Here is a 57,671-nt window from a genome sequence, read left to right as displayed (position 1 = left end):
ATTTCGACGCGCTGGATGGCGGCGGCCGGGATGCTGTTCAGGTCCACGCCGGCCGCGTCGCCGGGCGACGCGAAGTTGGCCATGCGCCGGCCGTTCAGCAGCACCAGCGTGGACGACACGCCCAGGCCGCGCAGGTTGGCGCCGTTGAAGCCCATCTGGTCACGAAAGCCACCGTAGGCGACGCTGCCGCCGTCGGTCAGGTTGTTGGCGCTGGCGCTGAGACGGGCGATCAGCTCGGCCGCTGTCGTCACACCCGCCTTGTCGATCTCCCCGCGCGTGATGACCTGGACGGGCAGCGCCGTCTCGCCCTCGATGCGCTTGATCGCCGTGCCGGTGACCTCGACGCGCTCCAGCGTCGACTGGGCCTGGGCGGCATGCGCCAGTGCGAGCATGGCCGCAGCGGCGGCGATGCGGGAAGGACGGAGGGCTTTCATCAACGGATCTCCCGGAGTGGTTCGGCGCAGTCTAGGCACGGCGGCACTGGCTGCCTGTCCCACGACGGCGGGATCGTCTCGCGCACGCCACGCTGCATGTCGTTAGAACTAGGGGCGAATCCGTCTTCGGCGCTCTGTCATCATGCGCGCAGTCTGACCAAGGAGGGGTGTACGCATGAGGGCATGGATCTGGGCCGGTGTGGCGGCGATGGCATGGGCCATGGGCGCGCAGGCGGCTCCCCCGACGGCGGTTGCCGCGAGCACGCCGCAGGCCAAGGCGGCCAAGCCCGCCACGACACCGCGCCCGGCGGCACCGGCTGCGGCGCCTGCCAAGCCGGCGCAGGGCGAGTCGCCATTGCTGCCGCCGGTGGACCCCGAACCCGCCATCCGCGGCTATGCCGTGCCCATCGGCGGCGCGCTGAAGGCGGACAACGACGAGGTCTGGCAGCGCATCGTGCAGCTGGCCGGCGGCAAGGGTGCACGCTTCGTTGTTTTCGGCACCGCCAGCGAGGACCCCGAAGCCAGCGCCAAACAGGTCGTTGACCTGCTGCAGCGCCGCGGCGCCGTCGCCGAAGCCCTGCCCGTGGCTCCCAAGTTCCTGTGGGTGGACCTGAACAAGGTCGTGCGCGACCCGTCGCTGATCGCCAAGGTGAAGGCCGCCAAGGGCATCTTCTTCACCGGTGGCACGCAGGAACGCATCGTCGACGTGCTGCAGCCCGGCGGCCAGAGCACGCCCATGCTGGAGGCGATCTGGGATGTCTACCGCAAGGGCGGTGTCGTCGCCGGCACGTCGGCCGGCGCGGCCATCATGAGCACCGTGATGTTCCGTGACGCACCCAGCGTCATCAATGTCCTGAAGGGGCGCTTCGCCGACGGCAAGCAGGTCGACCGGGGCCTGGGTTTCGTCGGCCCGCACCTGTTCGTGGACCAGCACTTCCTGAAGCGCGGCCGCTTCGGCCGCATGATCCCGCTGATGATGGCCAAGGGCTACAAGCTGGGCCTGGGCGTGGACGAGAACACCGCGGCCATCATCCGCGGCGACGAGATCGAGGTCATCGGCGACCGCGGGGCCATGATCGTCGACCTGACCGAGGCGCGCAGCGACAGCACGCTCGGCGCCTTCAACGTGCAGGGCGCGCGCCTGTCCTACCTGGAGCATGGTGACCGCTATCACATGCGTGCGCGCTCGACGACGCCTTCGGCGCCGAAGCTGCGCGGCGAGGTGCACGACGCCGAGTCGCCCAACTTCAAGCCCTACTACACCGACGACGTCTTCCACCTCGACATGCTCGGCGACTCGACCGTCTCGGGCGCGATGAGCCGCCTCATCGACAGCGTGCAAAAGGAGGTCAAGGGCCTGGCGTTCGACGTGCTGCCGCGCACCAACGACCCGCTGGCCGAGCTGGGCTTCCTATTCCGCCTGTACAAGGGCTCGGACTCGATGGGCTGGAGCACCGAGGAATTCGGTGGCGAGCAGTTCACCGTCACCAACCTCTTGCTGGACATCACGCCGGTGCGCCTGCCGATGCCGCTGTACGGCGGCTGGTCGCCGCCGCGACCGGCTGCCGCCACCGCCCCGTCGCCCACCCCGCCGCCCGCTTCCTCGCCGCGGTGAACGCCGCGCTGGCTTCGTTTGTCGCGAGCGTTGCTTTTCCGCGAGGCCGCCCGGTTGTCGAACCCGGGCCAGCCCTGCCAAGATGACAAGCCTGTGACTCCTGACGCCCGGCGGCCGTGCCGGGCCTGCGCACCATCTTGCAAACGCCTTCCCACGCCGGCACTGTCATCGTCATCGGCGGTGCGCTGAAACCCGGCAGCGACGCTGTCTGGCAGCGCATCGTCGACGAAGCCGGTGGCGCGCAGGCGCCCATCGCCGTCTTCCCGACGGCGGCCTACGATCCCGAGCGCGCCGGCGCCCAGATCGTCGCCGCGTTGAACCGCTGCGGCGCGCGCGCCGAGATCGTGCCGATCGCGCCGCACCTTGCCGGCGTCGACCTGCAGGCGACGCTGCACGACCCCGCCGTGATCGCCCGCGTCGCCGCATGCAAGGCGGTGTTCTTCTCCGGCGGCGCCCAGGAGTACCTCGTCGACACGCTGCAGCCCGACGGCCGGCCGACGGCGATGCTGGACGCGATCCGTGCCGTCTTCGCGGCCGGTGGCGTCATTGCCGGCACAAGCGCGGGTGCGGCCGTCATGAGCCGGGTGATGTTCCGCGACGCGATGGACAACCTGGCCGTGCTGAAGGGCCTGTGGCGCGCCGGCCAAGAGTACGACCGCGGCTTCGGTTTCGTCGACGCCGCGCTGCTGGTGGACCAGCATTTCCTCAAGCGCGGCCGCATCGGCCGGATGCTGCCGGCCATGCAGGCGCTCGGCTATCGGCTGGGCCTGGGCGTGGACGAGAACGCCGCCGTCGTCATCCAGGGTGCGCAGCTGGAGGTCATCGGCGGCAGCGGTGCCGTGCTGGTCGACCTCGGCGAAGCGACGCACGATGCGGCGCTCCCGGCCTTCAACCTGCGCGGCGCGCGGCTGTCGTACCTGGAGCCTGGCGACCGCCATGACCTCGCCAGCGGCGAGACCACGCCAGCGCCGCACAAGCTGCGCGAGCCGCGGCTGGATCCGGCCGCACCGGGCTTCCAGCCCGGCCAGCAGTCCGATCGCTATTTCCTCGACATCCTCGGCGACGGCTGCATCCTCTGCGCCATGACGCAGCTGCTGGATGGCCCCGCCCCCGAGGTGCGCGGCCTCGCCTTCCGGGCCAACCCCCGCCCCGGCGAGCTCGCGCCGGACATCGGTTTCGAGTTCCGCCTGCACCGCGGCCCTGGGCTCTGCGGTTGGCGCAGCGGGGGCGTGGCCGGTGAGGGCTACACGGTGCTGGGCGCGCGCCTGGACGTGGTTCCCGTCCGCGTGGCCAGCCCGCTGTTCACGCCGCTGGCCGCCGAGCCGCCGCGCTGATGCCTCGCGCCTGGCGTACTCCTATGATCGGCAGGGTCCCGCGGGCACCGTGCCTGAATCCCATGAAGGAGACCACATGAAGAAGATCATCCTTGCCGCGACGGCGCTGCTGCTCGCCGGCGCCGCTCAGGCCACCGACGTGGGCGTGTCCGTCCAGGTCGGCCAGCCCGGTTTCTATGGCCGCATCGACATCGGCAACGTCGCGCCGCCGCCCGTCGTGGTGGCGCAGCCGGTCTGGGTGCAGCGTCGGCCCGTGCATGTCGAGCCCGTCTACATGCGCATCCCGCCCGGCCACCAGAAGAACTGGGCCAAGCATTGCGCGAAGTACAACGCCTGCGGCGTGCCGGTCTACTTCGTGCGCGAGGACTGGTACCAGGAGCGCTACAGCGGGCAGGGCGGCGATGGCCATGGCCACGACAAGGGACATGGCAAGGATAAGGACAAGGGCAAGGGGCACGGCAAAGGCAAGGGCCACGACTGACGTGGGGCTTGAGGCCGCGACACAATCGCGGCCATGGCTGAACTCGACACCCGACCCGAAGGTTTCCAGCGCGTCAGCGCCGCGCTCGCGGCGCGCGCCCACCCCCACCGCCCGCTGTGGCTGGACGTGGCGGCCCGCACCGCCCAGGAGGCCGCCGACGCGCTCGGCGTGACGCTGGGCCAGATCGCCAAGTCCGTCGTCTTCCGGCGCAAGGCTGATGACGCGGCCGTGCTCGTCATCACCTCGGGCGACAGGCGCGTCGACGAGGCCAAGCTCAAGCCCCATACCGGCGCCCTGGGCCGCGCCGATGCCGACTTCGTCAAGGCGCGCACGGGCTTCTCCATCGGCGGCGTGTCGCCCGCCGGCTTCGCGCCGGCCGACGGTGCGCCGCCGCCGCAGCTCTTCATCGACCGCGAGCTGTTCCGCTTCGACATCATCTGGGCCGCCGCCGGGCACCCCAACGGCGTGTTCAAGCTGACCCCTGGCGAACTGGAGACGCTCACGGGCGCGCCGGTGATCGACGTCGTGCAGGGCTGACGGCGATGGTGGCGTCTCCGTGCACTAACGTCTGCCAGATGGACAACGCCAGCGGCTGGTGCCGTGGCTGCGCGCGCACGCTGGGCGAGATCGCCGGCTGGGGCGGCGCGCCCGAAGCGGTGCAGCGCCACATCCTCGACCAGTTGCCGCCGCGCCGCATCGAACTGCAGCGCCGCGGCCTCTGGCTCGGCCCCGCATTCGTCACGACCCTTGACCCATGAAGCAGCTGACCTTTTATTTCGACCCCATCTCGCCCTATGCGGCCCTGGCCTTCGAGGCGCTGCCCGAGGCGCTCGCCGGGCACAGCGTGGAGGTGGTCTACCGCCCCATCCTGTTCGCGGCGCTGCTGCAGGCGCTGGGGCAGAAGGGCCCGGCCGAGATCGAAAGCAAGCGGCGCTGGACCTTCCGCCAGGTGGCCTGGCTGGCGCACACGCAAGGCATCGTGCTCGACCCGCCGGCCCAGCATCCCTTCAACCCGCTGCCGCTGCTGCGCCTGGCCTGGGCCTGCGCGGCGCCGCAGGGGCAGCCGGGCGACACGCCGGGACGCTGGGTCGCCGAGCAACTGTTCCATCACGTCTGGCGCGGCGCCGGGGCAGACGCGAACGATGCGGCGCGCCTGGCTGCGCTGACCGAGCGTCTGGCCCCTGCGCAGGACCCGGCCAGCGAGGCCGTCAAGCAGCGGCTGCGCAGCGAAACCGAGGCGGCGCTGGCGCTGGGTGTCTTCGGCGTGCCGACCATCGAGCTCGATGGCCGCCTGTTCTGGGGCCAGGACGCGCTGCCGATGCTGCGTGCGTCGCTGGAGGGTGACCCGTGGTTCCGCAGCGGCGTCTGGGAAGAGGCCGGGCGCCCCCGGCCCGGTGTCTCGCGCAAGCACTGATCCGCGTCAATCCCACCCTCACAAACAGACTCGGGATTTACCCGGCAAGGGCTTCAGTTCCCGCATTGAGAAATGCGAACTGCGGGTTCGTACGGAGTTTGTCAGCCTCGATTCAGACTCGCGTCAGAACACGGTCAGAGGGGCTGTGAATAGTCCGGCCCAAGGACAGCTCCGACGTGGGGTGGTCCGACTAACGGAGACTTTTCATGGCAACTGCGACTTCCACGGCCGCGACGCCGATGACCAAAGAGGAGAAGAAGGTCATCTTCGCCTCCTCGCTGGGCACGGTGTTCGAGTGGTACGACTTCTATCTCTACGGCTCGCTGGCGGCCATCATCGCCAAGCAGTTCTTCGCCGGCCTGGAACCGGGCGCCGCGTTCATCGCGTCGCTGATGGCCTTCGCCGCAGGCTTCATCGTGCGCCCCTTCGGCGCGCTGGTGTTCGGCCGCCTGGGCGACATGATCGGCCGCAAGTACACCTTCCTGGTCACCATCCTGATCATGGGCTTGTCGACCTTCATCGTCGGCATCCTGCCCACCTACGCCACCATCGGCGCTGCAGCCCCGGTCATCCTGATCGGCCTGCGCCTGCTGCAGGGCCTGGCCCTGGGCGGTGAGTACGGCGGCGCGGCCACCTACGTGGCCGAGCACGCGCCGCACGGCAAGCGCGGCGCCTACACCTCGTGGATCCAGACGACCGCGACGCTGGGCCTGTTCCTGTCGCTGATGGTCATCCTCGGCGTGCGCACCTCGCTGGGCGAGAAGGAATTCGGCGAGTGGGGCTGGCGCATTCCGTTCATCGTCTCCATCCTGCTGCTGGGCATCTCGGTGTGGATTCGTTTGAGCATGAACGAATCGCCCGCCTTCCAGAAGATGAAGGCCGAGGGCAAGACCTCCAAGGCGCCGCTGTCCGAGTCCTTCGGCCAGTGGAAGAACCTGAAGATCGTGCTGCTGGCCCTCTTCGGCCTGGTTGCCGGTCAGGGCGTGGTCTGGTACACGGGCCAGTTCTACGCGCTGTTCTTCCTGACCTCGGTCCTCAAGGTCGAAGCCGCCAGCGCCAACATCTGGATCGCGATCGCACTGCTGCTGGGCACGCCGTTCTTCGTCATCTTCGGCACGCTGTCCGACAAGATCGGTCGCAAGCCCATCATCATGGCCGGCCTGCTCCTGGCTGCCGTCACGTACTTCCCGCTGTTCAAGGCGCTGACCGGCGCGGCCAACCCGGACCTGGCCCGCGCGCAGGAAACCTCCAAGGTCACGCTGAGCACCAACATGGCCAACTGCTCCTTCCAGGGCAGCCCGACGGCGCGTGAGGTCGACTTCACCAGCGCCTGCGACATCGCCAAGCGTGCGTTGGCCCAGTCGTCGGCGAGCTCTGAAACGGTCGAGGCACCGGCCGGTTCGCCGACCATCGTGCGCGTCGGCGACAAGGAAATCGCCGTCCCGACCGCCAGCAAGCTGACCGAGCACAAGTTCGACGAAGCGTCCACGAAGGCCATCGCGGCCTTCAAGAAGGAACTGGGCGAGGCGATGAAGGCCGCCGGCTACCCGGCCAAGGCCGACATGGCCAAGGCCAACGTGCCGATGGTCATTGCCATCCTGTTCGTGCTGGTGCTGTACGTGACCATGGTCTACGGCCCGATCGCAGCCATGCTGGTCGAGCTGTTCCCGACCCGCATCCGCTACACCTCGATGAGCCTGCCGTACCACATCGGCAACGGCTGGTTCGGCGGCATGCTGCCCTCCATCACGTTCGCGATGGTGGCCCAGAACGGCAACATCTATCACGGCCTGTGGTACCCGATCGTCATCGCCATGATGACCTTCGTCATCGGCGTGCTGTTCGTGCGCGAGACCAAGGACGTGGACATCTACGCCAAGGACTGAAGCTTTCAACCCGGGTCGCGCGGTAAGCACGCCGCGTGGCCAGGTCGTTGAATCAAGGCCGGCGCAAGCCGGCCTTTTTTCTTGCCCGGGAAGCCTCTGCTTGTCGATTGCAACCGCCCCTGCGACGATGCCGTGGATGCCCAAGTCCAAAGCTTCCCCCGGGTCCGCCGACGGCAGCGCCAGCGAACAGCGGCGGCTGCAGATGGTCGACATCGCGCGCCTGGCCGGCGTGTCCGTCTCCACCGTGTCGCGGGCGCTGAACGGCAGCGAACTCGTCAATGCCGAGACCCGCCAGCGCGTGGCCGAGCTGGCCCGCTCCCTGAACTACTCGATCAACTTCGGCGCGCGCAACCTGCGCCTGCAGGAGAACAAGACGGTCGCCGTCGTCGTGCCGTTCGATGCCAAGTCGCGCCAGCACATCTCCGACCCGTTCTTCCTGTCCATCGTCGGCTCCATCGCCGACGCGCTGACCGACCGCGGCTACGACATGCTGCTCTCGCGCGTCGATGCCGAGCACCTGGACCTGGCCTCGCACTGGTTCGACTCGGGCAAGGCCATCGGCGTCGTGCTGATCGGCCAGTGGCGCCACCACGACCAGCTCAACGAAATGGCCGCGCGCAAGCTGCCGCTGGTGGTGTGGGGCGGCGAGATGCCGCAGCAGCTCTACTGCAGCGTGGGCGGCGACAACGTGCTCGGCGGCACGCTCGCCACGCGCCATCTGCTGCAGATGGGGCGGCGGCGCATTGCCTTCGTCGGCGATGCCCACCTGCCCGAGGTCTGGCTGCGCCGCCAGGGCTATGCCCAGGCGCTGCGCGAGGCCGGCATGCCGGTGGACCCGGCGCTGGAGCTGGCCGCGCCTTTCGAGCCCGGCGTCGCGACCGGCATCGTGCGTGAGTTCTGCGCCGCGCAGCGGGGCTTCGACGGCGTCGTCTGCTGCAGCGACGTGCTGGCCCTGCTGACCATCCAGGCGCTGCGCGGCATCGGGCGCAGCGTGCCGGGCGACGTGGCCGTCATCGGCTACGACGACATGCCGCTGGCCGCCTACTGCGAGCCGCCGCTGACGACGGTGCACCAGCCCGTCGCGGAAGCGGGCGCCGAGCTGGTCGAGGCGCTGCTGGGCCAACTGCGCGGCGAGCGCGCCGGGCCGCGCACGATGCCGGTCCATCTCACGCTGCGCGACAGCGCCCCCGCGACCGCATCCTGAAGGGCGGCTTTCCCGCCGACGGGTCTCCGCTGCGGCGCGAGGGCGTCACTGCCGATCGTTTCCACAAGTTCTCAATTGAACCTGTTTCCTTATGCTCGTCTACGCGTTTCTACTGAATTGCAATCGATTGCAATCGCGACGGCGGCAGCGCAGAATGACGGCATGGAACGGCGGACACCTCGCCGTGTCCGCCCAGCCTCCCAGAAGGCTTCCGAGACCAACAACCAGGAGACACCATGTCCAGCTCCCTCGCCGCGCGCGCCCTGCGCCGTCCTTCGTCCCATCCGCTGGCAGCCGCCATCGCCCTCGCGTTGATGGGTGTGGGCGCGCAGGCTCAGCAAGCCGCCGAGGCGGGCGACGGCCTCAAGCTCGATGCCGTCGTCGTCACCGGCAGCTCCTCGGCCAAGTCCAAGATGCGCTCCAGCGTCGCCATCTCGACCATCGAGAGCGAAGGCGTGGCGGCCGTCACCGCGGCCAGCTCCACCGACCTGCTGCGCGGCGTGCCGGGCATCCGCGCTGAGGCCAGCGGCGGTGAGTCCAACGCCAACGTCGCCGTGCGCGGCATCCCCGTCTCGGCCGGTGGCGCGCGCTACATCCAGTTCCAGGAAGACGGCCTGCCGGTGCTGCAGTTCGGCGACATCGCCTTCGCCACGCCCGACACCTGGATGCGCGCCGACGCCGGCTTCGAGCGCCTGGAGGTGGTGCGCGGCGGCTCGGCCGCGCTGCTGGCCACCGGTGCGCCCGGCGGCATCATCAATTTCATCAGCAAGACCGGCGTGGAGGAGGGCGGCTCCCTCCAGCTGACCAAGGGGCTGGACTTCGACCAGACCCGCGTCGACATCGGCTATGGCGGCCGCCTGGCGCCCAAGACGCGCTTCTTCATCGGCGGCTTCTACCGTGTCGGCGACGGTGGCCGCAAGGGCGCGGACGGCACCGAGAACGGGGGCCAGATCCGCGGCAACGTCACGTTCGAACTGGCGGGCAAGAGCTATGTGCGCTTCAGCTTCAAGCATCTGGACGACCACAGCCCGACCTTCATGCCCACGCCGGTGCGCTATGTGAACGGCGGCATCCAGGAGATTCCCGGCCTGGACCCGCGCCGCACGGCCTTCTACAACGCCGCCTGGCCGCTGGACAACACGCTGACCCACACCAACGGCCGCGCCACCAGCAACGTCCGCGACGGCCTGGCGGCCAAGAGCGATGCCTTCGGCGCGGAGGTGGACCTGGACGCCGGCGGCGGCTTCCGGCTGCAGAACAAGTTCTCGTGGAGCAAGAACTCCGGCCGCTTCATCGGCATCTTCCCGGGCGATGACGTGGCCGCCGCGCCGGCCGGCACGACGATCGCGACCGGTCCCGATGCCGGCACCGCCTACACCGGCAACAAGTTCACTGCCGTGGTCTTCAACACCAAGGTCGACAACGCCGGCCTGATGGCCAATGACCTGAAGTTCTCGCGTGACTTCACGCTCGGCACCGGCGCCAAGCTCAGCGCCGTCGCGGGCCTCTACACCTCGGTGCAGAAGCTGGACCTGACGTGGAACTTCAACCAGTACTCGCTGTCGGCCCAGCAAGACGGTGCGCGCGTGCTGAACGTGCCCGGCGTCGTCAATGGCTCGCCCGGCTTCGGCGGCTGCTGCAGCAACACGCAGGACAGCAAGTACACGACCAACGCGCCGTATCTGGTGCTGAACCTCGAGTCCGGCGCGCTGTCGGCGGACATCGGCGTGCGCCGCGACAACCAGAAGGCCAGCGGCGCCTACTACCAGTCCAACGCAGGGCTCGCCTACGACCTCACCAAGCCCAACGTCATCGATTACGACTTCGGCCGCACGTCCTACTCGCTCGGCGGCAACTACGCGCTCAGCAAGGACTTGTCGCTGTTCGCCCGCTACTCCGACGGCGCCGCCTACAACGCCGACCGCATCACCTTCTTCAACAACCCCGACCTCGTCAACGGCAAGAGCCCGACCATCCCGACCAACAAGGTCAAGCAGGCGGAGATGGGCGTGAAGATCCGCGGCAACGGCATGAGCCTGTTCGCGACGCTCTTCCATGCCAAGACCGACGAGGTCAACGTCGACGTCACGACCCAGCCCATCGTGGCCAAGGCCAACAGCTACCGCAGCAAGGGCCTGGAGCTGGAAGGCTCGGCGCGTATCGGCGTCTTCAACGTGCTCGGCGGCCTGACCTATACCGATGCCAAGCAGGCCGACGGCCGCGCGCCCAAGCGCCAGGCCAAGCTGGTCTACCAGCTCACGCCCACGGCCAACATCGGCGATGCGCTGACGGTGGGCGTCGGCATCGTCGGCACCACCAAGAGCCAGGACGACGGCCCGACCGGCCCGCTGACGATCACGCTGCCCGCCTACACCGTCGTCAACGCGTTCGCGAGCTATGCGATCACCGACCGCGCGACGCTCTCGCTGGCCGCCAATAACCTCTTCAACGAGCTGGCCTACACCGAGAGCAACGACGGCCGCGGCGCTGCGCGCGCCTACACCGGCCGCACCGTCAAAGCTTCGCTGCGCTACAGCTTCTGATGGCACCCATCCTGGTCCTGGGCGAAGCCCTCGTGGATGAGTTCCACGACGGCCACGTCGCCGGCGGCGCGCCCTTCAACGTCGCGCGTTCGCTCGCGGTGCTGGCCGTGCCGGTGCGTTTCGTCAGCCGCATCGGCGCGAAAGACGCGGCCGGCCGCCTGCTGCTGGACAGTGCGGCTCGCTTCGGGCTGGCGGTCGACGGCATCCAGCGCGACGCGGCCCATGCGACCGGCCGCGTCAGCGTGCGTGAAGAGGCCGGCAGCCACCGCTTCGAGATCCATGCCGACGCGGCCTGGGACCACATCGAGGCGTCGGCCGGCCATGACACAGGCATCGTCTACTTCGGCAGCCTCGCGCAGCGCCATGCGGCGTCGCGCGCGGCCATCCGTGCCACCGTCAAGCGGGCGCCGGGGCCGCGGTTCCTCGATCTCAACCTGCGCCCCGGCACCGACACGCCCGAGCTGGCCGCCGAATCGCTGATGCTGGCCGATTGGGTCAAGCTCAACGAGGACGAGCTGGGCAGCCTGCTGGCCTGGTTCGAGCCGACGCTGCCGGCGCTGATGGCGCGTTTTGCGCTGCAGGGCGTGGTGCTGACGCGCGGCGCGGCGGGATGCGCGCTGCACGGCGAACACGGACGGCTGCTGGCCGAGGCGCCGGGCGTTGCACAGCCGGGCTTCGTCGACAGCGTCGGCGCCGGTGATGCCTTCACGGCCATGCTGCTGGGCGGCATGGCGCTGGGCCGTGACCCGGGTGCGACGCTGCGGCTGGCCAACCGCTATGCCGCGATGATCTGCGGCGTGCGCGGGCCACTGCCTGCGGACCCCGCAACGCTGGCGCCGTGGCGCGAGGCGCTGCACGCGCTGCCCGCGGAGGACCGAGCATGAACAAGCCCCACCTGTCCTTCACGCAGGTCGTGAACATGAATGTCGGCTTCCTCGGCATCCAGTTCAGCTTCGGCCTGCAGCAGGCCAACATGAGCCCGATCTACCAGATGCTGGGCGCCGACGGCAAGGACCTGCCCTACCTGTGGCTGGCTGGGCCCATCACCGGCCTGCTGGTGCAACCCCTCATCGGCGCGATGAGCGACCGCACGACGCACCGCTGGGGCCGGCGCACGCCGTACTTCCTTATCGGCGCACTGTTGTGTTCGCTGGGCCTGCTGGCCATGCCGTTCAGCCCGGCGCTGTGGTTCGCCGCCGGCCTGCTGTGGATCCTGGACGCCGCCAACAACGTGACGATGGAGCCTTACCGCGCCTACGTCAGCGACCGGCTGCGGCCGGAGCAGCACGCCAGCGGCTTCCTCACGCAGGCCTCGTTCACGGGCCTGGCGCAGACGCTGGCCTACCTGACGCCCAGCCTGCTCGTCTTCTTCGGCATGAACAAGGACGCGCTGGGCGCCAACGGCATCCCGGTCGTCACGACGCTGGCCTTCGTCATCGGTGCGCTGCTGTCGTTCACGACGGTGTGGTGGTCCATCCGCAAGGTGCCCGAGCTGCCGCTGCCGGCCGAGGAAGTCGCGCGTCTGCGTGCGCTGCCGCATGGGTTCGTTCCGGCTCTCGTCGAGATCTGGGCGGCGCTGCGAGAGATGCCGCCCACGATGCGGCGGCTGTGGTGGATGGCGCTGTGCCAGTGGTACGGAATGATGTGCTACTGGATCTACATCGTGCCCACGCTGGCGGCGACCATGTTCGGCACCGACGACCCGAAGAGCAGCGGCTTCCGCGACGCGGCGCTGCTGAACGGCCAGGTCGGCGGCTTCTACAACGCCGTGGCCTTCGTCGCCGCCTTCGCGATGGTGCCGTTCACGAAGCGGCTCGGCGCCAAGTGGGTCCATGCCTTTGCGCTCGCCTGCGCGGCGGCCGGCATGTGGGCGTTGCCCGGCATCACCGACAAGGCCTGGCTGTTCCTGCCCATGGTCGGCATCGGCCTGGCCTGGGGTTCCATCATGGGCAACCCCTATGTGCTGCTGGCCGGCAGCATTCCGCCCGAGCGCGCCGGCGTCTACATGGGCATCTTCAACATGTTCATCGTCATCCCGATGCTGATTCAGGCGGTCACGCTGCCGCTGTTCTACGACAGCCTGCTGGGCGGCCGGCCCGAGAACGTCATCCGCCTGGCCGGCGTGCTGCTCGCCGTCGCTGCCGTCTGTGTGCTGCGGGTACGACCCGCTCAATCATGAAGAACCAAGTCCAACTCATCACCTATGTCGACCGCCTCGGTGGCCGGCGCGACGGCGCTGACCTCGCGCGGCTCAAGGCCCTGCTCTGCGACCCCGCCTCTCCGCTGGGCGGCGTGTTCGGCGGCGTGCACCTGCTGCCCTTCTTCCACGCCATCGACGGCGCCGATGCCGGCTTCGACCCCATCGATCACACGCAAGTCGACCCGCGCCTGGGCGACTGGCGCGACATCAAGGCGCTGACCGATGGCCTGGACGTGATGGCCGACGTCATCGTCAACCACATGTCCAGCGAATCGCCGCAGTTCCTCGACTACGCCGAGAGGGGCGAGGCGTCGGCCTATGCCGGCTTGTTCCTGACGCTGGACGCCGTGTTCCCGAACGGCGCCACCGAGCGGGACCTGCTGACCGTCTACCGCCCGCGCCCCGGCCTGCCGCTGACCTGCGCCACGCTGAAGTCCGGCGAGCGGCGCATCCTGTGGACCACCTTCACCGCCGCGCAGATCGACATCGCCGTGCGCCACCCGCAGGGCCGCGCCTATCTTGCCGGCATCCTGCGCACCTTCGCCGCCCACGGCATCCGCATGGTGCGGCTGGACGCCGTCGGCTACGCCATCAAGAAGGCCGGCGCCAGCTGCTTCATGATGCCCGAGACCTTCGACTTCATCGCCGAGTTCGCCCAGGAGGCGAGGGCGCTGGGCATCGAGGTGCTGGTCGAGATCCACGCCTATTACCAGCGCCAGATCGAGATCGCGCGCCAGGTCGACTGGGTCTACGACTTCGCGCTGCCACCGCTGGTGCTGCACGCCTTCAACTTCCACACCGCCGCGGCGCTCAAGCGCTGGATCGCCGTGCGCCCGACGAACGCGCTGACCGTGCTCGACACGCATGACGGCATCGGCATCATCGACATCGGCGCCGACGCCAGCGACCGCGCGGCCCACCCCGGCCTCGTGCCGCCCGAGGAGCTGGACGCGCTCGTCGAACGCATCCACGTGGCCAGCGGCGGCGAGAGCCGCAAGGCCACCGGCGCCGCGGCCAGCAACCTCGACCTCTACCAGGTCAACTGCACGTTCTTCGACGCCATGGGCCGCGACGAGACGGCCTACCTGCTGGCGCGCGCCATCCAGTTCTTCCTGCCCGGCGTGCCGCAGGTCTACTACGTCGGCCTGCTGGCGGGCGGCAACGACATGGACTTGCTGGCGCAGACGCAGGTCGGCCGCGACATCAACCGCCACTTCTACGGCGAGGACGAGATCGCCCGCGACTGCGAGCGCCCGGTCGTGCGCCGTCTCATCGAGCTGATCCGGCTGCGCAACCGCCACCCGGCCTTCGGCGGCGACTTCCATGTCGAGCCCAGCGGCACGGACGAGCTGCATTTGCGCTGGCAGCAGGCCAGCGAATGGGCGGCCCTGCACATCAACTTCCGCGACCTTGCCCATGCCTTGAGCTACAGCGGCGAGGGCGGCAGCCGGGAGATCTTCGCCTTCAGTTGAGCGTCAGCCTTGCCCCCCAGAATGCGCCGCAGTTCAAACCTGTGGAGACAGAGCATGTGGAAGTTGATCGTCGGCTTTATCGCCTTTGCCGCGCTGGCGCTGTACGTGCTGACCAAGAGCGGCGGCAACATCGACCTGAGTGGCGAGAAGCACGACGTGGCTGCCGGCGCCCATGAGCCGGCCGCGTCCGCCGCCGTCACGGCCGCTGCCTCTGCGATTGCAGAAGCCGCTTCCGCCCCGGCCTCCGGCGCGTCTCAGTAAGTCGTCGCCGCGTCGCCGCCGACGCGTTGCGGTGCCACCCGTGGCAGGCGCATCAGCATCTGGGTGCCCTGGCCCGGCGTCGAACGCACCTCGATCTGCCCGCCCAGCACGTTCGTCACGATGCTGTGCACGATGTGCATGCCCAGGCCCGAGCCGCCGGTGCCGAGCTTGGTCGTGAAGAAGGGGTCGAAGATGCGGCGCCGCACCGACTCCTCCATGCCGCGGCCGTCGTCGCTGACGCTCAGTTCGGCCTCGGTCTCGTTCAACGGCGCGCAGCGCACCGTCACGCGGCCCCGCTCGGCGCCCTCGAAGCCGTGTAGCAGCGCGTTCATCAGCAGGTTGGTCAGCACCTGGCCCAGCGCGCCGGGGTAGCTGTTCATCGCCAGGCCGTGGCACAGGTCCGTCTCGATGACGAAGGGCGTGTGCTTGAAGCTGGGCTCCACCATCACCAGCACGTCCTCCACGACCTTGCCGAGGTCGAAGTCGCGTCGCAGGTCGGCGGTCTGGTCGATGGCCACCTGCTTGAAGTCGCGCACCAGGTCGGCGGCCTTCTGCACGTTGCGCTGCAGGATGTCCTGGCCGCGGCGCGTGTCGCGGGCCAGTTCCTCCAGCGTGCTGCGGCGCATCGGCACGCTGCCGGCCAGCATGGCCTCCAGCTGCTTGTAGCGGTCCTCCAGCGCCGACACCACGGTCAGTGCATTGCCCAGCGGGGTGTTCAGCTCGTGCGCCACGCCGGCCACCAGCCGGCCCAGCGACGCCAGCTTTTCCGACTCCACCAGCTCGCGTTGCGCCGTCTGCAGCGTCTGCAGCGCCTCGGACAGTTCGGCATTGCTGGCCGTCAGCTCGGCGGTGCGCTGGGCCACGGTCTCTTCGAGGTTGAGGTTGTGCTGGCGCAGCGCCTCGAACGCCGACAGCAGCGCCTGGCGCATGCGCTCCATCGCGACGCCCACGCGTGCGATCTCGTCGGCGCCGCCGACACGCAGCGGCTGCTCCAGCCGTCCGGCCGCCAGCGCCTCGGCCGCGCTGGTCAGCTCGGTCATCGGGCGCAGCACGTAGCGCTGCAGCACCCAGACCATCAGCACCAGCGACAGCGTCAGCGTGAGGCCGCTGCGCCACACGGTGCGCCACACCTCGTCCCGCCGGGCCTGCAGCAGCGGGGCTGCGCTCATGCTGACCGTCAGCTTGGCGATCTCACGGCCGTCGCGCTGGATGGCGCGCGTCTGGCTCAGCGTCAGCGCGGCCTCGCCGGCTTCCTGTTCGCGTTCGTAGGACAGGAAGGGCGCCGACGACGCCGGCTCGACCACCTTGACCGCGACGAAGCGCGGGTCGTCGACCTGGGCGCGCACCATCGGGTCGGCCAGGTCGGGCGACACCTGCCAGACCGGCTCCGCCAGCGACAGCGACATGATCTCGCTCGTGCGGGTCAGGTCGCGTCGAAGGTCTTCCATCGCCGTCTCGCGCGTCCGCTGGCCGTCGTAGAGCAGCACCGCGGTCGTCGGCAGCAGCAGGCCCAGCAGCAGTGCCAGCACGATGGCGAAGGTCAGCGAATTGCGCTGCCAGCCGAACAGGCGTGGCAGCGTCGCGGTGCGGGCGACGGGAGGGGGTGGGGCGGGGCTTTCCGGCATGGGCGTTGCGCGCGGCGCAGCGCGGCGGGCGGCAGCAGTGTAGGTCCGGCAAAGCGGTCTAAATGCGCGTTCGGACGGGGTGACGCCCGGGTTTTTCCTGGGTCGGCGGGGCTGCTGCCGGCGGGGAGCCTGGCCCCACAATCCGCGGCCTGACAAGCGCCCCCCGCGCGCATGGCCTGGAGAAAAACAGTGAAGCGTTGGCTTGGCCTGGCGGCATGGTTCGCCGCATGCATCGGTATGGACGGCGCGCTCGCGCAGGGCGCATTGCGCATCGGCATGGTGGCCGGCTTCTCGGGCCCCGTCGCCAGCGTCGTGCAGGAGAGCGCCGACGGCGCGCGGCTGTACTTCGACTCGGTGAATGCCCAGGGTGGCATCAAGGGCCAGCACATCGAGCTCGTCACGCAGGACGACAAGTACGACAACGCAACGGCCGTGGCGCAGGCCAAGTCCCTCGCCAGCCAGGGCGTGCTGGCACTGATGCTCAGCCGCGGCACCGGCCCCACCGAGGCCATGCTGCCGGTGCTGAAGGACAACAAGCTGCCGCTCATCGCGCCGGCCACCGGCGCCATCGACCTGCACGAGCCGGTGCAACCCTGGGTCTACCACCTGCGTGCCACCTACCAGCGCGAGGCCGAGCGTGCGGTCAAGCACCTGGCCGGCATCGGCGTCAGGCGCATCACCATCGTGCAGGTCAACGACCCGTTCGGCAACGACGCCGGCAAGGGCGCCATCAAGGGCCTGGACGACGTCAAGCTGCGTGCGCTGTCGCATCTGCGCTTCGACCGCAACAAGCCCGACCTGGCGCCCACCATGCAGGCCATCAGCAAGGCGGGCATCGAGGCCGTCGTGCTGATCGGCCCGGGCTACGCCGTCGTCGAAGGCGTCCACGCGCTGCGCGCGGCGGGCTCCACGGCCCATGTCGCGACGCTGTCCAACAACGCCTCGGCCGATTTCGTGAAGGCGCTGGGCGAGCATGCCCGCGGCGTCATCGTCACGCAGCTGTTTCCCTACGAGCGCTCGACTGCCAACCTGATGGTGCGCGAGGCGCTGAGCCTGGCCAAGGCCGCCGGTCGCAACGAGCTGACGCCGGCCCACATCGAAGGCTTCGCCGCGGCCAAGCTGGTCGTCGAGGCGCTCAAGCGCGCCGGCAAGGACATCACGCGCGACAGCTTCGCCAAGGCGCTGGACGGCGCGCGCATCGACCTCGGCGGCCTGCAGGTGCACTACGCCGAGAAGGACCACTCGGGCCTGGAGTACACCGACGTGTCCATCGTCGGTGAGGACGGCAAGTTCAGGCGCTGATCGCGCGATGATGCGGCGTGCTGCGCACTGGCGCAGTCAAGTCGAGGAGTCGTTATGGATCTGGGATTGAAGGGCCGCTGGGCGCTGGTCTGCGCGGCGAGCAAGGGTCTGGGGCGCGGCTGCGCCGACGCGCTGGTGGGCGAGGGCGTCAACGTGGTCATCACGGCGCGCGGCGAGGCCGACCTGCTTGCCACGGCCGATGCGCTGCGGGCGCTGAACCCGGCGGTCGAGGTGCGCAGCGTGGCCGGCGACATCGCCACACCCGAGGGCCGTGCTGCCGCGCTGGCCGCCTGCCCGCAGGTCGACATCCTCGTCAACAACGCCGGCGGCCCCCCGCCCGGCGACTTCCGTGACTGGGAGCGCGAGCAGTGGATCGCGGCATTGGACGCCAACATGCTCGCGCCCATCGCGCTGATCAAGGCCACGGTCGATGCGATGGCCGCGCGCCGCTTTGGCCGCATCGTCAACATCACCTCCGGTGCGGTGAAGGCGCCTATCGATGTGCTGGGCCTGTCCAACGGCGCGCGCTCCGGGTTGACCGGCTTCGTCGCCGGCCTGGCCCGGCAGCCGCGGCTGGCTGGCGCCAACGTGACCATCAACAACCTGCTGCCCGGCGCCTTCGACACCGACCGCCTGAAGAAGACGATGGTCGCGGGTGCGGCCAAGTCCGGCGCCAGCGTGGAAGAGATCGCCGCCAAGCGCCGCGCGGCCATCCCCGCGCAACGCTTCGGCACGGCGGCGGAGTTCGGCGCACTCTGCGCGATGCTGTGCAGCGCCCAGGCCGGCTACCTGACCGGCCAGAGCATCCTGCTCGACGGCGGCAGCTACCCGGGGACGTTCTGATGGCCTGGCTGAAGCGCATCGCTGCGGGTCTGTTGCTGCTGGTGCTGCTGATCGCGCTGGCGCTCTGGCTGGCGTTGCGCGGCAGCTTGGCGCAGCTGGACGGGGAGCGTGCCGTGGCGTCGCTGAGCGCCCCGGCCGACTTGCAGCGCGACGCGCGCGGCTACCTGACCGTCGCGGCCGAGAACCGCCTCGACGCCGCGCAGGCGCTGGGCTTCGTGCATGCGCAGGAGCGCTTCTTCCAGATGGACCTGATGCGCCGCAACGCAGCGGGCGAGCTGTCGGCGCTGGTCGGCGCCAAGGCCTTGCCGCTGGACAAGCAGCGCCGCGTGCATCGCTTCCGCCATCGCGCCGAGGCCGGCGTCGGCATGCTGCCGGCCGACCAGCGCGCGCTGCTGGACGCCTATGTGAGCGGCGTCAACGCCGGCCTGGCGGCACTGTCCAGCCGCCCGCCCGAGTACCTGTTGCTGCGCCAGCAGCCCAAGCCCTGGGTCGCGGCCGACACGGTCCTGGTCGCCTACGGCATGTACCTGGACCTGCAGGGCGCGCAGGGGCGTGATGACATCGCCATGGGCCTGCTGCACGAGAGCGTGCCGGCCGACTGGTACGCCTTCCTCACCCAGCACAGCGCCGACTGGCAGGCCGCGCTGGATGACAGCCGCATGAGCACCGTGCCCGTGCCGCCCAGCCCGCTGCCAGGGGCCTTGCGCGCGACCCAGACGGCCTGCAGCGACTGCAGCCTCCAGGACGCCCGCGACATCGGCAGCAACAACTTCGCCGTGGCGGCTGCGCATGGCAGCGAGGGCCGTGCCATCGTGGCCGATGACATGCACCTCGGCCTGCGCTCGCCGGGCACCTGGTTCAAGGCGCGCCTGAAGTGGAAGGACGCCGCCGGCCCGCACGACATCGCCGGCGTGACGCTGCCCGGCGCGCCACTGCTGGTCGTTGGCAGCAACGGCCATGTGGCATGGGGCTTCACCAACACCACGTCGGACTGGGCCGATGTCGTCACGTTGAAGCTCAACGCGGCCGGCACCCACTACCTGGCGGGCGGCGCCGAGAGGCCGCTGAAGCGCAGCGTCGAGCGCATCGAGGTGGCGGGCGAGGCGGCCGTCGACCACGAGGTGCTCGAAAGCGAATGGGGCCCGGTCATGGCGCAGAAGGCGCCAGCGGGGCATGCCCATGTGCTGCGCTGGGTGGCGCACGACCCCGAAGGCATGAACCTGCGCCTGATGCACATGGAGACGGCCACGCGCATCGACGCGGCCGTGGAGACCGCTGCCGGTGCCGGCATGCCGGCGCAGAACCTGGTCGTGGGCGACAGTACGGGCCGCATCGCCTGGACCGTCTGCGGCGCCATCCCCAGGCGCGTCGGCGGCGAGGACATCGACCGCCCGCAGGACTGGAGCGACGGGCGACCACGCTGGCAGGGCTATCTGGCGCCGGCCGAGCAGCCCCGGCTGGTCGACCCCGCCGATGGGCGGCTCTGGACGGCCAACGCGCGCATGGTCGGCGGCGAGGCGATGAAGGTCGTGGGCAACGGCGGCTGGGACCTGGGCGCCCGCGGCATGCAGATCCGCGACGGCCTGCGTGCGCATGAGCGCTTCGACGAAGCCGGCCTGCATGCCATCCAGCTCGACCACCGCGCGCTCATGCTGCGACGCTGGCGCCAACTGCTGCTGGAAAAGGTGCTGACGCCCGAGTTCGTCGCCGCGAACGGCCTGGCGGACTACAGGGCCGAGGTCGACAGGAGTGCCGGGGCCGCCCGGCCCGATGCGGTGGGCTATCTGCTGGTGCGCACCTTCCGCGAACAGGTGCTCAAGCAAATCTTCGCGCCGCTCGCCGGCCTGCTCGAGGCCCAGGGCCTGAAGCTGCGCGACCTGAAGATGGCGCCCGAGACGCCCGGCTGGGCGCTCATCCAGGCGGCTCGCACGGACACCCTGCCCGCGACCCACAAGAGCTGGCCCGAACTGCTGCAGCGCGCCGTGCTGGACAGCCGCAAGGAACTGCTCGACAAGCACGGCAGCCTCGCCGCCGCGACCTGGGGCGCCGACAACGGCACCAGCATGCGCCACCCCTTGAGCGCCGCCGTGCCTCTGCTGGCCGGCTGGCTGGACCAGGCCTCGCAAGGCATGGCCGGCGACAGCCACATGCCGCGCGTGCACAACCACGGCCACGGCCAGAGCCAGCGCATGGTCGTCGCCCCCGGCCACGAGGAGCGCGGCATCCTCGTCATCCCTGGCGGCCAGAGCGGCCACCCGATGTCGCCCTTCTACCGCAGCGACCACGCCGCCTGGCTGGCCGGCGAGGCGCTGCCCTTCCTGCCTGCCGAGACCCGGCACCGCCTGGTGCTGCGACCCTGATACAGGCGACCCTGCTTGTGTGGTCTGGGGATGCGGCGACCACCGAGCGCTGGGCAAAATCGCCGGTCCGCTTGATCCGAGGAACGACATGAAGAAGACCTTGTACGCGCTGGCGCTGGCCGGCCTCACGACGGCCGCCCAGGCGCAGGACGCCGGCTCGAACGTGGAAAAATGCGCCAAGAAGCTCGGTGCCATGGCCGTCGTCGAGCCCCAGTACGGCTGGGGTCACCTGTCGCAATACGGCCTGGGTTCGCCCGGCGCGCTGCTGCGCATGATGGTGCAGCAGTCCGGCTGCTTCGATGTCGTGGAGCGCGGTCAGGCCTTGCAGAACCTGCAGCAGGAGCGCTCGCTGGCCGCTGGCGGCGAGATGCGCCAGGATTCCAACGTCGGCAAGGGCCAGATGCAGGCGGCGGACTTCGTCATGACGCCCAACGTGCAGGTCAGCGGCGGCAACACCGGCGGCATCGGTGGCAGCCTGCACGGCCTGCTGGGCGGCAAGCTCGGCGCGCTCAGCTCCATCGCCGGCGGGCTGAAGTTCAAGGAGGCCGCCACCAGCCTGCTGGTGTCCGACGTGCGCTCCAGCATCCAGGTCGCCGCGGCCGAGGGCAAGGCCACCAAGACCGACTTCTCCGTCAGCGGCTGGGGCTACGGCGGCGGCGTGCTCGGCAACATGAACGGCTACACCAGCACGCCCGAAGGCAAGCTGATCGCCGCCAGCCTGCTCGACAACTACAACAAGATCGTGCTGACCATCCGCGACCAGGGCAGCCTGGTGCGCACCAGCAGCGCCTCCGGCCAGGCCAACGCGGCCGCATCCACCCAGGCCGGCGCGCCGGTGGTGGCGGGCCAGATGCTGGCGCCCAAGATCTCCAACGTGAAGGCCTATGCCGCGCCGTCGCGCGACAGCAAGGTCGTCGCCACCTTGAACCGCAACGACGAGCTGGTGGCCACCGGCGAGACGCAGGACGGGTTCGTCAAGGTGGACGCCGCCAACTTCAGCGGCTGGGTGCAACGCACGCTCGTCACCTCGCTGGGCAACTGAATGAAGGTCGCCCTGATCACGGGCGCCGGTTCCGGCATCGGCCGTGCCGTCGCCCGCGCATTGGCGGCCGACGGCTGGGCGCTCGCGCTGATGGGCCGCCGCGAGCCGGCCTTGCGCGAGACCCTGCCGGACGCCCTCGCGCTGCCCGCCGACGTCACCGACGAAGCCCAGGTCGACGTCGCCTTCGCGCGATTGCGCGAGCGTTTCGGCCGGCTGGACCTGCTGTTCAACAACGCCGGCATCGGTGCGCCGCCGGTGCCCATCGACGAGCTGACGGTGGCGCAGTGGCGGGCGGTGGTCGACACCAACCTGACCGGCAGCTTCCTCTGCGCCCGCGCCGCGTTCGCACTGATGAAATCGCAGTCGCCGCGCGGCGGCCGCATCATCAACAACGGCTCCATCTCCGCCCACGCACCGCGGCCGTTCTCGGCGCCGTACACCTCCACCAAACACGCGATCACCGGCCTGACCAAGGCGCTCAGCCTCGACGGCCGCGCCTTCGACATTGCGGCTGGCCAGATCGACATCGGCAACGCCGCGACCGAAATGACCGAGAAGATGACCCGCGGCGTGCCGCAGGCCAACGGCCAGATGGCCGTCGAGCCGCGCATGGACGTCGAGGACGTCGCCCGCGCCGTCGTCTACATGGCCGGCCTGCCGCTGTCGGCCAATGTGCAGACAATGACGGTGATGGCGACGAACATGCCTTTCGTCGGCCGCGGCTGAGCCGGTTCAGAATGCGGGCATGCGCCTGTTCCGTACGCTCGTCCGCCTGCTGATCCTGATCTCGGGGGCCGTCATCGGCCTCGTGTTCTTCCTGTTGGCCGTGGTGGCCTTTGCCGTCATCCTGATCGGCAGCCTGTTGACTGGCCGCAAGCCCGATCTGCAGTTCCGCATGAACCAGAACCCGTGGGCGCGGCACCGTCCTGCGGCGCACGGCGCCGACGATGTGGTCGACATCGAGGTGCGCGAGGTTGCGGAAGTTACGGACCCGGCGCGGCTGCCGCTGCAGCCCCCGACCCAGCGCTAGGCTTCTTCAGTTCGACGACGCCGTACCAGGTGCGCGCCGATGCGCGGCTGTTGTCGCTGTCGGTCATGACGGCCATCGAGACCAGCGGGCCTGGCGCCTCGCCGAAGGCGAGGCGGAAGTCGGCGGCCAGGTCGCGGCGGTGGTCGCGCCAGCGGTGCAGTTCGCCGGGGCCCGAGTCAACGACGATCTTGCGGATGCGATCGCTGCGCGGGTTGACGACGACGGTGCCCACCGGCAGCTTGCTGTCCCAGACGTACATCAGCGTCGCATAGGGCGGCACCTCGCCGGTCAGCGCCTGGGCCAGCTCGAACTTCATGCGCGTGCGCAGCGACAGTTTGTCGATGTCGCCGCCGAAACCGAAGATGACGCGGGCCACCGCGTCCTCGCGGTCGATGTCGGCGACGCTGGCGTTGGGGATCAGCCCCTGCGCCCACCACGAGAAGCTCACTTCACCGACATCGGCCAGGGCCGGCTCCACGCGCTTGCGCCAGATGCTGGCCGAGCGCTCCGACGCGGCCTCCAGCGCCGGGCGGCCGTCCTTCTCGGTCCAGCTGTAGCGGGTCGGCGTCTTGCCGGGCAGCGCCATGGGCTGCCAGCCGTCGGCAGCGTGTGGGGGCGGGGCGGTGGTGGCGCAGCCGGCCAGCAGCGCGAGGGCGCAGAGATTCAGCAGTTGGCGGTGCATCACCAGGTCTTGCGTTGCAGTTCTTCGAGGATCTCCCCGTATATGCGGTATCGGCTGGCGCTGATCAAGCCTGAATCGACCGCGGCGCGCACGCCGCAGCCCGGTTCGTGAATATGTGAACAGTTGGCGAAGCGGCAGTCGGCGTGCTGGCGCAGGTCGGGCATGAAGCGCCACAGCTCGGCGGCGGCGATCTGGCGCAGGCCGAACTCCTGGAAGCCGGGCGAGTCGATCAGCGCGGTGGTGCGCGTGTCGTCCGTCCAGTACCACTGCGTCGTCGTGGTCGTGTGGCGGCCGGAGTTGAGCGCCTGTGAAATCTCGCCGACCTGGGCCTGGGCGTTCTTGACCAGCAGGTTGATCAGCGTGCTCTTGCCCGTGCCGCTTGGGCCCAGCACGAAGGTGCGCTGACCGGCCAGCCAGGGGTCCAGCGTCGCGCGCGAGCCCTCGCGGTCGGCTTTCAACGCGACCTCGAACATCTGCAGGCCCATCGTGCGGTAGGGCGCCAGGCGCTCGCGTGCTGAATCGGTGCCGGGCAGGTCGGTCTTGTTCAACGCGATGGCCATGCGGATGCCGGCGGCCTCCGCCGCAATCAGCGCCCGGGCCAGTTGCGACTCGCTGAACACCGGCTCGACGGCCACCAGCACCAGCATCTGGTCCAGGTTGGCCGCAAAGCTCTTGGTCTTCCATTCGTCCTGCCGGAACAGCAGGTTGCGGCGCGGCTCGACGGCTTCGATGACGCCTTCATCACCGGACTCGGCGAAGCGCACCTGGTCGCCCACCACGGCCTCGCTCTTCTTGCCGCGCGGGTGGCAGACGAAGCGGTGCCCGTCGGCGTCCTCGACGATGTAGTGGCGGCCATGGCCGCGCACGACCAAACCGAGGTCCAGCGCCTGGAATTTGCTCATTCGCCCGACGCTTCGGGCAGGGCGCTCACTTGTGCGGCACAGATGGCATCGTTGAGCGTCAGCCCGCCGCGCGAATGCGTGGAATAGCTGACGGTGCAGGCGTCATAGCCGACCAGCATCTCGGGGTGGTGGTCCTGGGCGTGCGCGATCTCGGCGACCGCGTCGACGAAGGCCATGGTCTGGTAGAAGTTCGCAAAGCCGAAGCGGCGCGCGATCAGCTTGTTCTCCGGGTCCGGCTGCCAGCCAGGCAGGGCAGCGAGCACGCGCTTGCGTGTGTCGGCGTCCAGCAGCGGGGCCTTGGGGTCGCATTGGGCAAGCAGAAGGTCGTTCATGTGGCGAGCGCGGCAAGCCTCTCAGCGGCCGGTGGGTGCGAGTAGTAGAAGCGCGCGTAGACCGGGTCGGGCGTCAGCGTGCCGGCGTTGTCCTCGTGCAGCTTCAGCAGCGCCGACGACAGCGCGGCGGCGCTGGCCTGCGCGCGGGCATAGGCATCGGCCTGGAACTCGTCGCGGCGCGAGAAGTGGCTGGCCAGCGGCGTCACGAAGAAGCCGAACACCGGGCCGGCGAGCAGGAACAGGATCAGCGCCAGCGCGTCATTCGGTGCACCGAGGTTGGGCTGCACACCCAGCCCCAGGTAGAAGGCCGGTTGTTGCGCCAGCCAGCCCAGCAGCGCGAAGCCGGCCAGGCTCAGCGCGAAGGTCAGCACGATGCGCTTGGTGATGTGCTTGTGCTTGAAGTGCCCCAGCTCGTGGGCCAGCACGGCCTCGACCTCGCCGCCGTTGAGCTTGGTCAGCAGCGTGTCGAAGAAGACGACGCGCTTGGCCGGGCCGAAGCCGCTGAAGTAGGCATTGCCGTGCGCCGAGCGGCGGCTGCCGTCCATGACGAACAGGCCCTTGGCCGCAAAGCCGCAGCGCGCCATCAGCTGCTCCACGCGCTCTTTCAGCGCGGCGTCGGTGAGAGGCTCGAACTTGTTGAAAAGCGGCGCGATGACGGTGGGATACAGCACCATGACGAGCAGCTGGAAAGCCATCCATACGCCCCAGGCCCACAGCCACCAGCGCGGGCCAGCGGCGCCCATCAGCCACAGGATGAGGGCCACGATGGGCAGCCCCAGGACGACGCCCACCGCCAGGCCCTTGGCCATGTCGGCGAAATACAGCCCCAGCGTCGTGCGGTTGAAGCCGAACGCCTGCTCGATGCGGAAGGTCGACCACAGCTCCCAGGGCAGATCGAGCAGCGAGCCGACCAGCACGAAGGCGGCAATGAGGCCGAGCTGGTAGCCCATGGCCTGCCAGCCTTCGGGCAGTGCGCCGCTCCATGCCAGCATCCAGCCGTTGAGCACGTTCAGCCCGCCCAGCAGCGTCCAGCCCAGCAGCACGGCGGCGTTGAAGGCCAGCGCCAGCAGGCCGAAGCGGCTGCGGGCGATGGTGTAGTCGGCGGCTTTTTGGTGCGCCGCGAGCGTCACGCTGCCGGCAAAGGCGGCGGGAACCTGGCCGCGGTGTGCGGCGACATGGCGGACCTGGCGCGACGACAGCCAGAACTTGACGAGCAACGAGGCCGCGAGCGCGACGGCGAAAGCCAGGGACAACAGCGTGGGGGACATAGGCCCCAAGTTTAGGCTGCGACAATTTGCGGTCATCTGCTGACAACCAAGCCCACCATGTCCGACACCCTCGCCATCAGCGACAGCAACCTGATCTGGATCGACCTCGAAATGACGGGGCTCTACCCGGACACCGACCGCATCATCGAGATCGCCGTCGTCGTCACCGACCCGATGCTGGCCAAGCGCGTCGAAGGCCCGGTCTTCGCCATCCACCAGAGCGACGCGACACTTGACGCGATGGATGCCTGGAACAAGGGCACGCACGGCCGCAGCGGCCTGATCGACCGCGTGAAGGCCTCGACCATCTCCGAGGCCGACGCCGTCGCCCAGACCATCGCCTTCCTGAAGCAATACGTGCCCAAGGGCAAGAGCCCCATGTGCGGCAACAGCATCTGCCAGGACCGCCGCTTCCTCGCCAACTACATGCCGGAACTGGAAAGCTTCTTCCACTACCGCAACCTCGACGTGTCCACGCTGAAGGAACTCGCCAAGCGCTGGAAGCCGGCGGCGCTGGAGGGCTTCAAGAAGGCCCAGGCGCACACGGCGCTGGCGGACATCCACGAGTCCATCGACGAGCTGGTGCATTACCGCACTCACTTGCTGGCCGTCTGATTGATCCACGCCGCCTTCGATTTCCCGCGCCATCCGCTTGCCCGCGAAGACGGGGAGCGATTGCGCGGTGTCTGGCATGAGGCGCCGGCGCGCTGGCTGAGGGCCGCGCGGCACGAGGAGGTTAGGGCGGCCATTGCCGAGGCCGAGGCCGCCGCCCGTGCCGGCGCCTGGGTGCTGGGCGGCCTGCGCTACGAGGCTGCCGCAGCCTTCGACGCGGCGCTGGCAACGCATGAGGCAACCGCAACCGCGCCGCTGGCCGAGTTCGCGGTGTACGACAAGGCGCCCGAGCCCTGGCCGGACCAGGCGCCGGCCCACACCGGCTTGCTGGATTGGCACGATCCGGCGCCGGATGCAAACGCCGCCATCGAGCGCATCCGCGGCTACATCCGCGACGGCGACTGCTACCAGGTCAACCTGACGGCGCGGCTGCGCGCCGCAGCGGGCGCGTTGGACCCGGCGCAACTCTTCCTCGCTCTGCACGCCAGCCAGCCCGGCGGCTTCAGCCTGTTCCTGCTTGATGCGCAGACCCGGGCCGGCGCGGCCAGCGTGTCGCCCGAACTTTTCTTCGACTGGCGGCCGGTGCCCGGCGCGCACACCAGCTGGCTGCTGGCCGCCCAGCCCATGAAGGGCACGGCGCCGCGTGGCCGCGACCGCGTCGACGACGAGGCTGCCCAGGCCCACCTGCGCACCAGCGAGAAGGAGCGCGCCGAGAACCTGATGATCGTGGACCTGCTGCGCAATGACCTCAGCCGCGTGGCGCAGCTGGGCACCGTGCGCGTGCCGCGGCTGTTCGAGCTGCATGCGCTGCCGACGGTCTGGCAGATGACCTCCACCGTGACGGCCGTCAGTCGCGCCGGCCTGACGCTGGCGGACGCCTTCGCGGCGCTTTTCCCCTGCGGCTCGGTGACCGGCGCGCCCAAGGTCCGGGCGATGCAGATCATCCGCGAGCTGGAGCCCACGGCGCGGGGCTGGTACTGCGGCGCGCTGGGGCTGATCCAGCCCGGCGGCGTGGCGACGTTCAACGTGCCCATCCGCACGGTCGAGTTCGGCGACGGCCAGTTGACTTGCGGCATCGGCAGTGCCATCACGCTGGACAGCGAGCCGGCCGCCGAGATCGCCGAGTGGCGCGCCAAGTCGCGCTTCCTGGCCCGCGCCGAGGCGCCGGTGCAGGCGCTGGAGACGCTGCGGTTGCAGGACGGTGTCGCGCTGCGCGGCGATGCGCACCTCGCGCGCATGCAACGCACGGCGCGGCACTTCGGCCTGCGCTTGTCGCTGACCGAGGCCCGCACCTATCTGCAGGCCGTGGCCGCGGCCTGCCCGGACGGCGTCTGGCGCCTGCGCCTGACCTGCGACGCCGCGGGCCGCCTCTCGCACACGCTTGCCGCCTTCACGCCGACCGCCGAGCCGGTGCGCCTCGCCCTGGCCGACCGGCCCATCGTCACGCGTGGCCCGCGCGCCGAGTTCCTTGCCCACAAGACCACCCGGCGTGAGCTGTATGCCGGCTTCGCCAAGCCGGCCGACGCCTTCGACGTGATCCTCTGGAACGAGGCCGGCGAGCTGACCGAATGCAGCTTCGGCAACCTCGCCGTGCAGCTGAGCGGCCAATGGCTGACGCCGCCGCTGGCCAGCGGCCTGCTGCCCGGTGTGCTGCGCGCCGAGCTGCTGGCACAGGGGCGTGTCAAGGAAGCGCGGCTGACGCGCGACGACCTCGCCCGCGCCGAGGGCCTGGCCTTCTTCAACAGCCTGCGCGGCTGGCTGCCGGCCGAGATCTAGGCGCCCCCGTCCCCAGTGTTGGGGAGGCGCAGCAGCAAGTCGAGCGGGTTCAATGGCCTTCCATTCCGAAGGAGGAGAACCCCATGGCCGGCTACCTGATCCAGACCGATGGCCGCCCGCTGGCGGACGTGCAACGCCAGCTGCGCAAGTACCTGCCAGGGTTGGACGTGCGGCTGTTCCCGGTCGGGCCGGACCGCGCGCTGCTGCGCGGCCACCTGCTGGAGGCGCTGCAGCGCGAATACCAGTCGCCGCCCGAGGTCTGGCTGACGGTGCTGGGCATCCAGTCGCCGCAGCTGCTGCGCGACGACGAGATCCCGGCGCTGCTGCACACCCGCGATGCCCAGGCGCTGCCGGCGCTGCAGCCGCCCACGCCGGCGCCGGTCGGTGCGCTGGACTGGCATCTGGACATGGTGCGCGCGCCGGCCGCCTGGGCGCGGCTCGGCGGGCCGGACCAGATCGCCTGGGGGCCCACGCTGGTCGCGCAGCTGGACACCGGCTACACCCAGCACCCGGCCTTCGGCTTCGTGGCGGGCGGGACGAGCTGGGTGGACGTCGCCCGCGCCATGACCGACGTGCCGGGCGCGCCCAACGGCGGCAACCAATTCCTGCCGGTGGAGCCCGGCGGCGGGTTGGACCCGATGGCGGGTTTCAACGCCGGCCATGGCACGCGCATCGGCGCCACCATCAGCGGGCACGACAAGGCGGCCGGCGGCCGCGCCTACTACGGCGTCGCGCCGCGCGTGCCGCACCTGCCCATCCGCATCACCGACTCGGTCTGGATCAACCATGCGCAGCGCCAGTTCGCGCGCGGGCTGGACTACGCCGTCGGCCATGGCGCCGGCGTCGTCAACGTCAGCCTGGGCATCTTCCTGGGCACCGTCGTGCCCGAGCTGAAGCGGGCGCTGAACCGCGCCTACGACGCGGGCGTCATCGTCGTTTGCGCGGCCGGCAACTACGTCGACCCGGTCGTCGCGCCGGCGCGGCTGTCGCGCACGGTGGCCGTGGCCGGCGTGACGGCCACGGCGCAGCCCTGGGCCGGCAGCAGCTTCGGCGTCGAGGTGGATTTCAGCGCGCCGGCCGCCGACCTGCGCCGCGCCGACCCGCAGTCGACCAGCAAGTTCCGCTATGCCGGCGGCGGCGACGGCACGTCCTACGCCACCGCCATCACGACCGGCGCGGCGGCGCTGTGGCTGACGCACCGGCGCGCCGACATCGCCGCCGCCTATGCGCAGCCGGCCCAGGCCTGGTGCGTGGCCGAGGCGTTCCGCGTGCTGGCCCGGCAGACGGCGCGGGTGCCCGACGGCGCCTGGCAGCCCGGCGCGTTCGGCAGCGGCATCCTCGACATCGACGCGCTGCTGGCCGCGCCATTGCCGCCCGTTGCCGCGTTGACGGCGGCCGCGCCGGCCTAGCTATTGAGCCCGCTGGCGCAAGGCCCGCATCAGCGCTATGGCGTCCGCGTTCGGCCGCGCGGGCAGCTTGGTGTAGACCGAGCTGTCGGGCGTGCGCGCCATCAGGCGCTGCGTGACGAGGTCGCGGCGCAGCGTGCAGTAGTCGCCGAAGCCGTGCCAGGCCGTCAGGATCTGGTTGACCTCGCGCTCGCGGTACGGCCGCTTGGCGTCGAAGCGCATCCACAGCCCCCACAGCGCCAGCAGTTGAAGCGAGCGCTTGGCCGGCAGGCGCTGCAGGCGGCCCTGCGTGTCGAAGAGGTTGAGCGTGCGGCGCACGATGTCGCTGTGTGGCGCGGCAACCGGCATCGGGGCCGTGGGTGGCGAGGGCGGGCGCGCCTGCAGCGTCTGCAGGTTGCGATGCCCGGCCGCGCGGGCCAGCATGTTCAGCAGCGTCTGGTGGCCGGGCGGCTGCGGCGACTCATGCTTGAGCAACTGCGCGCGCAGCGACTTGGCGACGGTGGACAGGTCGTCCACGACGAGGGGCAGGGATTCACGGGGCACGGTGGCACTCCATGCGCACGCCAACGGTGATGAGGCTGGGCTTGCCGGCTTGCAGCCAGGGCGCACGCGCAGAGGTCACGTGAACGAAGGCGGTTGCTGTATCGCTACAGGGCAGGTTCAGCTCACGGCGTGCACCGTGCGGCAAGGCCTGGGTGTTCTGCCGACCCGGGCCGCGAGTGTGCCAGAGCGCACGGCCCACCTTCAAGAGGTGGTTTGGTGAAAACCCTGAGCCATGCTACAGTCGCGGCTTCGCCTGGAGGCACTCCAGGTGTTCCACGTCTCCTCTGACCTCGTTCGATCAGTCGCACTCAAGCGCGCATCGAACTCCGAACACGGATCGGTCGGCGGCGATGAAGCCGTCGCTATGACTGACTGTTCCCCCGCGCCGCACCCGGGCTGCTGTAACAAGCCCGAGCCGCACGACGCGAGCTGATCTATCTCCCAGCGACTTGACGATGACCCGAAGGGCTCTGATGCCCCTCGGCGCTGCGCCTTTGCGTGCGCGGCGTGAATGACAACGAAAGAACGAGATGAGTTTCGATACCCTGGGCCTGAGCGAAGTTGTGCTGAAGGCCGTGAAAGATTCCGGCTACGAGAATGCCACCGACGTGCAGACGCTCGCCATCCCCGCAGCCATCGCCAACAAGGACCTGATGGTCTCGGCGCGCACCGGCTCGGGCAAGACCGCCGCCTTCATCCTGCCGGCCCTCGAGAAGATCCTGGCCGCGCGTGGCGACGACAGCAAGCGTCGTGAGAAGGGCAAGATCTACGGCCCCAAGATCCTGGTGCTGGCGCCCACCCGCGAGCTGGCCATGCAGGTCAGCAAGGCCGCGCAGACGTACGGCCGCTTCATCCCCGGCCTGAAGGTCGCGACGGTGCTGGGCGGCATGCCCTACCCGCTGCAGATCCGCCAGCTGACCGGCCCGCTGGACATCCTGATCGCCACACCCGGCCGCCTGATCGACCACATCCAGTCCGGCAAGTGCGTGCTGGCCAATGTTGAGATGCTGGTGCTGGACGAAGCCGATCGCATGCTGGACATGGGCTTCATCGACGACATCTCGATGATCGCCAGCCACACGCCGGCCGAGCGCCAGACGGTGATGTTCAGCGCCACGTTCGCCGGCCACGTCGGCCGCCTGGCGCAGGACCTGTTGAAGGAGCCGCAGCGCATCGAGGTGGCCAACCACACCGACACGCACGAGAACATCGAGCAGCGCCTGCACTGGGCCGACAACCCCCACCACAAGGACCAGCTGCTGGAGTCCATCCTGGCGCTGCCCGAGATGGAGCAGGCCGTGGTCTTCACCAGCACCCAGCGCGATGCCGACTGGCTGGCCGAGCGCCTGGCCGAGATCGGCCACTCGGTCGCCCCGCTGCACGGCGCCATGCCGCAAGGCAAGCGCAACCGCGTGCTGATGGGCCTGCGTCGCGGCGACGTGCGTGTGCTGGTCGCCACCGACGTGGCCGCCCGCGGCATCGACGTGCCGACCATCAGCCACGTCATCAACTACGGCCTGCCGATGAAGGCCGAGGACTATGTGCACCGCATCGGCCGCACCGGCCGCGCCGGCCGCCAGGGCCTCGCCATCACGCTGGGCCTGCGTGACGACGTGTCGATGATCCGCCGCATCCAGCAGTTCACGACGCAGACGATTCCCGTGCAGCAGATCGCCGGCCTGGAGCCCAAGACGCAGGAGCCGCGCATCTTCCCGCCGCGCCCGGCGGGCAGCTTCGACGACCGCGGCCCGCGTGGCCACTTCGGCGGCGGCCGCCCCGGTTTCGGCAACAAGCCTTTCCGTCGTGAAGACGGCGGCCGGCCGTTCCAGGGCGGTGGCAAGCCTTTCGGCCAGGACCGTGGTTTCGCGCCGCGCCAGGACGGCTTCCAGCCGCGCCAGGACGAGCGTGGTTTCGCGCCGCGTGATGACCGCGGCTTCCAGCCGCGCGACGAGCGCAGCTTCGCGTCCCGCCAGGACGACCGTGGCTTCCAGCCGCGTGGCGACCGCCCCTTCAACGCGGGTGGCAAGCCGGCGTTCGGCGGCAAGCCGGGTTTTGGCGGCGGTGACCGTCCGGCCTTCGGCGGCGAGCGCCGCGGCCCGGCCGGCCCGCGCAAGGGCGGCTTCGGTCGCTGATCAGCGCGCACTGCGCCTTTGACGAAGCGGGCCTCGGCCCGCTTTTTTCATGCCCGCACGGCGCCCTTCACCAGCGCGTGCATCGCGGCCAGCAGCACGTCGGTGGCCTCTTCCGGGGCCAGCAGGCCGGTGCTGACGAAGGCGCCGTTGACGAGCAGCGCCAGCTGCGCGGCCAGGGCGTCCGGCGCGTGCGCGCCCAGCCGCACGGCGATGGCCGCGAGACGGGCGCGCAACGCCTGCATGTGCTGGCGTGCGACCTCGCGGGCCGGATGGTCCTGCTCGGCGAACTCGGCGGCCACGTTGATCTGCGGGCAGCCGCGGTAGTTGGCGCGGCCCAGGCGTTCGCCGATCCAGCGCATGTGCGCTTCGAGCTCGGCCAACGCATCACCCGCGTGCTCGGCGGCGACCCGGTCCCAGGTGGCCCAGAAGTCGACGTCCTCGCGCGCCAGGAAAGCGACGATCAAGTCGTCCTTGGTGCGGAAGTGGCGGTACAGGCTGCTCTTGGCCACCGCCGCCCGCTCGACGACGAGGTCGACGCCGACAGCCCTGGCGCCTTGCTTGTAGAACAGTTCCGAAGCGACGCTGAGGATGCGCTCGCGTACGTCGGTGGCTTCAGGGGGTGTCGGGGCGGAAAGTGTCGTCATGGTGATCTGGGCCGAATCGGAAGTTGACACGATACAGACCATTCTGTATCGTTCAAAGAACAGACAGGTCTGTCTCATTTCGAAAGGATGATCATGAGCAAGCATTCCGGCACGGCAAACAGGGGTCAGGCGATCGCCGTCTACGGCGCGGGCGGGCATACCGGGCGCTTCGTCGTCAACGAGGCGCTGCGCCGCGGCTTGGCGGTGGTGGCCATCGGGCGGGACGCGTCCCGGCTGCCGGCCGGCGTGCCGGCGCGCGTGGCGGCGATCGACGATGCCGCCGCGCTGGACGCGGCGCTGGCAGGGTGCGGCGTCGTCATCAACTGCGCCGGCCCCTTCCTGGACACGGCGGCGCCGGTCATCGAGGCGGCGCTGCGGGCGGGTTGCGGCTATGTCGACGTGACGGCCGAACAGGCCAGCGCGCAGGCCGTCTTCGAGCGCTTCGACGCCCAGGCGCGCGAAGCGGGCGTGGCCGTGGTCCCGGCGGCCGGCTTCTACGGCGGGCTGGCCGACCTGCTGGCGAGCGCGCTGGCGGCCGACGGCCCGGTGGACGACCTGAGCGTCGCCATCGCGCTGGACCACTGGTGGCCGACCGAGGGCACGCGCAAGACCGGCGAGCGCAACCAGGTGCCGCGCGTGGTGCTGCAGGACGGCCAGCTCGTGCGCATGGCCACGCCCGCGGCCGAACGCGACTGGGCGTTCGGCACCGGGCACGGGCTGCAGACCATGGTCGAGCTGCCGTTCAGCGAAATCATCACCATCGCCCGCCACCTGGGCGTGCGCAACCTGCGCTCCTGGCTGACGCTGGCGTCGCTGCAGCAGATCCGCGACGCCAACACGCCGCCGCCCGAAGCCAGCGACGCGCAGGGGCGGTCGGCACAGCGCTTCGAGATGGTCGTGCAGGCCGGCGAGGGCGCGGGCGCCCGGCGCGCCGTCGCCCGTGGGCAGGACATCTATGCGGTGTCGGCACCGCTGGTGGTGGAGGCGGCCGAGCGCATGCTGCAGCCCTCCTTCAGCCGCAGCGGCGCGCTGGCGCTGGGCGAGGCCTTCGACGCGAAGGACTTCCTGAAGGCGCTCGCGGCGCGGGACCTCCAGCTGCAGCTGGGCTGAAACCTCAGCGGGCTTCGCGCAGGAAGGGCTGCAGCCAGCGCATCTGCGGCTTGTCCTTGCCGTCGGCGCCCGGCTCCAGCGACAGGAAGTAGTCGCCCCAGGTCGGGCCGCCGGCCCACCACAGCCAGCCGGCCCAGACGTCGGCGTTGGCCTGCAGGTGTATGAGCGCGCCGTTCACGGCCTGCTCGCAGACAGCATTGGCGCCGCCCCCCAGCTCACCCAGGATGGCGCGCTTCTTGTTGGCCTTCAGCCAGGCGGTGAAGCGCTGCAGGCGCTCGACGCCGATGCTGGGGCTGACGCATGCCGCGTTCGTGCCCGAGCCGTCCTTGTCGAAGTACTGGTGCACCTCGAACACCATGTGGTCCAGCGGGTCGCGCACGCGGCCCATGACCTCGGCGTTGGGCGTGCCGTACCACTTGCTCTCGAACCAGCTCCAGGCGCCGGTGTAGCCGTTGCCGGGCAGCGTGATGAGGTTCTTCGCGCCGGTGGCGCGGATGGCGTCCACGGCGGCCTGTGCGGCGTCGGCCCAGGTTTCGGTGGGCATGTTGCGCGGCTCGTTGACGAGGCCGAATTGGACCTTGGGGTTGTCCTTGAACTGCAGCGCCAGGCGGCGCCAGAAATCCGCGAAGGCGGCGATGGGCACCTCGGGCTTGCCGACGTGCACCTCCTTGTAGGCGGCGTAGTTGTGCGGGTCCAGCAGCACGTGCAGGCCGCGCGCGGTCGTGCCGTCGACGAACTCGCGCAGGCGGCCCAGCTCGGTCGCGTCCAGCTCGCCCATCAGCGTGGGTTGCAGGCGCTCCCAGCGGAAGCCGATGCGCATCAGGTTCATGCCCTTGGCCTGGTAGTAGGCCGTGCTGGCCACGCTCGGGTAGACATAGTCCTTGCCGTAGACGCCGGGGAAGGGCAGCTTCTCGCCCCATTCGGCGCTGGACAGGCTGATGCCGCGCCATTCGAGCGGCGCGGCGTGGGCGGTGGCGGCGGCCAGCAGCAGCGTGGCGAGGATGGTTTTTCTCATGTCGTCTCCTGGGCGGGTGGCTGCACGCCGAGCGCGGCGAGCACGTCCTGGCAGGCACCCATGGTGTGGTAATCCGTCTTGCCGGCGGGGCTCTTCTCGTCGGTGAGCTTGCGGTTGTCGGGCGCGAGGATGCGGTACCAGGCGCCGTGCTCGTGGTCGACGAAATGCTGCCAGGCGTAGGCCCACAGCCGGTCGTACCACTGCCAGTAGGCGTCGTCGCCGGTACGCACGGCGAGCCAGGCAGCGGCGGCCAGGCTTTCGGCCTGAACCCAGAAATACTTGTCGGCGTCGCACACCTCGCCGCCGGGCGCGAAGCCGTAGACCAGGCCCCCGTGGGTATCGTCCCAGCCGTGGCGCATGGCCGTGTCGAAGAAGTGGCGGGCCGTCGTGACCAGCCAACCCGGCGCCGCGTCGCCCAGGCGCCGCTCCAGCATCAGCAGCAGCTTGGCCCATTCGGTCAGGTGGCCGGTCTGGAAACCCCAGGGCCGGAAGATGTTGGTCTTATCGTCGCGGTTGTAGTCCCAGTCGGGCGTCCAGTCGGTGTTGTAGTGCTCCCAGACCAGGCCGCCGGCCTGCAGCGCCTGGCGCTGGGTGATGGAAGTGGCGAGGGTCAACGCACGGTCGAGGTAGCGTGGCTCGCCGGTGGCGGCGTGGGCGGCCAGCATGGCCTCGCAGGCGTGCATGTTGGCGTTCTGGCCGCGGTAGGGACCGACCTGCCAGTCCGGTGTCGCCTCGTCGGCGTACAGGCCATGGGCGGGTTCCCAGAAGCGCTGCTCCATCAGCGCGAAGGTGGCGGCGATGCCTTCCTTCGCGCCAGCCACGCCGGCTTGCGCCGCATGCGAGTTCGCCAGCAGCACGAAGGCCAGGCCGTAGCAGTGGTTGGTGCCGTCCAGCACGGTGGCACGGCCGTCCTGCCAGTCCAGCACCCAGGCGTAGCCGCCTTGCGGCTGGGCGTGGGCCTGGTTGACGAAAGCCAGCGCATGCGCCACGTCGCCCACCGGGCCGCCGAACCAGCGCCAGGCCAGCGCATGGTTGAAGACGAAGCGCGTGCTGCTGACGAGATGCCGGGTGCGGCGGTCGTAGACGGTGCCGTCGTCCTTGAAGAACTGGAAGCAGCCGCCGGTCTCGTCCTTGACGCGTGGTGCGTAGAACGCCAGCGTGTGGCGCATGTGGGCCCACAGCGCCTCGGGGCGGCGCATGTCGGGAGTGTTCATTTCAATACCTCCGCTTGCAGGAATGCAGTCAGCTCGTCGGCCATCTGCGCATGCACGTCGATGCGCGGGTGGGCCCAGGCAAAGGCCTGGAAGCGGTAGCTCCAGACCTTGGCGTCGCCTTCGCCGCGCAGCGTCTGCACGGTGCGCTGCACGGCATGCGGGATGGCCGGCTGCTCCTGCGGCGCCGACATGCCGCCCATCAGCAGCACCAGCCTGGCCTGCGGGTAGCGGGCGCGCAGCTGGCGCACGAAGCCGAGGTAGCGCGGGCCGAAGTCCGCCGCGATGGCCTGGCCCTTGGACGCCGGAAAGCCGTGGTCGTTCTGGCCGAGGTTGAGCAGCACCACGTCGGGCGCGCGCGGGTCGGGTGGCGCCACCGCTGCATCCAGACGCGGTGCGAAGCGGTTCCAGACCTGGGGCATCAGCAGTTGGTCCCAGGTCGCCGTGATGCCGATGCCGCTGACGGCGATGCCGACATAGTCCGCGCCCAGCCGGGCGGCCGTCAGTGCGCCGTAGGCCCGGGTGCCGTCGTGGGTGGAAAGGTCGGCGTACTGGTCTTCGCCGATGTCGCCGTTGCAGGCACCGGCGGTGATCGAGTCGCCGTAGAACTCGAACTTCAGCGCGCGCGCAGGTGGCGGGTCGAGCAACTGGCCGCCTTCGGCCAGGCGCAGGCCGAGGAAGAGGGCCTCGGCCTGCGAGGCCTCGGTGCGCTTGACCAGGCGCAGCTCGTGCGTGCCGGTCTTCAGAGGCAAACGCCACTCGGCAGGCCCGTCGCCGCGCAGCGCCAGGGCGTGGCGCCGGCCATCGACCTCGACGGTGAAATGGTTGATGCCGCCGCGCGCGGGCGCCAGGCGCAGCGCAAGCCGGTCACCGGTGAAGCGGGCGCGCATTTCGCTGCCGCTCCAGGCCATCAGCCTGGCCCCGGGCGCCGTGCCGATGCGGCCGGTCCAGCGCAGCCTGGGGTCGTCCGCCGGGATGAGCCCTGTCGCGGCCGACAGTGGCGCGCGTACGAAGTCGCTCGGGTGGAGTTCGGGCGGGAAGATGCCGGCCGACATGACGGCCAGCAGGCTCGCGGGGCGGCCGCTGCCGGCCCATTCGTCGCGCTTGACGCGCACATGCAGCAGGTGGGCGCCGGGCTCCAGGTCGCGGCCGACGACGGTGTAATGCCAGCCGAGGTAGCCCGTGCGCTCCGGCACCTGGCCGCGCAGCGTGACGACGGGGCCGTCGTCCACCCAGGCTTCGAGGTTGCGGTAGTGCTCGCTCTCGGCATGGAAGACGGCGACCTCGCGGCCCCAGACGAGGAAATGCGCCTCGGCGCCATCGGCCGTGCTGACCCAGCCGGGCAGCTGGCCGGTCCATTCCGGGTGCGCCTCGCCGCCGCGCTCGAAGCCGCGTTGCTGGTAGGGCTTGAGCGTGTCGCCGGCGAGCATCCTCGTGAACTCATGCGCGCGGCCGAACAGCGGCTCGGGCAGCGGCGTCGCCACGGCCGGGCCGCGCGCGGCGGCGCGCAGCGCATCGCCCAGCGCCTGCGCGATGCGCTGGTGTCCGGTGCCGTTCGGGTGCACCGGCTCGGCGTCGTAGATCGCGGCCCAGCGGTCCTGGCCGGCGTCGACGCGGGCCTGCATCCAGCGGCCGAAGTCCAGCGCCGTCAGGCCGTAGCGGGCCGCCAGCTGCAGCTGCACGTCGACCGCGTCGCGCGCCTGGTTGCCTTGCTGCGTGAGGCCCAGCACGACGACGGCGGGCGGCTTCCTGGCGCCGAGCAGCCGGCGCAGCATGGCCTCGTAGCTGCTGCCGCGCACGGCCGGGTCCAGCCACTGGTCGTTGACGCCGAACTCGACGACGACGAGGTCGGGCGCCTTGTCCAGCACCTGCGCCTGCAGGCGCTGCACGCCGGCGGCCGAGTCGGTGCCGCTGACGCCGGCGTTGACCAGCTTGACCTTGGGGCCAAGCGACCTGGCCAGCAGCGCGGCCCAGCCCTGCTCGCGCGGCGGCTGGGCGGCATAGCCGGTCGTGATGGAGCCGCCGATGGTCGCCAGCGTGATGGCCTCGCCGGCTTCCAGCCTTTGCATGACGGCCTGCAGCCGCGCGTCCGTCGTGGCGGTCGATGCGGCGCTGGCCAGCGTCAGGGGCAGGGCCAAGGCGAATCCTTTCATCCAGTGCTTCATGTTGCGGGGGCCAGGCGCTCGATCATTTCGAGCCCGGCGCGGACGTGGTGGTAGGGGCACTCCCAGGGGCCGGCCTTGGGCACGCTGTCCAGCGGCCGGCCCTGGGGGTCGAGGGTCTTGAACCAGTCGCCGCCCGCGCGGTCGACATGATGCCGGTCGATGTAGCGCCAGGCGCGCCAGGCGGCTTGGGCGTGGCGCGGGTCGCCGCCCCACTGCCAGGCGTCCCAGAAGCCGACGACGGCCTCGGCCTGGCACCACCAGTGGCGGCGCTCGTCGGTCACGCTGCCGTCGAAGCGGCCCTCGCCCAGCACGCTGCCGTCCGGGGCCACGCCGCGCGCCAGCACCGCGTCGGCCACCTGCACGGCCAGCGTGCGGGTGCGCGCCTGCAGGGCCGCATCGGCCAGCACGTCGGCCGCGCGCACCAGCAGCCAGGCGGTCTCGATGTCGTGGCCCCAGGAGACGTCGGGCGTCAGCACGCGCCAGTCGGCGCTGAAGTACAGGCCGAAACAGGCCTGGCCGGGCAGCCAGATCCTGTCGAGGAAAAGCGCCAGCAGCTCGCGCAGCCGCGCCTCGACGGCGGGCACGCGGTGGTGGCGCAGCAGCTCGGTCAGCGCCTCCAGCACGTGCAGCATCGTGTTCATGGTCTTGGGCGCGGGCGGCTCCTTGTCGGACAGGCGGGCGCTGGCCAGCGGGCGCCAGTCGCGCATGCGGCCTTCCCAGCAGCCACCGTCCGCCGGGTCGAAGGCATGGGCCTGCAGCAGCTCGAAGAAGCCGAGCGCCTGGCGCAGCGCCGGCGAATCGTCCTTCGCCTGCCATGCGTGGCAGGCGCACAGCGCGTAGATCGCAAAGGCCTGCGCGTAGGTCTGCTTGTGGGTCTGCAGCGGCCGGCCGTCGCCGTCGACGGACCAGAACACGCCGCCGTCGACCGGGTCGATCAGCGCCTGGTTGAGCCAGGCCCAGGCGCGGTGCGCGGCGCGCCCGCCTTCGGCGGTGGCGCCCAGGCGGTGCTGGGCGCTGGCGAAGGCCCACAGCAGCCGCGTGCCGAGCACGGCGCTGCGCGGCGCCTCGCGCGGCTGGCCGTCATTGCCGCGCGCGCCGAGCACGCGGCCTTCGGCGTCGAAGATCTGGCGCTGCCACCAGGGCAGCACGTTCAAGGTCAGTTCGTCGCGCCAGCGCGCGGCCCATTGCGAGCGCGGCTCGGCCTGGTTGAAGTCGGGAATCTCTGGATGCATGCGAAGGGATCAGCCCTTGGTGGCGCCGGCACCGAGGCCGGCCACGAACTGGCGCTGGAAGATCAGGAAAAGCACCACGGCCGGCAGCGACGCGAGCAGCGATCCCGCCATCAGCACGGCGGCCGACTGCGGGTTGAAGCTGAGGTCGGCGGCCATCTTGCCGAGTTGCAGGGGCAGGGTCAGCGTGGCGGCGTCGTGCACGACCAGCAGCGGCCACAGGAAGTTGTTCCATTCGGCCACCGCCACGGGAATGGCGATGGCGGCCAGTGCCGGCCGCAGCAGCGGCAGCACGACGCTCCACCAGATCCGCAGCGTGCCGGCACCGTCCAGCGTGGCGGCGGCGACGAGTTCGTCCGGCACCGACAGCATGGCCTGGCGGAAGTAGAAGACGACGAAGGCCTTGGCCAGGCCCGGCACCAGCAGCGCGGCGTAGCTGTTGATCCAGCCCAGCTGCGCGACGGTGACGAAGTTGGGCACGATGGTCACCTCCCACGGCACCATCATCGACACCAGCAGCAGGCGGAACAGCCAGCGGCTGCCCGGGAAGGGCCGCTTGGTCAGCACGAAGGCGACCAGCGACGCGGCCAGCAGGCTGACCGCCGTGACGACGACGGTGACGAGCAGGCTGTTGGCATAAAAGCGCAGGAAGCCATGGCCCTCGACGGACACCTGCAGGATGCCGGCCAGCTTGTCGGGGTCGGCCGTCGTGCCGGCCCAGTCGGGGTTGAAGAAGTTGCGCCATGTCGGCGCGTCGGGCAGCAGCGTGGGAGGCTGGCGCAGCAGCTCGCCCACCGTCTTGAAGGCGCCGATGGCCATCCAGTAGTAGGGCAGCAGCATGGCCGGCACCAGCAGCCACAGCGGCGCGCGCAGCAGGGTGCGCCATTTCATCGCCGTTCCTCCTTGCCAATGAAGCGCAGGTTCAACCAGGTCAGGCCGAACAGCAGCGTCGTCATCACCCAGGCCGCGGCCGACGCCAGGCCCAGGTCGAGTTGGCGGAAGCCCCGGTCGAACAGGTAGGTGACCAGCATCAGCGCCGAGTCCAGCGGGCCGCCCAGGGTGTCCACGGCGCCGTAGAGCAGGTAGGGCTCGTAGAAGACCTGGAAGCTCGCCACCATGCCGGTCACGCTGACGTAGACCAGCGTCGGCCGCAGGTTGGGCAGCGTGATGTGCAGCAGCTGCTGCCAGCGCGAGGCGCCGTCCAGCCGCGCCGCCTGGTACAGCTCCTGCGGAATCGCGCGCAGGCCGGCGACGAAGATGATGAGGTTGTAGCCCAGCACCGACCAGACGCCGACCAGCACCAGCACCGGCATCGTCCATTGCGGGTCGCCGAGAAAGCGCGCCGGCTCCAGGCCCAGGGCGGCGCGGAGGCTGTTGAAGAAGCCGTAGGCCTCGGAGTTGGCCAGCCACTTCCAGGCCGAGATGGCGCCCACGCCGCCGGCGACCGCGGGCAGGAAGAAGGCGACGCGCACGCACTGGTGCAGGCGCGAGTTGCTGCCGAAATTCAGCGCCAGCACCAGGCCCAGCACGACGGCGATGACCGACACCGAGGCCATGTAGGTGGCGGTGTTGCCGAGCGCCTGCCAGAAGCGCTCGTCGGCAAACAGCTCGGCGTAGTTGCGCGTGCCGACCCAGGCCGGGTCGTCGGTGGCGTGATAGTCGGTGAAGCTCAGCCAGGCCGAGCGCAGCACGGGCCAGACGCCGAACAGGCCGAAGAGCGCGAAGAAGGGCGCGACCAGCAACATGTCGCGACCATGGCGGCGCCAGGTCGGCCTCATTGGCCTCATCGCTGCTTCCCCTGCACGGCGAGCGCGCGGTTCATGACGGCCGCCGCGCGGCTCAGTTCGGCCTGCGGGTCGGCGCCGGCCAGCACGACGCGCTGCACGGCGCGGGTCACGATGTAGTCCTGCCGCATCCAGGCCGGGCAGGGCGGCGGGCCTTCGGCATCGGCGAGCTGGTCCAGCAAGGCCTGGCGGTGGGGCAGGGGCAGCGCGGCGATCTGGTCCTGCCGGCCGGATGGCAGCCACATGCCGCCGTACTGCAGGGCGGCCTCGGCCATGCGGCGCGTGGTCTCGGGCTGATAGAGGCTGCGCATGAAGTCCAGCGCCAGCGCGCGGTTGGGCGAGAAGCGCATGACGGCCAGCACCGTGCCGCCCAGCACCGCCGTGCGTTTGCCGGTCGGGCCGACGGGGAGCGGCGCGGCGGCCCATTTGCCGACCAGGCCCTTGTGCGTCATGTCCAGGCGCGACAGCAGCCAGGTGCCGGATTGCATCAGCCCGTAGGCACCGCTCTCCAGGCCGCCGTCGGCATCCGGCCAGCCGTCGGTCGGGGCCTTCAGCTCGCGGTACAGGCGCGCGTAGTAGGTCAGCGCGCGCACGGCCTCGGGGCTGTCGATGACGGCGCGGCTGCAGGTGGCGTCGTACACCGCGCCGCCGGCCTGGCGCAGGTAGGGGTAGAAGCCCAGCCAGCTGGTGTTGCCCCATTGCTGCGCGTAGCCGTGGCCTTGCGCGCGCAACACCTGGGCGGTGGTGATGAAGCCGTCCCAGGTGGCCGGGGCTTCGCGCAGCAGATCGCTGCGGTAGTACTGCAGCTGCACGTGCATGTCGAACGGCGCGCCGTGCAACGCGCCGTCGGGCCGGCGGATGGCGGCCAGCGCGCCGGGGTTGGCGTGCCGTTCCAGCTCGCGCGCCAGTTCGGGGGCGGCCTGGTTCAGGTCGACGAGGGCACCCTTGGCGCCGAGCGAGATCGCGTAGGAGGTGCTGCCGGTGATCAGGTCGGGCCCGCGCCGGCTGGCCAGCGCGGCCGAGTACTTGGTCATCGCATCGGCCCAGGGCACGTCGCGCACCTCGACGGTGACGTCGGGGTGGCGGGCGCGGTAGGCCTCGACGGCCGGCTGCATCAGGCGCGGCGTCTTGTCGTCGCCCACCATCCAGATCACCAGATGCGCGGCCAGCGCCGGGCCGCAGCCTGCGGCCAGCAGCAGCGGAATGGCGAGCTTCAGGGATGCAGGGCTCACGGCGACCAGGGATACGCGCTTGATGTTTAGTAAACGACAGGGATTATCCGCAGATTGCCGGCTGCGGCAATGCCGATCGGCGGCGTTGTTTCATCGGTGCTATCCCTGATCGTGTCCGATCTGTCGGAGAAACAGAATGCGCAACAAATTCATGTTTAGCGGCGCCACCGGCGGGCCGCTGAGGATCTCAGCGCAGTGATTCCCGAACGTTTGATCGACCTTCACGACGGCTGGCAACTGGCCGAGGCGCCGCATGGCGCGGACTGGCCGGCGCTGGCTGCGCTGCCGCAGGACGCCTGGCTGCCGGCCGCCGTGCCCGGCTCCGCCCATGGCGCCTTGCTGGCGGCGGGGCGCGTGCCCGACCCCTTCTATGGCCGCAACGAGACGCAGCTGCGCTGGGTCGGCGAGCGCAGCTGGGCCTGGAGGCTCGGCTTCGACGTGGGCGAGCTGGCGTCGCACGAGGAGCTGGTCTTCGAGGGCCTGGACACTTACTGCACCGCCTGGCTCAACGGCGTGCGGCTGTTCGAATCCGACAACATGTTCGTGCCGCGCCGCGTGGACGTGCGTGAACTGCTCAAGCCCGGTCGCAACGAGCTGCTGCTGCGCTTCGACCCGCCGCTGGCCCGCGCCCGCGAGCCCGAGGCCGTCCACGGTAAGCGCCAGCTCTGGAATGGCGACAGCGCGCGCCTGTATGCCCGCAAGGCGCAATACCACTTTGGCTGGGACTGGGGCCCGGAGCTGCTCGTCAGCGGCCCCTGGCGGCCGGTGCGCCGGCACAGCTGGGCGGCGCGCATCGCCGATGTGCATTGCCGCAGCGAGGTCGACGTGGCTGCGCGGCACGCGACGCTTCAGGTCGCGGTCGAGATCGTGGGCGCCGGCCAGCAACTGAGCATCGAACTGCTGGACCCGGAGGGCCGCAGCGTCGCGGCGCAGACGGTCGCGGCCGGTGTGGCGCAGGCCCGGCTGGACGTGGTCGACGCGCGGCTGTGGTGGCCGCTGGGCCTGGGCGCGCAGCCGCTTTACACGCTGGTCGTGCGCGTGCTGGACGGCACGCAGGTGCTGGCCGAGCAGCGCCAGCGCATCGGCCTGCGCACGCTGCGCCTGGTGCAGGAGCCGGTGCAGGGCGAGGCGGGCAGCAGCTTCCATTTCGAGGTCAACGGCCAGGCGCTGTTTGCCGGCGGGGCCAACTGGATTCCGGACGACAGCCTGCTGGAGCGCATCACGCCGGCGCGCTACCGCGAGCGCATTGCGCAGGCGGCGGCCGCGAACATGAACATGCTGCGCGTCTGGGGCGGCGGCATCTACGAGCACGAGGCCTTCTACGAGGCCTGCGACGAACTGGGCATCCTCGTCTGGCAGGACTTCATGTTCGCCTGCGGCCTGTATCCGGCGCATGCCGGGTTCCAGGCCAGCGTGCGCGCCGAGGCGCAGGCGGCCGTCAAGCGGCTGCGCCACCACGCCTGCCTCGCGCTCTGGTGCGGCAACAACGAGGACTACATGCTGGCCGAGTCGGTGGGCCTGGCTGGCCCCGGCGTGCCGGCCGAGCGCTTCGAGGCGCGCGCCATCTACGAGGGCCTGCTGCCCGAGGTCTGCGCAGCGCTGGACCCGGACCGCGCCTACTGGCCTGGCAGCCCGTGGACGCCGGGCGACGCGAAGTCCTCCGACGTGACCGTCGGCGACCGCCACAGCTGGGAGGTCTGGCACCAGCAGATGCTGCCCTACCAAAGCTATGGCCAGGTGCAGGCGCGCTTCGTCAGCGAGTTCGGCATGCAGTCGCACCCGTCGCTGGCCTTGTTCGAGTCGGTGCTGCCCGAGGAGGAGCGCTTCCCCGAGAGCCGCACCGTGCAGTGGCACAACAAGGCCGGCTCGGCCAGCGGGCCGGACGGGCACCGCCGCCTGGCCGTCTACCTGGCCGACAACCTGCGCGTCGGACCGACGCTGGCCGAGCATGTCTACGCGACGCAGTTCGTACAGGCCGAGGCCATGCGCGTGGCCTACCAGGACTTCCGCCGCCGCTGGCAGCAGCCCGGCGCACGCGCCGTGGGTGGCGCGCTGGTCTGGCAGCTCAACGACTGCTGGCCGGTGACGAGCTGGGCGTTGATCGATTCGGCCGGCACCGTCAAGCCGGCCTGGCATGCGGTGCGCCGCGCGATGGCGCCGCTGGCGGTGGCTGTGCGGTTGGAGGCGGGGCAGGCCCGGCTCGCCGTCATGAACGGCGCGCTCGCCGCGCAGGCGGTGGTGCTGCAACTGCGCGTGTTCGCGATGGACGGGCGGGAGCTCGCCGACGGCCGCATGGCGCGCGACGTGCCGGCGTCGACGTCGGTCGAGGCGACGCTGGCGCTGCCGGTGGTCGACGAGCCGGTCGTTGCCGAGCTGCGTGCACTGGACCCAGACGGCCGCGAACTCGCACGCGACTGCGCCTGGACCGAGCCCTTCAAGTTCTACCGCCTCGGCGGCGCCCGCATCGTCATAGAGCGCAGCGGTGCCGGCCTGTCCCTGAGCACCGACCGGCCCGTCAAGGGCCTGTGGCTGCAGGCGGACGGCGCCGTGCTGGCCGACAACTTCATCGATCTCGTTCCCGGGGCGCCGCGGCGCATCGGCGCGGCAGGGCGGCTGCCAGAGGCATTGCAGGTTGTGGCATTGGATGAGCCGAGTCGCATGGCGTGGCTATAGCAAGGAGGTGTGACAAATCCATGAATGCCCCAATACCTGAAGGGGTGGCATTCGTTAGCGTTATCAGAAAGGTTGCGGCGCCAAGCCCGCGGCCACCGAACGAGGCCTGAAAGGGCCCGTGATTCCCACCGAAGAGGAGCAACGAGGATGAGACATTTCAAAAGGACAACGTTGTCCCTGGCAGCGCTGCAGGCCGTGATGGTCTGGTCGGCGCCCGCCATGGCACAGACGGCAGCGCCCCCGGCGGCGGCCGCCTCGGGAGCCGCTGGCGGCGCCCAACAGTTGGAGACTGTCATCGTCTCGGGGCAGCGCGCTGCCCTGCAGTCGGCGCAGAAGATCAAACAGAACGCCGATGAGATCGTCGACTCCATCGTCGCCGACGACATCGGCAAACTGCCGGACCGCTCCGTCAGCGAGGTGCTGCAGCGCATCGTCGGCGTGACGATGGACCGCGTGATGGCGCGTGGTGACCCGGGCCGGTACTCGGTCGAAGGTTCCGGCGTGCTCATCCGCGGCCTGACCTACGTGTCGTCGCAGCTCAACGGGCGTGAGAGCTTCTCGGCCAACGGCGGGCGCGGCCTGAGCTTCGAGGACGTGCCGCCCGAGCTGATGGCCGGCGTCGACGTCTACAAGAACCCCTCGGCCGAGCAGATCGAAGGCGCCATCGGCGGCCTGGTGAACCTGCGCACGGCGCTGCCGTTCGACTACAACGGCTTCAAGAGCGCGCTGGGCGTTTCGATGACGAAGAACCAGCTGGCGGACAGCAGCAAGCCGACGGTGTCGGGCTTGCTGTCCAACACCTGGAATACCGACATCGGCAAGGTCGGCCTGCTCTTGCACGTGGCGAACTCCAAGAGCAACACGCGCACCGACGGCATGTTCGTCGACCCGTACTTCCTCGCCGTCGAACGCTGGCCGGGCAAGACCGACGGCGACAACAACAACTACTACCGTGCGTTGCCGGGCAACCACTGGTTCCCGAAGGCGCTGGGCTGGCGCACGCTGGCTTACGACCGCAAGCGCCAGGGCACCTACCTCGCCGGCCAGTGGAAGAAGGACAACCTGGAGGCGTCGCTGACGCACTTCCGGTCCAAGTACAACTTCTACTGGGATGAAAGCTCCATCGACAGCCAGGCCGATCCGTACACGTCCCTCGTGTCGGCCGACGCCACGTGGGGCAGCAACGGCGCGCTGCTGACCGGCACGATCACCGATCCGGGCCACAACGGCATCCCGTTCAATGCCAACACGCGCTTCTCCAAGCGCAATTCGCAGACCAAGGAAACCGCGTTCAACCTGGTCTGGACGCCGACGCCCGCGCTGCGCATTGCCAACGACTTCCAGTTCATCGAGTCGACCACCAACGCCATCGACTCCACGGTCGCCACCGGCATCAACATGCCCAAGGAAACCGTGGACTTCTCGGGCGGCATGCCGCGGCTGATCCTGGACGACACGGACCGGGCCTACCTGGCCGACCCGTCCAAGTACTACTGGGGCTTCACGATGGAGCACCTGGACAAGAGCCGGGCGACCCAGAAGGCCTGGAAGGGCGACGTGAAGTACTCGTTCGACCATCCGGTGCTGCACGACATCCGCGTGGGCCTGCGGCTGACGGACCGGGACACCAACAACCAGGTGAGCAACCCCAGCTACAACTGGAAGGCCGTGACCCAGAGCTGGCAGTCCGCGGAGTTCGATCCGGGCGCGCGCGACCAGAGCTGGGACTGGCACCCGATCCGGTCGCTGGCCTACCTGTCCCGCTTCGGTGGTGAGACGCAGGTCAAGCAGTTCAACAACTTCATGAACGGCAAGAACCAGGTCGCTTCGCTGGTGCTGCCGAAGATGGCCGTGGCGGCGAACTACCCGGATTCCTACGCCACGCTGCACAGCTACTACAACACGCTGTGCACGGAGTACGCGCTGCAGAAGAACCCGGCGGCCACGCCCAACTGCCCAGCCTCATGGACGCCGATTCCGTTCGACGAGAGCTCGCCCAACAGCAACAAGCAGCACGAGAAGACCAAGACGATCTACACGCAGTTGCGCTTCGGCTTCGACGAGTGGAACGTGCCGGTCGATGGCAACGTGGGCTTGCGCGTGGTGGAGACGGACTACGTCACGACGGGCTACAAGTCGCTGACCTACACCGCCACCAACGTGCCGTCCGGCGCGCTGCAGGGCACCATCCCCGCGTTCACGAGCTTCCTGGAGCCCATTGCGCTGGAGAACAAGTACACCAATGTGCTGCCGAGCCTGAACCTGCGCTGGAAGCTCAACGACAAGATGCAGCTCCGCTTCGCGTTCGCCAAGGCGGTCGCCCGGCCGGACTTCAGCGACCTGCAGCCCAACCTGCAGCTGCTGGCCGGTTCGGCCAACCTGCGCACGGTGGTCACCCCGGCCACGGGCACCACGCCAGAGACGCGCACGGTGTTCATCGACGACCTGCGCAACCGAGGTTCGGCGCTGGGCAACCCGATGCTCAAGCCGGTCAAGTCGGACCAGTTCGACCTGTCGGCCGAGTGGTACCTGGACAAGGCCAGCTCGGTCACGGTGGCGGCCTTCAACAAGCGGCTCAAGGACGTGATCGTCAACCAGACGGACATCGTCCAGGCCGCCGACACGACGGGCAAGTCCTATGACTTCGCCTACTCGACGAAGGTCAACGGCGCCAAGGGCTGGGCGCGTGGCGTGGAACTGGCCGTGCAGCACTACTTCAACGGGCTGCCGGGCTTGCTGGCCGGCCTGGGAGTGCAGGCCAACTTCACCTACGTGGACAGCCGGCAAACGCGCTACAACTCCGTGGCTTCGGAATGGTGCAGCAGCACGGCGGATGGGACCAACCTGAACCTGTTCGTCAACGGCTGTGACACGAACGCCCAGTCCTACGGCGCGCTGCCGCTGCCCAACCTGTCGCGCAAGGCCTACAACCTGGCGCTGCTGTACGACCACGGCCCGATCTCGGCGCGCGTGGCCTACGCATGGCGCGGCAAGTACCTCAATGGCGTGGCCTTCCCGGACAACACCGGCCCGAACCAGACCAACGGCCTGAATGCCAACCCGGACAGCCCGCAGTTCGGACGCAACAACATGCCGCTGGGCCTGCCCATCTGGACGGCTGATTTCGGCCAGCTCGACCTGGGCGTGCAGTACCGGTTCACGGACAAGCTGACGTTTGCGTTCGAAGGGCAGAACCTGACCGACTCGGTCTACAAGCAGCTCATGCAGCAGCACATCGGCATGATGGGCCGCAGCTGGTTCGCCTCGGGCCCGCGCTACACCGTGTCGGCACGTCTGACGTACTGATGGACAGCCGGGTTTATCCCGGCCGCACACGGGCCTGGCGCTGCGGCGCCGGGCCTTTTTTTTGGGTTAGTGTGCACAGACAGAAATCAGCGCCCGGCACAGGGCGCCACCCGGAGAGACAGCGCATGAGTGACGACCAAGCCATCCGCCGCGTCGTGATTGTGGGCGGCGGCACGGCGGGTTGGATGACGGCGGCACCGCTGGGCCAGCTGATGGGCCGCGGCGAGCATGCGGCCCGCTGCGAGATCGTGCTGGTCGAGTCGCCCGAGATCGGCACCGTGGGCGTCGGCGAGGCCACGCTGCCCACCATCCGCTACTACAACCGCACGCTGGAACTCGACAACGCCGAGTTCATCCGCAAGACCCAGGCGACGTTCAAGCTGGGCATCGAGTTCAAGGACTGGGGCCACCTCGGCAACCACTTCTTCCACGGCTTCGGCGAGTTCGGCCCGGCCATCCTGAACCGCTCGTCGGTCATGCACTGGCTGCGCCTGCACCATCTCGGCGGCATGGACAGCCACGAGGAATGGTCCACCGCCACCGTGATGGCGCGGCGCAACCGCTTCGTGCCTCCCGAGGGCGACCTGCCTTCGGCCGCCAACGCCTATTCCTACGCCTTCCATTTCGACGCGGGCCTGTATGCGGCCTTCCTGCGCGAGTACGCGATGGCGCGCGGCGTCAAGCGCGAGGAGGGCACCATCGTCGACGTGTCCGTGCGGCCCGGCGACGGCTTCGTGACGGCGGTGACGCTGGCCGACGGCCGGCGCATCGAGGGCGACCTGTTCATCGACTGCTCGGGCTTTCGCGCGCTGCTGATCGAGGGCGTTTGCAAGGCCGGCTATCACGACTGGACGCACTGGCTGCCCTGCGACAGCGCCCAGGCCGTGCCCTGCGACAAGGTGGCACCGCTGACGCCGTACACCACGTCCACGGCGCGCAGCGCGGGCTGGCAATGGCGCATCCCGCTGCAGCACCGCACCGGCAACGGCCACGTGTACTGCAGCGCCTACACCAGCGACCAGGAGGCCGGTCAGGTGCTGATGCGCAACCTGGATGGCGCCGCACAAGCGGACCCGCGGCAGCTGCGCTTCAAGACAGGCATGCGCAAGAAGGCCTGGGACAGGAACGTCGTCGCCATCGGCCTGTCGTCGGGTTTCCTGGAGCCGCTGGAGTCCACCAGCATCCAGCTCATCATGGACGGCGTCGGTCGCCTGATCGAACTATTCCCCGACCGCCGCTGCGATGTCCATCTCGCGGCCGAGTACAACCGCCGCATGGCGCGGCAGTACGAGTCCATCCGCGACTTCATCGTGCTGCACTACAAGCTGACGAAGCGCGACGACAGCGAGTTCTGGCGCTACTGCGCCGCCATGTCCATTCCGGACGACCTGAAGCACCAGATCGAGATCTTCCGGCGCAGCGGGCGGGTGGCCATCCTGGACCCCGACAGCTTCGCCGAACCCTCCTGGGTGTCGCTGTTCCTGGGCCTGGGCTGCTGGCCGCAGCGCCACGACCCGCTGCTCGCTCAGGTCGACGAGCAGGCGCTGCGCACGCACTTCGAGCGCCTGCGCGCGGCCATCTCCGGGACCGTGGACGACATGCCCGACCATGGTGCCTTCATCGAAAAACACCTTCGCGCTGCGCCCATGGAGATGGTCAAGTGATGAACAACGATCAAGCCATCCGCCGCATCGTCATCGTCGGTGGCGGCAGCGCCGGCTGGATGACCGCCGCGCCGCTCAGCCAGGTGTTCGGCACACAGCCGGGCGGGAGCGCCAACCCGGTGGGCTGCGAGATCGTGCTGGTCGAGTCGGCCGACATCGGCACCGTGGGTGTCGGCGAGGCCACGTTGCCCAGCATTCGCCACTACAACGACGCGCTCGAGTTGGATAACGCCGAGTTCATGCGCAAGACCCAGGCGAGCTTCAAGCTGGGCATCGAGTTCAAGGACTGGGGCCATGTCGGCAACCGCTTCTTCCACGGCTTCGGCGGCTTCGGGCCACCCATCCTCAACCGCTCGTCGGTGGCGCACTGGATGCGGTTGAACCGCGCGGGCGGCATGCCCAGCTACGAGGAATGGTCGACCGCGACCGTGATGGCGCAGCGCGACCGCTTCGTGCCGCCCGAGGGCGGTCCGCCGTCGGCCGCCAACGCGTATTCCTATGCCTTCCACTTCGACGCCGGCCTGTACGCGAACTTCCTGCGCGACTACGCGCTGGCACGTGGCGTGAAGCGCGAGGAGGGCACCATCGTCGACGTGTCGCTGCGACCCGGCGACGGTTTCGTGACGGCGGTGACGCTGGCTGACGGCCGGCGCATCGAGGGCGATTTGTTCATCGACTGCTCGGGCTTTCGCGCGCTGCTGATCGAAGGTGTCATGAAGGCCGGGTATCACGACTGGACGCACTGGCTACCCTGCGACAGCGCCCAGGCCGTGCCCTGCGACAAGGTGCTGCCGCTGACACCGTACACGACGTCCACGGCGCGCAGCGCGGGCTGGCAGTGGCGCATCCCGCTGCAGCACCGCACCGGCAACGGCCATGTCTACTGCAGCAGCTACATCAGCGACGAGGAAGCCGGCCGGGTGCTGATGCAGAACCTGGACGGGGCACCGCAGGGCGACCCGCGCCAGCTGCGCTTCAAGACCGGCATGCGCAAGCGCATCTGGGAGAAGAACGTCGTGTCCGTCGGCCTGTCGTCGGGCTTCCTGGAGCCGCTGGAATCGACCAGCCTGTCGCTCGTCATCCACGGGGTCAGTGCCCTGGTTGAACTGTTCCCGGACCGCCAGTGCGAGCCGCATCTGGTGGACGAATACAACCGCCGCATGACGCGGCAGTACGAGTCCATCCGCGACTTCATCATCCTGCACTACAAGCAGACCGAGCGCGACGACAGCGAGCTCTGGCGCTACTGCGCGGCCATGCCCATCCCGGACACGCTGGCCCACCAGATCGACAATTTCCGCCGCAACGGCCGCGTCGTCATCCTGGACCGGGACAGCTTCGGCGAGGACTCCTGGTACTCGCTCTACCTGGGTCTGGGCATGAAGCCCGAAGCGCTGGACCCGCTGCTGGCGCAGGTGGACGAGCAGCCACTGCGCGAGCACTTCAAGCGCCTGCACATGGCCATCTCGAAGACGGTGGAAGGCATGCCCGACCACGCGGCCTATCTGAGCCGCCTGGTGGGCACACGCTGAAGCTCAGCGCCCCGCGCGTTCCCGCAGGAAATCCGCATACGCCAGCGCACTGCGCTTGAGCGTGCGCTGCTGCGTCTGGAAGTCCACATGCACGAGGCCGAAGCGGCGCTCGTAGCCGAAGGCCCATTCGAAGTTGTCCATGAGCGACCAGATGAAGTAGCCCCGCACATCCACGCCGTTGGCCATCGCGCGCGAGCAGGCCGCGAAATGGCGCTTGATGTAGGACTGGCGCTGCACGTCGTCCACCACGCCAACGTTGACGCTGTCGTCGCTGGACATGCCGTTCTCGGTGACGTAGAGCGGTGGCAGGTTGGGGTAGTCGCGCTTGAAGGCTTCGAACAGGTCCTGCAGGCCTTGCGGGTAGACCTCCCAGTCCATCGTCGTGCGCTCGACATCGGGGTGGCGCACCCAGTCGATGGTGTCCGGCCCCTTGGAGCGCAGCACGGCGCGGCTGTAGAAGTTGATGCCGAGGTAGTCGATGGGGCGCTGGATGACGGCCATGTCGCCGTCCAGCACCAGCGGCTCGCAGCCTTTCCACAGCCGCCACAGGTCGGCCGGGTATTCGCCCTTGAGCAGCGGGTCCAGCACCCAGCGGTTCTGGAAGGTCTCGAAGAGGGACGCCGCATCGCGGTCCGCTGCCGAATCGGTGTCGGCATAGCCCGGTGCGCAGTTGGCGACGATGCCGTGCAGCGCGTTCGGGTCGTTGGCGCGCAGCGCCGGCAGCGCCAGGCCGTGGCCCAGCAGCAGGTGGTGCATGGCTTGCGCGGCCCAGCGGTGGCTCTTGAGGCCGGGCGCATGGTGGCCGTCGCCGTAGCCCAGGTAGGCGGAGCACCATGGCTCGTTGTGCGTCGTCCAGGCGGCCACGCGGCCGCCGCCCAGCTCGCGGCTCATCAGGTCGGCGTAGTCGGCGAAGCGGTAGGCCGTGTCGCGGTTCAGCCAGCCGCCGCGGTCTTCCAGGTGCTGGGGCAGGTCCCAGTGGTACAGCGTGACGAAGGCCTTGATGCCGCGCTGCCCCAGCCCGTCGAGCAGGCGCTTGTAGAAGTCGATGCCCTTCGCGTTGGGCTGGCCGGCCTGGCCCATCACGCGCGGCCAGGCGATGGAGAAGCGGTAGGCGTCCACGCCCAGGCGCTGGAGGATGTCGAGGTCTTCCTCGAAGCGGTGGTAGTGGTCGCAGGCCACGTCGCCGTTCTCGCCGCGCAGCACCTTGCCGGGCGTGGCGCAGAAGCGGTCCCAGATCGATTCGAGCCGGCCGTCTTCATGCGCGGCGCCCTCGATCTGGTAGGACGAGGTGCCGGCGCCGAAGAGGAAGTCGCGCCGGTGCATGGGCGAGCCCGCGGGCGGGGCGACGAGGTCGGCGAGCGAGGCGGCGGTGGAGGTGGTCAAGGCCATGTCGTGAGGTTGGAGAGTCAAGGGGAGGGCGGCAGCGCCTGCAGTGCGTCGCGCCAGGGGGCCAGCGCTTGCGGGCTGGCGGGCAAGGGGCCGCGCAGGCCGCAGATGAAGGAGGCGTAGCGGTTCGCCAGCGCCAGCGTGGCGGGCAGGTCGCGCTGCCGGGCCAGGCCGGCGAGCAGCATCGCGGTGAAGGCGTCGCCCGCGCCGACGGTGTCGACGAGTTGCGGCTGCGGTTCGCCCGGCCCGTGGGCCAGCCGCTCGCCGCCCGGGCCGTACAGGCGCCAGCCCGCGGCGCCGCAGGTCAGCACCAGCCGCTGCAGTGCGAAGCGACCCATCAGCGCGGCCACCTGGGCGGCCTCGTCCTCGCCGGCGTCGAACCACCCGGCCAGCCGGGCCAGTTCCTCGTCGTTGACCTTGACCCAGTCGGCCAGCATCAGCGACTCGCCGGCGAGCTGCGGCGTGTCGGTGCCCGGGCGCAGGTTCAGGTCCAGCAGGCGCAGCCCGCCAAAGGGCTTGGCCAGGGCGCGCAGCGCGGCGCGCGAGACGGCGTGGCGCTGGGCCAGGCTGCCGAAGTAGAGGAACGAAGCGCCGGCGGCCGCAAGCGCGGCGTGGGCGGGGCGAACGTCGAGGTGGTCCCATGCCGCATCGGCGTGGATCTCGAAACTGTGCCCGCCACCGGCCCGCTCATGGACGCTGACGCGGCCGGTCGCGTGGCCGGTGTCGCGCTGCAGGCCTTGCTCGGCCAAGCCGTAGCGGCGCGCGCTTTCCAGCACGAAGCGGCCGGCGGCGTCGTCGGCGCCGATGCGGCTGACAAACAGCGGCGGCACGCCGAGCGCCGACAGCGAGCGCGCGACATTGAAGGGCGCGCCGCCGGCCACCGGGCCGTCATGGAACTCGTCCACCAGGGCTTCGCCCAGGACGGCGATGGAACAGGGAGGCATCGGAACTGGGAGTGCAAAAAGTCGTGGCAACAATAAATGTTTAGTGAACAATCGGCAAGCAGGACGATCCCGCATGCAGGTGGGCGGTGGCGGCCGAGGCCGCTGCAACGGGGTGCTGCGCGGGTGGCCCATGGCGGCGAGGCACAATCGCGCCGGTTTTTTGAAGCTAAACAACAGCGGAGTGCGGGCAGATGGCCGACAAGCGTGGCGTGACGATTCGTGAGCTGGCCCAGGCGGCCGGCGTGTCCATCGGCACCGTCTCGCGCGCGCTGAAAGGCCAGCCGGGCTTGTCGGAACAGACGCGCGGCCAGGTGCTCGAGATTGCCCAGCAGCTGGGCTACGACGTCGGCAAGCTGCGCACCGGGAAGCCGCGCCGCATGCTGTTCCTCTACAGCCGGCATGTCGGCTCGCTGGCCAGCAACCCGTTCTATTCCTACGTGCTGCACGGTGCCGAGACCGCCTGCCGCGAGGCCGGCGTGCCACTCAGCTTGATGTCTGTGCAGGCCGGCGAGGACATCGCCGGGCTGGTGCGCCGCCACGAGGTCGATGCCTTGCTCGGCGTGGGCTACTTCGCTGCCGAGGCGATGGAGGCCATCCGCCGCTGCGAGCTGCCGCTTGTGCTGGTGGACCACTTCTATCCCGGCGTGCGCTGCGTCAACGACGACAACCAGCTGGGTGCCTGGCTGGCCACCAAGCACCTGCTCGACGGTGGTGCCCAGCGCGTGGCAGCCATCTTCGGCCCGATGACCCACTATTCGGTGTCGCTGCGGGCCAAGGGCTTCAGGCGGGCGCTTTTCGAGGCCGGCCGCCTTTTCGACCCCGACTACGAGGTCACGCTGGACCCGGCGCTGGAGTACCGCGATGCCGGCCGCGACGCGATGCAGCGGCTGCTCGCGCTGCCCGAGCGGCCCGACGCCGTGTTCGCCTACAACGACTCGACGGCGATCTTCGGCATCGAGGTCTGCCGCGAGCACGGCCTGCGCGTGCCGGAGGACATCCGCTTCATCGGCTATGACGACATCGAGGAGGCGGTGCACAGCAAGCCGCCGCTGTCCACCGTCAAGATGGACAAGGAGGCCCTCGGCCTGGTGGCCGCCCGGGCGTTGATCGAGGGCGACATCGAGCCGAGCGAAGCCTCGCTGCCGGTGGAGCTCGTCATCCGGGAGAGCTCGCGCGCTGCCACGTCCGCGCCCACCGCACCGGCGCGTAAAGCCAGGCGCTGAACCGGCCGGGGTGGCCGCATAGGTGTTTGCACCGCCTGCGGGTCGGGCGTGTGTCGAACAAAATCTCTCTGTTTACTAAAACATCGCATTCAGCGATCGAGGAGACAGAGTGATTGCCGATCCCGATGGGGCCGCCCCGCCTTTGATGCCTCGTCCGGGGGCCGCCGCTGCGGCGCCCACGCCAGCCGGCACTGCCGCGGCCGACCGCGTGCCTATGTCGCAGAAGGTCGGCTTCGGCCTTGGCTCCTTCCACGACATGTGGGGCCACTGGCTCTACCAGTCCCTGGTCTTCCACGTCTTCAACATCGGCCTGGGCGTGGCGCCGCAGCTGATCTCGATGGCCATGGGCATCAAGATCTTTGCGGACGCGGTGTCCGACGCAATGTTCGGCTGGATCTCCGACAACACCCGCAGCCGCTGGGGGCGCCGGCGCCCCTTCATCCTCGTCGGCGGCATCCTGACCGGCATCGGCCTGCCGCTGCTGTTCGCCGTCGGGCGGGGCTGGAGCGATACCGAGTACTTCATCTTCCTGCTCGTCTCGACCTGCCTCTACGCGCCGGTCATGAGCTGCTTCGCGATGCCCTGGAACAGCCTGGGTGCCGAACTCACGCCGGGCTACCACGAGCGCACGCGCGTGATGTCCATCAAGAACGCGATCCAGAAGATTCCCGAGCTGGGCATGTTCGTCGCCGCGCAGTTCACGACGCTCTACTTCTTCCACGACGCCAGCGGCAAGCCCGACATCCTGCTGGGTGCCCAGGTCTACACCGCCATCCTGGGCGGCATCCTGGTGGTGCTGGCCATCGTCATCTTCTCGCTGACGCGCGAGCGCTACTACGAGAGCTTCGTCGCCCAAAGCCGCCAGCGCGTGCCGTTCAAGGACACGCTGTACCGCACGCTGAAGAACAAGCCCTTCCGGCTGATGCTGGGCACTATGCTGACCTACAACATGGCCACGGCCATGGTGGGCCTGTTGGGCTACTACGCGACCGTCTACTACGTCTGCGGCGGCGACGTCGTGGCGGCCACGAAATGGAACTCGCTGATGGGCGTGGCCGGCCTCGTAAGCGGCCTCGTCGGCATCGCCTTCGCGGGCTGGGTGGCCAAGGCTTACGGCAAGCGCAATGCGCTGATGACCGTGCTGTGGCTGGGCATCGTTGCCTTCATCGGCGACTGGTTCTTCTACAACCCACAGCTGCCCTGGCTGCAGCTGTTCGCCAGCGGCGGCGTGGCCTTCATCGGCGCCGGTTTCTGGACCATCTACGGCTCGGCCATGGCTGATGTCATCGACCACGACGAACTCGCCACCGGTCAGCGCCGCGAGGGCTCGTTCGCGGCCTGCGGTTCGTGGATCAGCAAGGTCGGCCTGGCCATGGGCAACAGCGCCTCGGGCTGGGTGCTGGCTTTCACGGGCTTCAACGCCAAGCTGCCCGTGCAGGGCGAAGACGCCATCTTCCTGATCCGTCTCTGCCTCTCGGGCATCCCCATCGTGGGGCTGCTGATCGCGCTGGTCGTCGTGTCGCGCTACTTCCTGACCGAGAAGCGCATGCATGAAATCCGCGCTGAGCTTGAAGCCCGGCGCGGCGCCGTCTGACCCGTTACCAGGAGATCCCCATGACCTCGATCTGGTTGCGCCGCGCATTGCTGGCGCTGTCCACCTGCCTGTTCGCCGCCGGGGCCTCGGCCGCCGGCCACGAGACCCTCAAGCTCGACGCCCCCAAGCCCAACCTCGCGCCCACGCCGCCGATGGGCTGGAACTCGTGGAACAAGTTCGCCTGCAACGTCAGCGAGCAGCTGATCCGCCAGCAGGCGGACGCGATGGTGGCCTCCGGCATGAAGGCCGCCGGCTACACC

47 protein-coding genes and 1 pseudogene (1 of these 48 running past the window's edge) are annotated in these 57,671 nt (G+C 69.7%); 31 read left to right on the top strand and 17 right to left on the bottom strand.

Going from position 1 to position 57,671, the window contains the following annotated elements:
* Positions 1-434, bottom strand: the 5' end (the start) of a protein-coding gene (locus ASD35_RS22460) for a TonB-dependent receptor (protein ID WP_056877139.1). The gene continues 2,257 nt to the left of window position 1, outside the view; only the first 434 of its 2,691 coding nucleotides appear in the window; the start codon lies at positions 432-434; its stop codon lies off the left edge, out of view.
* A gap of 175 nt (positions 435-609) precedes the next feature.
* Between ASD35_RS22460 and ASD35_RS22455 the strand changes: the two genes are divergently transcribed.
* From ASD35_RS22455 to ASD35_RS22395, 13 genes are all read left to right on the top strand, one after another.
* Entirely contained in the window at positions 610-2,049 is a 1,440-nt protein-coding gene (locus ASD35_RS22455; protein ID WP_056877138.1) for a cyanophycinase, read from the top strand.
* Positions 2,050-2,186: 137 nt separating this feature from the next.
* Positions 2,187-3,383, top strand: coding sequence for a cyanophycinase (locus tag ASD35_RS22450; protein WP_162254507.1), 1,197 nt, complete (start codon positions 2,187-2,189; stop codon positions 3,381-3,383).
* A 76-nt stretch (positions 3,384-3,459) separates the two neighbouring features.
* Positions 3,460-3,864, top strand: coding sequence for a hypothetical protein (locus ASD35_RS22445; protein ID WP_056877136.1), 405 nt, complete (start codon positions 3,460-3,462; stop codon positions 3,862-3,864).
* Positions 3,865-3,897: 33 nt separating this feature from the next.
* A complete protein-coding gene (locus tag ASD35_RS22440) occupies positions 3,898-4,401 on the top strand; it encodes a YbaK/EbsC family protein (protein WP_056877135.1) in 504 nt (167 codons plus the stop codon).
* Between the two features lie 5 nt (positions 4,402-4,406).
* Positions 4,407-4,622 (top strand): DUF1289 domain-containing protein, encoded by a 216-nt coding sequence (locus ASD35_RS22435; RefSeq protein WP_056877134.1) that lies wholly within the window; start codon positions 4,407-4,409, stop codon positions 4,620-4,622.
* Positions 4,619-5,278: a 2-hydroxychromene-2-carboxylate isomerase gene (locus ASD35_RS22430; RefSeq protein ID WP_056877133.1), complete on the top strand. Its 660-nt coding sequence runs from the start codon at positions 4,619-4,621 to the stop codon at positions 5,276-5,278. The genes ASD35_RS22435 and ASD35_RS22430 overlap by 4 nt, the downstream gene beginning before the upstream one ends.
* Positions 5,279-5,484: 206 nt before the next feature.
* A complete protein-coding gene (locus ASD35_RS22425) occupies positions 5,485-7,164 on the top strand; it encodes an MFS transporter (RefSeq protein ID WP_056877132.1) in 1,680 nt (559 codons plus the stop codon).
* 136 nt (positions 7,165-7,300) lie between these two features.
* The gene (locus tag ASD35_RS22420) at positions 7,301-8,368 is read left to right on the top strand and encodes a LacI family DNA-binding transcriptional regulator (protein ID WP_056877131.1); all 1,068 of its coding nucleotides are present in this window, start codon (positions 7,301-7,303) and stop codon (positions 8,366-8,368) included.
* A 236-nt stretch (positions 8,369-8,604) separates the two neighbouring features.
* Positions 8,605-10,911 (top strand): TonB-dependent siderophore receptor, encoded by a 2,307-nt coding sequence (locus ASD35_RS22415; protein ID WP_056877130.1) that lies wholly within the window; start codon positions 8,605-8,607, stop codon positions 10,909-10,911.
* Positions 10,911-11,795, top strand: coding sequence for a PfkB family carbohydrate kinase (locus ASD35_RS22410; RefSeq protein ID WP_056877129.1), 885 nt, complete (start codon positions 10,911-10,913; stop codon positions 11,793-11,795). The genes ASD35_RS22415 and ASD35_RS22410 overlap by 1 nt, the downstream gene beginning before the upstream one ends.
* The gene (locus tag ASD35_RS22405) at positions 11,792-13,090 is read left to right on the top strand and encodes an MFS transporter (RefSeq protein WP_056877128.1); all 1,299 of its coding nucleotides are present in this window, start codon (positions 11,792-11,794) and stop codon (positions 13,088-13,090) included. Before ASD35_RS22410 ends, ASD35_RS22405 begins: the two co-directional genes overlap by 4 nt.
* A complete protein-coding gene (gtfA, locus tag ASD35_RS22400; protein WP_056877127.1) occupies positions 13,087-14,583 on the top strand; it encodes a sucrose phosphorylase in 1,497 nt (498 codons plus the stop codon). The genes ASD35_RS22405 and gtfA overlap by 4 nt, the downstream gene beginning before the upstream one ends.
* Positions 14,584-14,637: 54 nt before the next feature.
* A complete protein-coding gene (locus tag ASD35_RS22395) occupies positions 14,638-14,844 on the top strand; it encodes a hypothetical protein (protein WP_056877126.1) in 207 nt (68 codons plus the stop codon).
* Here ASD35_RS22395 and ASD35_RS22390 read toward each other — a convergent pair.
* Complete coding sequence (locus tag ASD35_RS22390) at positions 14,838-16,469, bottom strand: sensor histidine kinase (RefSeq protein WP_056877125.1); 1,632 nt, start codon at positions 16,467-16,469, stop codon at positions 14,838-14,840. The genes ASD35_RS22395 and ASD35_RS22390 overlap by 7 nt on opposite strands.
* A 189-nt stretch (positions 16,470-16,658) precedes the next feature.
* Between ASD35_RS22390 and ASD35_RS22385 the strand changes: the two genes are divergently transcribed.
* From ASD35_RS22385 to ASD35_RS22360, 6 genes are all read left to right on the top strand, one after another.
* Positions 16,659-17,771: an ABC transporter substrate-binding protein gene (locus tag ASD35_RS22385; RefSeq protein ID WP_235538427.1), complete on the top strand. Its 1,113-nt coding sequence runs from the start codon at positions 16,659-16,661 to the stop codon at positions 17,769-17,771.
* Positions 17,772-17,825: 54 nt separating this feature from the next.
* On the top strand, positions 17,826-18,614 hold the full coding sequence (locus ASD35_RS22380; RefSeq protein WP_056877123.1) for an SDR family oxidoreductase: 789 nt from the start codon (positions 17,826-17,828) through the stop codon (positions 18,612-18,614).
* Positions 18,614-20,974, top strand: coding sequence for a penicillin acylase family protein (locus tag ASD35_RS22375; protein ID WP_056877122.1), 2,361 nt, complete (start codon positions 18,614-18,616; stop codon positions 20,972-20,974). Before ASD35_RS22380 ends, ASD35_RS22375 begins: the two co-directional genes overlap by 1 nt.
* 88 nt (positions 20,975-21,062) lie before the next feature.
* Positions 21,063-22,016 (top strand): CsgG/HfaB family protein, encoded by a 954-nt coding sequence (locus ASD35_RS22370; RefSeq protein ID WP_056877121.1) that lies wholly within the window; start codon positions 21,063-21,065, stop codon positions 22,014-22,016.
* Positions 22,017-22,742 (top strand): SDR family oxidoreductase, encoded by a 726-nt coding sequence (locus ASD35_RS22365; protein ID WP_056877120.1) that lies wholly within the window; start codon positions 22,017-22,019, stop codon positions 22,740-22,742.
* 19 nt (positions 22,743-22,761) lie between these two features.
* Positions 22,762-23,046, top strand: coding sequence for a hypothetical protein (locus ASD35_RS22360; protein ID WP_056877119.1), 285 nt, complete (start codon positions 22,762-22,764; stop codon positions 23,044-23,046).
* On the opposite strand, the gene ASD35_RS22355 is transcribed toward ASD35_RS22360, so the two are convergent.
* Genes ASD35_RS22355 through ASD35_RS22340 form a run of 4 tightly spaced genes read right to left on the bottom strand, consistent with a single transcriptional unit; the run spans position 23,000 to position 26,230 of the window.
* Positions 23,000-23,728 carry a DUF3047 domain-containing protein gene (locus ASD35_RS22355; RefSeq protein WP_082580355.1) on the bottom strand — a complete coding sequence of 243 codons (729 nt, stop codon included), beginning with the start codon at positions 23,726-23,728 and terminating at the stop codon, positions 23,000-23,002. The genes ASD35_RS22360 and ASD35_RS22355 overlap by 47 nt on opposite strands.
* Complete coding sequence (gene rsgA, locus ASD35_RS22350; protein WP_369819241.1) at positions 23,728-24,672, bottom strand: ribosome small subunit-dependent GTPase A; 945 nt, start codon at positions 24,670-24,672, stop codon at positions 23,728-23,730. Before rsgA ends, ASD35_RS22355 begins: the two co-directional genes overlap by 1 nt.
* Positions 24,627-24,962: a 4a-hydroxytetrahydrobiopterin dehydratase gene (locus ASD35_RS22345; RefSeq protein WP_056877117.1), complete on the bottom strand. Its 336-nt coding sequence runs from the start codon at positions 24,960-24,962 to the stop codon at positions 24,627-24,629. The genes rsgA and ASD35_RS22345 overlap by 46 nt, the downstream gene beginning before the upstream one ends.
* Complete coding sequence (locus ASD35_RS22340) at positions 24,959-26,230, bottom strand: M48 family metallopeptidase (protein WP_056877116.1); 1,272 nt, start codon at positions 26,228-26,230, stop codon at positions 24,959-24,961. The genes ASD35_RS22345 and ASD35_RS22340 overlap by 4 nt, the downstream gene beginning before the upstream one ends.
* A gap of 57 nt (positions 26,231-26,287) precedes the next feature.
* Here ASD35_RS22340 and orn point away from each other — a divergent pair, with 57 nt between their 5' ends.
* From orn to ASD35_RS22325, 3 genes are all read left to right on the top strand, one after another.
* The gene (gene orn / locus ASD35_RS22335) at positions 26,288-26,845 is read left to right on the top strand and encodes an oligoribonuclease (protein WP_056877115.1); all 558 of its coding nucleotides are present in this window, start codon (positions 26,288-26,290) and stop codon (positions 26,843-26,845) included.
* On the top strand, positions 26,846-28,618 hold the full coding sequence (locus tag ASD35_RS22330; RefSeq protein ID WP_157275710.1) for a bifunctional chorismate-binding protein/class IV aminotransferase: 1,773 nt from the start codon (positions 26,846-26,848) through the stop codon (positions 28,616-28,618).
* 83 nt (positions 28,619-28,701) lie between these two features.
* A complete protein-coding gene (locus ASD35_RS22325) occupies positions 28,702-30,027 on the top strand; it encodes a S8 family serine peptidase (protein ID WP_056877114.1) in 1,326 nt (441 codons plus the stop codon).
* Here ASD35_RS22325 and ASD35_RS22320 read toward each other — a convergent pair whose 3' ends face one another.
* Complete coding sequence (locus ASD35_RS22320; protein ID WP_056877113.1) at positions 30,028-30,567, bottom strand: DUF2087 domain-containing protein; 540 nt, start codon at positions 30,565-30,567, stop codon at positions 30,028-30,030. It abuts the gene before it with no gap.
* 530 nt (positions 30,568-31,097) lie between these two features.
* On the opposite strand from ASD35_RS22320, the gene ASD35_RS22315 reads away from it, so the two are divergent.
* Positions 31,098-32,699, top strand: a complete 1,602-nt coding sequence (locus tag ASD35_RS22315) for a DEAD/DEAH box helicase (protein ID WP_056877112.1) — start codon at positions 31,098-31,100, stop codon at positions 32,697-32,699.
* 47 nt (positions 32,700-32,746) lie between these two features.
* Here ASD35_RS22315 and ASD35_RS22310 read toward each other — a convergent pair whose 3' ends face one another.
* Positions 32,747-33,343, bottom strand: coding sequence for a TetR/AcrR family transcriptional regulator (locus ASD35_RS22310; RefSeq protein WP_056877111.1), 597 nt, complete (start codon positions 33,341-33,343; stop codon positions 32,747-32,749).
* A gap of 93 nt (positions 33,344-33,436) precedes the next feature.
* On the opposite strand from ASD35_RS22310, the gene ASD35_RS22305 reads away from it, so the two are divergent.
* A complete protein-coding gene (locus tag ASD35_RS22305; protein ID WP_056877487.1) occupies positions 33,437-34,453 on the top strand; it encodes a saccharopine dehydrogenase NADP-binding domain-containing protein in 1,017 nt (338 codons plus the stop codon).
* Between the two features lie 4 nt (positions 34,454-34,457).
* Here ASD35_RS22305 and ASD35_RS22300 read toward each other — a convergent pair whose 3' ends face one another.
* From ASD35_RS22300 to ASD35_RS22270, 7 genes are read right to left on the bottom strand one after another with little or no spacing between them, the layout of a single operon-like run.
* The gene (locus ASD35_RS22300; protein ID WP_056877110.1) at positions 34,458-35,468 is read right to left on the bottom strand and encodes a glycoside hydrolase family 5 protein; all 1,011 of its coding nucleotides are present in this window, start codon (positions 35,466-35,468) and stop codon (positions 34,458-34,460) included.
* Positions 35,465-36,682, bottom strand: coding sequence for an AGE family epimerase/isomerase (locus ASD35_RS22295; RefSeq protein ID WP_056877109.1), 1,218 nt, complete (start codon positions 36,680-36,682; stop codon positions 35,465-35,467). The genes ASD35_RS22300 and ASD35_RS22295 overlap by 4 nt, the downstream gene beginning before the upstream one ends.
* Positions 36,679-38,817, bottom strand: a complete 2,139-nt coding sequence (locus tag ASD35_RS22290; RefSeq protein ID WP_162254506.1) for a GDSL-type esterase/lipase family protein — start codon at positions 38,815-38,817, stop codon at positions 36,679-36,681. The genes ASD35_RS22295 and ASD35_RS22290 overlap by 4 nt, the downstream gene beginning before the upstream one ends.
* A gap of 23 nt (positions 38,818-38,840) precedes the next feature.
* Positions 38,841-40,076, bottom strand: a complete 1,236-nt coding sequence (locus ASD35_RS22285) for an AGE family epimerase/isomerase (RefSeq protein ID WP_056877107.1) — start codon at positions 40,074-40,076, stop codon at positions 38,841-38,843.
* A gap of 9 nt (positions 40,077-40,085) precedes the next feature.
* Complete coding sequence (locus tag ASD35_RS22280) at positions 40,086-40,964, bottom strand: carbohydrate ABC transporter permease (RefSeq protein ID WP_056877106.1); 879 nt, start codon at positions 40,962-40,964, stop codon at positions 40,086-40,088.
* Complete coding sequence (locus ASD35_RS22275) at positions 40,961-41,851, bottom strand: carbohydrate ABC transporter permease (RefSeq protein WP_235538426.1); 891 nt, start codon at positions 41,849-41,851, stop codon at positions 40,961-40,963. Before ASD35_RS22275 ends, ASD35_RS22280 begins: the two co-directional genes overlap by 4 nt.
* A gap of 5 nt (positions 41,852-41,856) precedes the next feature.
* The gene (locus ASD35_RS22270; protein ID WP_056877104.1) at positions 41,857-43,089 is read right to left on the bottom strand and encodes an extracellular solute-binding protein; all 1,233 of its coding nucleotides are present in this window, start codon (positions 43,087-43,089) and stop codon (positions 41,857-41,859) included.
* Positions 43,090-43,299: 210 nt separating this feature from the next.
* On the opposite strand from ASD35_RS22270, the gene ASD35_RS22265 reads away from it, so the two are divergent.
* The 4 genes from ASD35_RS22265 to ASD35_RS22250 all read left to right on the top strand — a co-directional run bounded on the left by ASD35_RS22265 (position 43,300) and on the right by ASD35_RS22250 (position 52,264).
* Complete coding sequence (locus ASD35_RS22265; RefSeq protein WP_056877103.1) at positions 43,300-45,762, top strand: glycoside hydrolase family 2 protein; 2,463 nt, start codon at positions 43,300-43,302, stop codon at positions 45,760-45,762.
* Between the two features lie 147 nt (positions 45,763-45,909).
* Positions 45,910-49,068, top strand: a complete 3,159-nt coding sequence (locus tag ASD35_RS22260) for a TonB-dependent receptor (RefSeq protein WP_056877102.1) — start codon at positions 45,910-45,912, stop codon at positions 49,066-49,068.
* Between the two features lie 125 nt (positions 49,069-49,193).
* On the top strand, positions 49,194-50,732 hold the full coding sequence (locus ASD35_RS22255; protein ID WP_056877101.1) for a tryptophan halogenase family protein: 1,539 nt from the start codon (positions 49,194-49,196) through the stop codon (positions 50,730-50,732).
* Positions 50,732-52,264, top strand: a complete 1,533-nt coding sequence (locus tag ASD35_RS22250) for a tryptophan halogenase family protein (RefSeq protein WP_056877100.1) — start codon at positions 50,732-50,734, stop codon at positions 52,262-52,264. The genes ASD35_RS22255 and ASD35_RS22250 overlap by 1 nt, the downstream gene beginning before the upstream one ends.
* Before the next feature lie 3 nt (positions 52,265-52,267).
* Here the strand turns inward: ASD35_RS22250 and ASD35_RS22245 are convergent, their stop codons facing one another.
* Both ASD35_RS22245 and ASD35_RS22240 read right to left on the bottom strand, forming a co-directional pair.
* Positions 52,268-53,653 (bottom strand): GH1 family beta-glucosidase, encoded by a 1,386-nt coding sequence (locus ASD35_RS22245; RefSeq protein WP_056877099.1) that lies wholly within the window; start codon positions 53,651-53,653, stop codon positions 52,268-52,270.
* Between the two features lie 17 nt (positions 53,654-53,670).
* Complete coding sequence (locus ASD35_RS22240) at positions 53,671-54,594, bottom strand: PfkB family carbohydrate kinase (RefSeq protein WP_056877098.1); 924 nt, start codon at positions 54,592-54,594, stop codon at positions 53,671-53,673.
* 191 nt (positions 54,595-54,785) lie between these two features.
* On the opposite strand from ASD35_RS22240, the gene ASD35_RS22235 reads away from it, so the two are divergent.
* The 3 genes and pseudogenes from ASD35_RS22235 to ASD35_RS27855 all read left to right on the top strand — a co-directional run.
* Complete coding sequence (locus ASD35_RS22235) at positions 54,786-55,817, top strand: LacI family DNA-binding transcriptional regulator (protein WP_056877097.1); 1,032 nt, start codon at positions 54,786-54,788, stop codon at positions 55,815-55,817.
* A 214-nt stretch (positions 55,818-56,031) separates the two neighbouring features.
* Entirely contained in the window at positions 56,032-57,411 is a 1,380-nt protein-coding gene (locus tag ASD35_RS22230) for an MFS transporter (RefSeq protein ID WP_056877096.1), read from the top strand.
* A 20-nt stretch (positions 57,412-57,431) separates the two neighbouring features.
* A pseudogene (locus tag ASD35_RS27855) lies at positions 57,432-57,671 on the top strand (hypothetical protein); the annotation flags it as partial.

The organism is Pelomonas sp. Root1444, assembly GCF_001426885.1.
Lineage (GTDB): Bacteria > Pseudomonadota > Gammaproteobacteria > Burkholderiales > Burkholderiaceae_C > Pelomonas.
This window is presented reverse-complemented; position numbering and strand designations above follow the sequence as displayed.

Excerpts from the sequence above, each read along its gene's own strand:
- ASD35_RS22455 (WP_056877138.1), top strand. The coding sequence starts at position 610 with ATGAGGGCATGGATCTGGGCCGGTGTGGCGGCGATGGCATGGGCCATG.
- ASD35_RS22445 (WP_056877136.1), top strand. The coding sequence starts at position 3,460 with ATGAAGAAGATCATCCTTGCCGCGACGGCGCTGCTGCTCGCCGGCGCC.
- ASD35_RS22440 (WP_056877135.1), top strand. The coding sequence starts at position 3,898 with ATGGCTGAACTCGACACCCGACCCGAAGGTTTCCAGCGCGTCAGCGCC.
- ASD35_RS22435 (WP_056877134.1), top strand. The coding sequence starts at position 4,407 with ATGGTGGCGTCTCCGTGCACTAACGTCTGCCAGATGGACAACGCCAGC.
- ASD35_RS22430 (WP_056877133.1), top strand. The coding sequence starts at position 4,619 with ATGAAGCAGCTGACCTTTTATTTCGACCCCATCTCGCCCTATGCGGCC.
- ASD35_RS22425 (WP_056877132.1), top strand. The coding sequence starts at position 5,485 with ATGGCAACTGCGACTTCCACGGCCGCGACGCCGATGACCAAAGAGGAG.
- ASD35_RS22420 (WP_056877131.1), top strand. The coding sequence starts at position 7,301 with ATGCCCAAGTCCAAAGCTTCCCCCGGGTCCGCCGACGGCAGCGCCAGC.
- ASD35_RS22415 (WP_056877130.1), top strand. The coding sequence starts at position 8,605 with ATGTCCAGCTCCCTCGCCGCGCGCGCCCTGCGCCGTCCTTCGTCCCAT.
- ASD35_RS22410 (WP_056877129.1), top strand. The coding sequence starts at position 10,911 with ATGGCACCCATCCTGGTCCTGGGCGAAGCCCTCGTGGATGAGTTCCAC.
- ASD35_RS22405 (WP_056877128.1), top strand. The coding sequence starts at position 11,792 with ATGAACAAGCCCCACCTGTCCTTCACGCAGGTCGTGAACATGAATGTC.
- gtfA (WP_056877127.1), top strand. The coding sequence starts at position 13,087 with ATGAAGAACCAAGTCCAACTCATCACCTATGTCGACCGCCTCGGTGGC.
- ASD35_RS22395 (WP_056877126.1), top strand. The coding sequence starts at position 14,638 with ATGTGGAAGTTGATCGTCGGCTTTATCGCCTTTGCCGCGCTGGCGCTG.
- ASD35_RS22390 (WP_056877125.1), bottom strand. The coding sequence starts at position 16,469 with ATGCCGGAAAGCCCCGCCCCACCCCCTCCCGTCGCCCGCACCGCGACG.
- ASD35_RS22380 (WP_056877123.1), top strand. The coding sequence starts at position 17,826 with ATGGATCTGGGATTGAAGGGCCGCTGGGCGCTGGTCTGCGCGGCGAGC.
- ASD35_RS22375 (WP_056877122.1), top strand. The coding sequence starts at position 18,614 with ATGGCCTGGCTGAAGCGCATCGCTGCGGGTCTGTTGCTGCTGGTGCTG.
- ASD35_RS22370 (WP_056877121.1), top strand. The coding sequence starts at position 21,063 with ATGAAGAAGACCTTGTACGCGCTGGCGCTGGCCGGCCTCACGACGGCC.
- ASD35_RS22365 (WP_056877120.1), top strand. The coding sequence starts at position 22,017 with ATGAAGGTCGCCCTGATCACGGGCGCCGGTTCCGGCATCGGCCGTGCC.
- ASD35_RS22360 (WP_056877119.1), top strand. The coding sequence starts at position 22,762 with ATGCGCCTGTTCCGTACGCTCGTCCGCCTGCTGATCCTGATCTCGGGG.
- ASD35_RS22355 (WP_082580355.1), bottom strand. The coding sequence starts at position 23,728 with ATGCACCGCCAACTGCTGAATCTCTGCGCCCTCGCGCTGCTGGCCGGC.
- ASD35_RS22345 (WP_056877117.1), bottom strand. The coding sequence starts at position 24,962 with ATGAACGACCTTCTGCTTGCCCAATGCGACCCCAAGGCCCCGCTGCTG.
- ASD35_RS22340 (WP_056877116.1), bottom strand. The coding sequence starts at position 26,230 with ATGTCCCCCACGCTGTTGTCCCTGGCTTTCGCCGTCGCGCTCGCGGCC.
- orn (WP_056877115.1), top strand. The coding sequence starts at position 26,288 with ATGTCCGACACCCTCGCCATCAGCGACAGCAACCTGATCTGGATCGAC.
- ASD35_RS22325 (WP_056877114.1), top strand. The coding sequence starts at position 28,702 with ATGGCCGGCTACCTGATCCAGACCGATGGCCGCCCGCTGGCGGACGTG.
- ASD35_RS22315 (WP_056877112.1), top strand. The coding sequence starts at position 31,098 with ATGAGTTTCGATACCCTGGGCCTGAGCGAAGTTGTGCTGAAGGCCGTG.
- ASD35_RS22310 (WP_056877111.1), bottom strand. The coding sequence starts at position 33,343 with ATGACGACACTTTCCGCCCCGACACCCCCTGAAGCCACCGACGTACGC.
- ASD35_RS22305 (WP_056877487.1), top strand. The coding sequence starts at position 33,437 with ATGAGCAAGCATTCCGGCACGGCAAACAGGGGTCAGGCGATCGCCGTC.
- ASD35_RS22300 (WP_056877110.1), bottom strand. The coding sequence starts at position 35,468 with ATGAGAAAAACCATCCTCGCCACGCTGCTGCTGGCCGCCGCCACCGCC.
- ASD35_RS22295 (WP_056877109.1), bottom strand. The coding sequence starts at position 36,682 with ATGAACACTCCCGACATGCGCCGCCCCGAGGCGCTGTGGGCCCACATG.
- ASD35_RS22285 (WP_056877107.1), bottom strand. The coding sequence starts at position 40,076 with ATGCATCCAGAGATTCCCGACTTCAACCAGGCCGAGCCGCGCTCGCAA.
- ASD35_RS22280 (WP_056877106.1), bottom strand. The coding sequence starts at position 40,964 with ATGAAATGGCGCACCCTGCTGCGCGCGCCGCTGTGGCTGCTGGTGCCG.
- ASD35_RS22275 (WP_235538426.1), bottom strand. The coding sequence starts at position 41,851 with ATGAGGCCGACCTGGCGCCGCCATGGTCGCGACATGTTGCTGGTCGCG.
- ASD35_RS22260 (WP_056877102.1), top strand. The coding sequence starts at position 45,910 with ATGAGACATTTCAAAAGGACAACGTTGTCCCTGGCAGCGCTGCAGGCC.
- ASD35_RS22255 (WP_056877101.1), top strand. The coding sequence starts at position 49,194 with ATGAGTGACGACCAAGCCATCCGCCGCGTCGTGATTGTGGGCGGCGGC.
- ASD35_RS22250 (WP_056877100.1), top strand. The coding sequence starts at position 50,732 with ATGAACAACGATCAAGCCATCCGCCGCATCGTCATCGTCGGTGGCGGC.
- ASD35_RS22245 (WP_056877099.1), bottom strand. The coding sequence starts at position 53,653 with ATGGCCTTGACCACCTCCACCGCCGCCTCGCTCGCCGACCTCGTCGCC.
- ASD35_RS22240 (WP_056877098.1), bottom strand. The coding sequence starts at position 54,594 with ATGCCTCCCTGTTCCATCGCCGTCCTGGGCGAAGCCCTGGTGGACGAG.
- ASD35_RS22235 (WP_056877097.1), top strand. The coding sequence starts at position 54,786 with ATGGCCGACAAGCGTGGCGTGACGATTCGTGAGCTGGCCCAGGCGGCC.
- ASD35_RS22230 (WP_056877096.1), top strand. The coding sequence starts at position 56,032 with ATGTCGCAGAAGGTCGGCTTCGGCCTTGGCTCCTTCCACGACATGTGG.